Annotated in this window: 53 protein-coding genes (2 of these 53 cut by a window edge); 29 read left to right on the top strand and 24 right to left on the bottom strand. The window is 53.9% G+C overall.

What is annotated here, in order from left to right; genetic code table 11:
* The 4 genes from IV433_RS05355 to IV433_RS05340 form a co-directional block, all read left to right on the top strand.
* Window positions 1–570, top strand: partial view of a fimbria/pilus outer membrane usher protein gene (locus IV433_RS05355; RefSeq protein WP_195813337.1) — the 3' portion only. The gene continues 2,016 nt to the left of window position 1, outside the view; only the last 570 of its 2,586 coding nucleotides appear in the window; the start codon falls outside the window, past its left edge; the stop codon is at window positions 568–570.
* A gap of 7 nt (window positions 571–577) precedes the next feature.
* On the top strand, window positions 578–1,525 hold the full coding sequence (locus IV433_RS05350) for a fimbrial protein (protein ID WP_195813336.1): 948 nt from the start codon (window positions 578–580) through the stop codon (window positions 1,523–1,525).
* An 80-nt stretch (window positions 1,526–1,605) separates the two neighbouring features.
* A complete protein-coding gene (locus tag IV433_RS05345) occupies window positions 1,606–2,121 on the top strand; it encodes a fimbrial protein (RefSeq protein WP_195813335.1) in 516 nt (171 codons plus the stop codon).
* A 28-nt stretch (window positions 2,122–2,149) separates the two neighbouring features.
* The gene (locus IV433_RS05340; protein WP_195813334.1) at window positions 2,150–2,662 is read left to right on the top strand and encodes a fimbrial protein; all 513 of its coding nucleotides are present in this window, start codon (window positions 2,150–2,152) and stop codon (window positions 2,660–2,662) included.
* 78 nt (window positions 2,663–2,740) lie between these two features.
* Here IV433_RS05340 and IV433_RS05335 read toward each other — a convergent pair whose 3' ends face one another.
* Window positions 2,741–3,376, bottom strand: coding sequence for a helix-turn-helix domain-containing protein (locus tag IV433_RS05335; protein ID WP_195813333.1), 636 nt, complete (start codon window positions 3,374–3,376; stop codon window positions 2,741–2,743).
* Between the two features lie 283 nt (window positions 3,377–3,659).
* Between IV433_RS05335 and IV433_RS05330 the strand changes: the two genes are divergently transcribed.
* A complete protein-coding gene (locus IV433_RS05330; RefSeq protein WP_195813332.1) occupies window positions 3,660–4,298 on the top strand; it encodes a helix-turn-helix domain-containing protein in 639 nt (212 codons plus the stop codon).
* 70 nt (window positions 4,299–4,368) lie between these two features.
* Here the strand turns inward: IV433_RS05330 and trpS are convergent, their stop codons facing one another.
* Both trpS and IV433_RS05320 read right to left on the bottom strand, forming a co-directional pair.
* Window positions 4,369–5,376, bottom strand: coding sequence for a tryptophan--tRNA ligase (gene trpS, locus IV433_RS05325; protein ID WP_195813331.1), 1,008 nt, complete (start codon window positions 5,374–5,376; stop codon window positions 4,369–4,371).
* 238 nt (window positions 5,377–5,614) lie between these two features.
* On the bottom strand, window positions 5,615–6,541 hold the full coding sequence (locus tag IV433_RS05320) for a DMT family transporter (protein WP_195813330.1): 927 nt from the start codon (window positions 6,539–6,541) through the stop codon (window positions 5,615–5,617).
* Between the two features lie 240 nt (window positions 6,542–6,781).
* On the opposite strand from IV433_RS05320, the gene IV433_RS05315 reads away from it, so the two are divergent.
* Genes IV433_RS05315 through IV433_RS05305 form a run of 3 tightly spaced genes read left to right on the top strand, consistent with a single transcriptional unit; the run spans window position 6,782 to window position 9,333 of the window.
* Window positions 6,782–7,621, top strand: coding sequence for a transporter substrate-binding domain-containing protein (locus IV433_RS05315; RefSeq protein ID WP_195813530.1), 840 nt, complete (start codon window positions 6,782–6,784; stop codon window positions 7,619–7,621).
* 3 nt (window positions 7,622–7,624) lie between these two features.
* Window positions 7,625–8,335 (top strand): 5-oxoprolinase subunit PxpB, encoded by a 711-nt coding sequence (gene pxpB / locus IV433_RS05310; protein ID WP_195813329.1) that lies wholly within the window; start codon window positions 7,625–7,627, stop codon window positions 8,333–8,335.
* Window positions 8,336–8,346: 11 nt separating this feature from the next.
* A complete protein-coding gene (locus IV433_RS05305; RefSeq protein WP_195813529.1) occupies window positions 8,347–9,333 on the top strand; it encodes a 5-oxoprolinase subunit C family protein in 987 nt (328 codons plus the stop codon).
* A gap of 71 nt (window positions 9,334–9,404) precedes the next feature.
* On the opposite strand, the gene IV433_RS05300 is transcribed toward IV433_RS05305, so the two are convergent.
* A complete protein-coding gene (locus tag IV433_RS05300) occupies window positions 9,405–10,607 on the bottom strand; it encodes a pyridoxal phosphate-dependent aminotransferase (RefSeq protein ID WP_195813328.1) in 1,203 nt (400 codons plus the stop codon).
* A gap of 369 nt (window positions 10,608–10,976) precedes the next feature.
* On the opposite strand from IV433_RS05300, the gene nac reads away from it, so the two are divergent.
* The 7 genes from nac to IV433_RS05265 all read left to right on the top strand — a co-directional run bounded on the left by nac (window position 10,977) and on the right by IV433_RS05265 (window position 16,411).
* Window positions 10,977–11,900, top strand: coding sequence for a nitrogen assimilation transcriptional regulator NAC (gene nac / locus IV433_RS05295; RefSeq protein ID WP_195813327.1), 924 nt, complete (start codon window positions 10,977–10,979; stop codon window positions 11,898–11,900).
* 140 nt (window positions 11,901–12,040) lie between these two features.
* Window positions 12,041–12,481, top strand: a complete 441-nt coding sequence (locus IV433_RS05290) for an acetyl-CoA carboxylase biotin carboxyl carrier protein (RefSeq protein ID WP_195813326.1) — start codon at window positions 12,041–12,043, stop codon at window positions 12,479–12,481.
* A complete protein-coding gene (locus IV433_RS05285) occupies window positions 12,478–13,275 on the top strand; it encodes a LamB/YcsF family protein (RefSeq protein WP_195813325.1) in 798 nt (265 codons plus the stop codon). The genes IV433_RS05290 and IV433_RS05285 overlap by 4 nt, the downstream gene beginning before the upstream one ends.
* A 118-nt stretch (window positions 13,276–13,393) precedes the next feature.
* Window positions 13,394–14,143, top strand: coding sequence for an SDR family oxidoreductase (locus IV433_RS05280; protein ID WP_195813324.1), 750 nt, complete (start codon window positions 13,394–13,396; stop codon window positions 14,141–14,143).
* Window positions 14,144–14,208: 65 nt separating this feature from the next.
* On the top strand, window positions 14,209–14,904 hold the full coding sequence (locus IV433_RS05275) for an amino acid ABC transporter permease (RefSeq protein WP_195813323.1): 696 nt from the start codon (window positions 14,209–14,211) through the stop codon (window positions 14,902–14,904).
* A gap of 4 nt (window positions 14,905–14,908) precedes the next feature.
* Complete coding sequence (locus IV433_RS05270; protein WP_195813322.1) at window positions 14,909–15,664, top strand: amino acid ABC transporter permease; 756 nt, start codon at window positions 14,909–14,911, stop codon at window positions 15,662–15,664.
* Window positions 15,665–15,673: 9 nt separating this feature from the next.
* Window positions 15,674–16,411 carry an amino acid ABC transporter ATP-binding protein gene (locus IV433_RS05265; protein ID WP_152323830.1) on the top strand — a complete coding sequence of 246 codons (738 nt, stop codon included), beginning with the start codon at window positions 15,674–15,676 and terminating at the stop codon, window positions 16,409–16,411.
* Between the two features lie 51 nt (window positions 16,412–16,462).
* Here the strand turns inward: IV433_RS05265 and IV433_RS05260 are convergent, their stop codons facing one another.
* A complete protein-coding gene (locus tag IV433_RS05260) occupies window positions 16,463–17,479 on the bottom strand; it encodes a sensor domain-containing diguanylate cyclase (protein ID WP_195813321.1) in 1,017 nt (338 codons plus the stop codon).
* Window positions 17,480–17,806: 327 nt separating this feature from the next.
* On the opposite strand from IV433_RS05260, the gene IV433_RS05255 reads away from it, so the two are divergent.
* Both IV433_RS05255 and IV433_RS05250 read left to right on the top strand, forming a co-directional pair.
* Window positions 17,807–19,003 carry an MFS transporter gene (locus IV433_RS05255; protein ID WP_195813320.1) on the top strand — a complete coding sequence of 399 codons (1,197 nt, stop codon included), beginning with the start codon at window positions 17,807–17,809 and terminating at the stop codon, window positions 19,001–19,003.
* Between the two features lie 41 nt (window positions 19,004–19,044).
* Entirely contained in the window at window positions 19,045–20,151 is a 1,107-nt protein-coding gene (locus IV433_RS05250; protein ID WP_195813319.1) for an alkene reductase, read from the top strand.
* A gap of 6 nt (window positions 20,152–20,157) precedes the next feature.
* Here IV433_RS05250 and IV433_RS05245 read toward each other — a convergent pair whose 3' ends face one another.
* Window positions 20,158–21,069 (bottom strand): LysR family transcriptional regulator, encoded by a 912-nt coding sequence (locus IV433_RS05245; protein ID WP_195813318.1) that lies wholly within the window; start codon window positions 21,067–21,069, stop codon window positions 20,158–20,160.
* A 381-nt stretch (window positions 21,070–21,450) separates the two neighbouring features.
* Between IV433_RS05245 and IV433_RS05240 the strand changes: the two genes are divergently transcribed.
* From IV433_RS05240 to IV433_RS05225, 4 genes are all read left to right on the top strand, one after another.
* Window positions 21,451–22,134, top strand: coding sequence for a helix-turn-helix domain-containing protein (locus IV433_RS05240; protein ID WP_195813317.1), 684 nt, complete (start codon window positions 21,451–21,453; stop codon window positions 22,132–22,134).
* A gap of 1,340 nt (window positions 22,135–23,474) precedes the next feature.
* A complete protein-coding gene (locus IV433_RS05235) occupies window positions 23,475–24,833 on the top strand; it encodes an autotransporter outer membrane beta-barrel domain-containing protein (RefSeq protein ID WP_195813316.1) in 1,359 nt (452 codons plus the stop codon).
* A 765-nt stretch (window positions 24,834–25,598) separates the two neighbouring features.
* On the top strand, window positions 25,599–27,809 hold the full coding sequence (locus IV433_RS05230; RefSeq protein ID WP_195813315.1) for an autotransporter outer membrane beta-barrel domain-containing protein: 2,211 nt from the start codon (window positions 25,599–25,601) through the stop codon (window positions 27,807–27,809).
* 396 nt (window positions 27,810–28,205) lie between these two features.
* Complete coding sequence (locus tag IV433_RS05225) at window positions 28,206–29,162, top strand: LysR family transcriptional regulator (protein ID WP_195813314.1); 957 nt, start codon at window positions 28,206–28,208, stop codon at window positions 29,160–29,162.
* Between the two features lie 18 nt (window positions 29,163–29,180).
* Here the strand turns inward: IV433_RS05225 and IV433_RS05220 are convergent, their stop codons facing one another.
* Window positions 29,181–30,245 (bottom strand): ABC transporter substrate-binding protein, encoded by a 1,065-nt coding sequence (locus tag IV433_RS05220; RefSeq protein WP_195813528.1) that lies wholly within the window; start codon window positions 30,243–30,245, stop codon window positions 29,181–29,183.
* A gap of 82 nt (window positions 30,246–30,327) precedes the next feature.
* Window positions 30,328–32,457, bottom strand: a complete 2,130-nt coding sequence (locus IV433_RS05215) for a TonB-dependent siderophore receptor (protein ID WP_195813313.1) — start codon at window positions 32,455–32,457, stop codon at window positions 30,328–30,330.
* Window positions 32,458–32,909: 452 nt separating this feature from the next.
* Here IV433_RS05215 and IV433_RS05210 point away from each other — a divergent pair, with 452 nt between their 5' ends.
* Window positions 32,910–33,797 carry a MurR/RpiR family transcriptional regulator gene (locus IV433_RS05210; protein ID WP_152323820.1) on the top strand — a complete coding sequence of 296 codons (888 nt, stop codon included), beginning with the start codon at window positions 32,910–32,912 and terminating at the stop codon, window positions 33,795–33,797.
* 6 nt (window positions 33,798–33,803) lie between these two features.
* Window positions 33,804–34,712 carry a manganese-dependent inorganic pyrophosphatase gene (locus IV433_RS05205; protein WP_195813312.1) on the top strand — a complete coding sequence of 303 codons (909 nt, stop codon included), beginning with the start codon at window positions 33,804–33,806 and terminating at the stop codon, window positions 34,710–34,712.
* A gap of 70 nt (window positions 34,713–34,782) precedes the next feature.
* On the opposite strand, the gene IV433_RS05200 is transcribed toward IV433_RS05205, so the two are convergent.
* From IV433_RS05200 to IV433_RS05155, 10 genes are all read right to left on the bottom strand, one after another.
* Complete coding sequence (locus tag IV433_RS05200; protein WP_195813311.1) at window positions 34,783–35,289, bottom strand: protein disulfide oxidoreductase; 507 nt, start codon at window positions 35,287–35,289, stop codon at window positions 34,783–34,785.
* Complete coding sequence (locus IV433_RS05195) at window positions 35,276–35,860, bottom strand: DsbA family protein (protein ID WP_195813310.1); 585 nt, start codon at window positions 35,858–35,860, stop codon at window positions 35,276–35,278. The genes IV433_RS05200 and IV433_RS05195 overlap by 14 nt, the downstream gene beginning before the upstream one ends.
* The gene (locus tag IV433_RS05190; protein WP_195813309.1) at window positions 35,860–37,905 is read right to left on the bottom strand and encodes a protein-disulfide reductase DsbD family protein; all 2,046 of its coding nucleotides are present in this window, start codon (window positions 37,903–37,905) and stop codon (window positions 35,860–35,862) included. The genes IV433_RS05195 and IV433_RS05190 overlap by 1 nt, the downstream gene beginning before the upstream one ends.
* 52 nt (window positions 37,906–37,957) lie before the next feature.
* Complete coding sequence (locus IV433_RS05185) at window positions 37,958–38,323, bottom strand: copper resistance protein (RefSeq protein WP_195813308.1); 366 nt, start codon at window positions 38,321–38,323, stop codon at window positions 37,958–37,960.
* A 117-nt stretch (window positions 38,324–38,440) separates the two neighbouring features.
* Window positions 38,441–39,706 carry a translesion error-prone DNA polymerase V subunit UmuC gene (gene umuC / locus IV433_RS05180; RefSeq protein WP_195813307.1) on the bottom strand — a complete coding sequence of 422 codons (1,266 nt, stop codon included), beginning with the start codon at window positions 39,704–39,706 and terminating at the stop codon, window positions 38,441–38,443.
* Window positions 39,690–40,127 (bottom strand): translesion error-prone DNA polymerase V autoproteolytic subunit, encoded by a 438-nt coding sequence (gene umuD / locus IV433_RS05175; protein WP_195813306.1) that lies wholly within the window; start codon window positions 40,125–40,127, stop codon window positions 39,690–39,692. Before umuD ends, umuC begins: the two co-directional genes overlap by 17 nt.
* Before the next feature lie 155 nt (window positions 40,128–40,282).
* Window positions 40,283–43,363, bottom strand: coding sequence for an efflux RND transporter permease subunit (locus IV433_RS05170; RefSeq protein ID WP_195813305.1), 3,081 nt, complete (start codon window positions 43,361–43,363; stop codon window positions 40,283–40,285).
* Window positions 43,360–44,502, bottom strand: a complete 1,143-nt coding sequence (locus tag IV433_RS05165; RefSeq protein ID WP_195813304.1) for an efflux RND transporter periplasmic adaptor subunit — start codon at window positions 44,500–44,502, stop codon at window positions 43,360–43,362. Before IV433_RS05165 ends, IV433_RS05170 begins: the two co-directional genes overlap by 4 nt.
* 93 nt (window positions 44,503–44,595) lie before the next feature.
* Complete coding sequence (locus IV433_RS05160) at window positions 44,596–45,777, bottom strand: sensor histidine kinase (RefSeq protein ID WP_195813303.1); 1,182 nt, start codon at window positions 45,775–45,777, stop codon at window positions 44,596–44,598.
* The gene (locus IV433_RS05155) at window positions 45,774–46,472 is read right to left on the bottom strand and encodes a response regulator (RefSeq protein ID WP_195813302.1); all 699 of its coding nucleotides are present in this window, start codon (window positions 46,470–46,472) and stop codon (window positions 45,774–45,776) included. The genes IV433_RS05160 and IV433_RS05155 overlap by 4 nt, the downstream gene beginning before the upstream one ends.
* Before the next feature lie 125 nt (window positions 46,473–46,597).
* Between IV433_RS05155 and IV433_RS05150 the strand changes: the two genes are divergently transcribed.
* Both IV433_RS05150 and IV433_RS05145 read left to right on the top strand, forming a co-directional pair.
* On the top strand, window positions 46,598–47,383 hold the full coding sequence (locus tag IV433_RS05150; RefSeq protein WP_195813301.1) for a MipA/OmpV family protein: 786 nt from the start codon (window positions 46,598–46,600) through the stop codon (window positions 47,381–47,383).
* A gap of 152 nt (window positions 47,384–47,535) precedes the next feature.
* Window positions 47,536–48,807 (top strand): DUF1479 domain-containing protein, encoded by a 1,272-nt coding sequence (locus IV433_RS05145; protein ID WP_195813300.1) that lies wholly within the window; start codon window positions 47,536–47,538, stop codon window positions 48,805–48,807.
* 64 nt (window positions 48,808–48,871) lie between these two features.
* Here IV433_RS05145 and IV433_RS05140 read toward each other — a convergent pair whose 3' ends face one another.
* Window positions 48,872–49,426 (bottom strand): TetR/AcrR family transcriptional regulator, encoded by a 555-nt coding sequence (locus IV433_RS05140; RefSeq protein ID WP_229893222.1) that lies wholly within the window; start codon window positions 49,424–49,426, stop codon window positions 48,872–48,874.
* An 84-nt stretch (window positions 49,427–49,510) separates the two neighbouring features.
* Here IV433_RS05140 and IV433_RS05135 point away from each other — a divergent pair, with 84 nt between their 5' ends.
* Window positions 49,511–50,524: an NADP-dependent oxidoreductase gene (locus IV433_RS05135; protein WP_195813299.1), complete on the top strand. Its 1,014-nt coding sequence runs from the start codon at window positions 49,511–49,513 to the stop codon at window positions 50,522–50,524.
* Between the two features lie 85 nt (window positions 50,525–50,609).
* Window positions 50,610–51,092 (top strand): nuclear transport factor 2 family protein, encoded by a 483-nt coding sequence (locus IV433_RS05130; protein WP_229893221.1) that lies wholly within the window; start codon window positions 50,610–50,612, stop codon window positions 51,090–51,092.
* Here the strand turns inward: IV433_RS05130 and IV433_RS05125 are convergent.
* Window positions 51,089–52,009 (bottom strand): LysR substrate-binding domain-containing protein, encoded by a 921-nt coding sequence (locus IV433_RS05125; protein WP_195813297.1) that lies wholly within the window; start codon window positions 52,007–52,009, stop codon window positions 51,089–51,091. The two genes, IV433_RS05130 and IV433_RS05125, sit on opposite strands and share 4 nt — an antisense overlap.
* Window positions 52,010–52,104: 95 nt before the next feature.
* Here IV433_RS05125 and IV433_RS05120 point away from each other — a divergent pair, with 95 nt between their 5' ends.
* Window positions 52,105–52,959, top strand: a complete 855-nt coding sequence (locus IV433_RS05120; RefSeq protein ID WP_195813296.1) for an aldo/keto reductase family oxidoreductase — start codon at window positions 52,105–52,107, stop codon at window positions 52,957–52,959.
* A 61-nt stretch (window positions 52,960–53,020) separates the two neighbouring features.
* Here the strand turns inward: IV433_RS05120 and pagP are convergent, their stop codons facing one another.
* The 4 genes from pagP to IV433_RS05100 all read right to left on the bottom strand — a co-directional run bounded on the left by pagP (window position 53,021) and on the right by IV433_RS05100 (window position 56,891).
* On the bottom strand, window positions 53,021–53,575 hold the full coding sequence (gene pagP / locus IV433_RS05115; RefSeq protein ID WP_370530246.1) for a lipid IV(A) palmitoyltransferase PagP: 555 nt from the start codon (window positions 53,573–53,575) through the stop codon (window positions 53,021–53,023).
* A 510-nt stretch (window positions 53,576–54,085) separates the two neighbouring features.
* The gene (rpe, locus tag IV433_RS05110; protein WP_195813295.1) at window positions 54,086–54,766 is read right to left on the bottom strand and encodes a ribulose-phosphate 3-epimerase; all 681 of its coding nucleotides are present in this window, start codon (window positions 54,764–54,766) and stop codon (window positions 54,086–54,088) included.
* Window positions 54,763–55,209, bottom strand: a complete 447-nt coding sequence (gene rpiB / locus IV433_RS05105; protein ID WP_195813294.1) for a ribose 5-phosphate isomerase B — start codon at window positions 55,207–55,209, stop codon at window positions 54,763–54,765. The genes rpe and rpiB overlap by 4 nt, the downstream gene beginning before the upstream one ends.
* Window positions 55,210–55,283: 74 nt before the next feature.
* On the bottom strand, window positions 55,284–56,891 hold the full coding sequence (locus tag IV433_RS05100) for a PTS transporter subunit EIIC (protein ID WP_195813293.1): 1,608 nt from the start codon (window positions 56,889–56,891) through the stop codon (window positions 55,284–55,286).
* A 385-nt stretch (window positions 56,892–57,276) separates the two neighbouring features.
* Between IV433_RS05100 and IV433_RS05095 the strand changes: the two genes are divergently transcribed.
* Window positions 57,277–57,671, top strand: partial view of an SIS domain-containing protein gene (locus IV433_RS05095; protein WP_195813292.1) — the 5' portion only. 493 nt of this gene lie beyond the right edge of the window; only the first 395 of its 888 coding nucleotides appear in the window; its start codon is at window positions 57,277–57,279; its stop codon lies beyond the right edge, outside the window.

The following is a 57,671-nucleotide window of genomic DNA, read 5'->3' as shown; positions in this document are numbered from 1 at the left end:
CTGAACTACGGTTTACAGGGCGGGATTGTGGCGCATGAAAACGGCGTGACCATCGGCCAGCCGCTGGGCGAAACCATCGCTATTGTAAAAGCGCCGGGGGCTGAAGGCGTAGGCGTCAGTAACCAGACCGGCGTAAAAACCGACTGGCGCGGTTATGCCATCGTGCCGTACGCATCGCCATACCGGAAAAATCAGGTCGAGCTGAATACGCAGACATTACCGGATGATGTCGATCTGACGCTGACCTCCCAAAACGTGGTCCCTACGCGTGGCGCTGTGGTGCAGGCAAACTTTAACGCCAACGTCGGTCAGCGCGTATTAATGACAATATTACGTCAGGACGGCGCCCCGCTGCCATTTGGTGCGACAGTCACCGATGCCGCTCAGAAAAATACCCAGGCATTTATCGTCGGTGATAACGGTCAGGTGTATTTATCGGGCATGAGCGAAAACGGCATATTAATGGCGAAATGGGGAAATGAGGTAAATCAAAAGTGTCAGGTGAGTTATTCCCTGGCAGAAAAAACAAATAACTCTGGCGTTCAGACAATTAACGCACAGTGCAGGTGATAATTTTATGAATTTTAATATCAGACATCTTATATTACTGCCCCTCTGTTTTTTATCATTTTTTGGTAAAGCAGATTGCTTAAACATAGTTGCAGCAACGATTAATCAAACTATTCCAGCCCTCAGTTTCCAACGAGACGTAGACGTGCCAGTAGGAACAATATTATGGCAAGGGGATGTATCATCACCGGTTGGAGGTGCCTTAGGTTGCTCCGGTACTGTTATTGATAATAGAAAAAATATTGTAGGCAGTAATTCGGGAATGATGAGCGGAAATAGCCAGGTATATTCAACTTCTGTTCCCGGTATCGGATATGCAATAAGTTACAATTCAACCAGTTTTAGTAATGGCAGGGCGTGGCCAAGCCAGACCACCACGGGCGCCAGCGATGCGACTCTTATAGAAACAACATCGTCACTCCGGCTCATTAAAACAGGGCCCATTACATCAGGCGTGCTGCCTGCCGGGCAATATGGCGAGTGGACGTGGGGCGGCGGAGTTATCGAGAAAATATTTATAGCGAACTCACCGACGATAACTGTGCTTTCCTGTTCGATAAATAACACAAGCATTCAAGTTCCTTTGGAAGATGTTTTCGCCAGTGACTTAACCTCTGTCGGCACTACCGCTAAACCAAAACTATTTAATGTCGGTCTGGAGTGTGAAGCAGGCGCAAAAATCAATGCCAAACTTACCGGTACGCAAAATACCGATAGCAGCGTGAATGGTGTGTTACAGCTCACCGGTGCCGGTGGTAATAATGTCGCAAACGGTGTGGGGATTCAGATTCTTTATAATGATGCGCCGGTAGTTTTTAATAATAACGTCGTACTTAAAACTGCCTCTGGTGGACAAGAAACCTTCCCGTTCACGGCACAATATTATCAGACCAAAACGGCGGTTACCGCAGGTTCGGCAAATGCAACGGCGACACTGGAAATAACGTATCAGTAACGCGTTAATTTATTTATTCCATAAAGGAAACGGGGAAGTTAACAGCTTCCTCTTTACATCAAAGTAAAAAAGGAAAAATCATGAAAGGAATAGCAAAATTTTCAGTTCTGGCATTACTGGCAATGAGTTATCAGGCCGCAAATGCTGACCCGATCAATATCAATATTACCGGCAACGTCGTCGCTGCGCCCTGCTCCGTGAATAACAACACCAGCAATCTGAATGTCAGCCTGGGCAATGCCATTCAGGCCACTGATCTGGCATCCCCCGGCGATGGTTCGACACTGAAACCTTTTAATTTAGCGTTAACCGCCTGCCCGTTCGGCACCAGCAACGTTAAGGTCACGTTTAGCGGTACGCCGGATACCGCGTCACCAACGATGTATAAAAGTACCGGAACGGCAACCAACGTCGCCGTGGAGCTTTCCCAGCAAGGCACCGGCACGATCCTGAGCAACAACAGCACGCTGACTCAGCCGGTGCTGGCCGACAAGACCGTCACTTACGCGCTGAATGCCCGTGCCTATACCACCGCAGGCAGCGTTATGCCGGGTAACGTCAGCACAGTTGTACAAGCCAGCTTTACGTATAACTAAATTCAGCGAATCACGAGGAATAGCCTGAGTGCGCAGATTACTTAAACAAACAGTATTGATTTTGATGGCGGGAGCGATGAGCCACGCGGCTCAGGCACTTGATCTCAATATCAGCGGTACTGTCATCGCCAGCCCCTGTACCGTTGATACTTCATCCGTCAGTAAAGACGTTGATTTCGGCACAGTCCGCAGCACGGATTTAAAAGACGCGGGGTCGGCCAGCGACTGGAAATCGTTCAGTGTGAACCTGATTAACTGCCCTGTTTCAACCACGAAAGCGCAAGTCACCTTCACCGGGAATCCGGCGCAAGAGGATGCCACGATGTACGACAATGCCGGTACCGCCAGCAATGTTGCCGTACAAATGGCGACGTACGCTGACAAATCAAACATCCTGGGAAATGGCACCAGCATGACGGTGAATATTGATGCGCAACATCAGGCAACGTATTTACTGGCCGGGCGTCTGGTCAGCATCAACGGAAATACCGGACCCGGTACTTTCAACAGTGTTGTACAACTGAACTTCACCTATCAGTAACCGGCACTCTCCGGCATGAATATCTTCATGCCGGATTACCCTCACAGCCCGCCAACTCATTCCGCCTTTCTGCGCCAGTCAGTAATCGGCGGGCAACTCATTAATCCGGATCAGCAACCCGCGTTTGATAACGATATAGCCCCCCTTATTCAGATTAGACAGAACCTTCATTACCCCGCTTCGTGACATGGGGGTTCTGTCCAGAATGTACCGTGCTGCCGGGACGGTGGCGCGTGTTTCGAAATCCTCATCGTTCAGCGCCCGCAGCAGATTACAAATCAGCGCATAGGTGGATATCCCGCTGTTAGTTTTGAGATATTCATTAAAACGTGAACACACGTGCATCAGGAAGTAAGACACGCTTTTCCATAAATCATGTTCATCAACGTGCTGCAAAACCTCCTCCAGCGGCAGGTAGATATACTCAATCTGGGTGGTTGCCTGTATGAAGACATTAGAAGGATCGGGGATGAGTTCGCTGATCCCCATCATGCTGGGCGATTCGATCGACCCCAGAATCAGTGAATCACCGTAGCGTTTTACATCGCATTTCCCCTGAAACAGCAGAAAACACATCTTGGTCCCGCTCTGGATCAGCTGAAAACGTTGCCCCGGTTTGGCTTTTAATTTCTTACTCGCCCCGGCCAGCGATTCCTGCAAAATCTGAATGTGAGTAACGGGTTTCAGGGTGGCGACAGACTTGCTGTTATTCATAAGTACCATTATGTGAACCATTTAAAAAAACTATAGCTGATTTAATAAATATTGCGCCCGGATTTTTCTTAGCTTCGGCCTTAAGAACGCAAAATCCATTAATGGATTGTGAAGGTAAAAATGAATCCCGAAGCCTTTGAGACATCAGGATAATTATAAGATAATACTTAGGAACCAGAGGCCAGGGAATTATTAACAGTACATTTCCTGCTTCATTAAATACTGAACACTGTAATTTCTCTTATATTGTTAACGGCTGTTCCGACAGCCCCGGTGAATCGTCATGTATGATTTTAGTAAAGTCATTGAGAAATCCCCCCCGCAGCTCGAATTTGAGGATTTTTTCACTTCATTAAAATCACTGTGTGCGGTTCGCAAGGGAAAGCCGGGGCAAAAATTTAATCTCGAACAAAGCGATAAGCGCCTGTGTTTTATCCTGTTTAGCGGCACCGGGCTGGTGAAAAGAGTGAACGACTCACTGGTGCTTTCGACCATCCACGGTCCATGTATCGTTGGCTTACAGGATATTTTCCACGTTAAATCTGACGTGCAGGTTTCTTCTACCAGCGAGGTAGAATACAGCCTGGTCGTCGCCAGTGATTTATTTTCATGGGCCGAAGAAAAAGGATTATGGAAAAATATGTGTTACATGCTGATGCTTTCATCTACCCGGTTCAGCGAATATCAGAAAGAAACGGTCGGCGTCAGTAATTACGAATTAATCTGTAACCTTCTCTATTCCCTGAATAAAGAATCGTTTGAAATACGCGCGACCACCACGGCGCTGGAATATATCCAGACACGCAGCATGTTATCGCGCAGCGGAATAATGAAAACGCTCTCCTCACTGAGGATCGGCGGATATATTACGATCAGCAAAGGGCTGCTGATTAAAATAAACTCGTTGCCGAAGAAGTTCTGAAGCGTGTTTATTGCTGCCCGCTGAACCGGAAAATCCCCTCAATACGCTGAGCGCTGAGGGGATTTTGCTTTCAGAACATCACCGGCAACCCGAGTCCGCGTTTCACCTGCACCAGCGTTTGCTGCGTGACGTTTTGCGCCTGCTCGCTGCCGTGGCGCAGCAACGCCAGCAACTGGCCTTTGTCCTGAATAAACGTATTTCTGCGGCTGCGGATCGGCGCAAGCAGTGCTTGCAGGCACCCTTCCAGCTCGTCCTTACAAGCCCGGTCGCCTAATCCTCCGCGCAGATAATGCGCTTTCATCGCGCTGACTTTTTCTGCGTCCGGGTGGAATGCGTCCAGATAGCTGAACACCACGTTGCCATCAACCTGACCGGGATCGCTGACCCGCAGGTGATTCGGATCGGTGTACATCGCGCAGACCGCCTGATGAATGTCTTCTTCGCTGGCAGAAAGCGTCAGCGTATTGCCGAGGGATTTCGACATTTTTGCCTTACCGTCGATGCCCGGCAGACGCCCCGTTTTGCTTAGCAGCGCCTGACAATGGCGCAGCACCGGCTGATCCGTCAGGCTGTTCATCTTGTGGACGATTTCATTGGTCTGCTCAATCATCGGCAACTGATCATCGCCGACGGGAATCAAATCCGCCTGAAACGCCGTGATATCCGCCGCCTGGCTGATCGGATACGCCATAAAACCGACCGGCAGCGAACGGGCAAATCCCTTCTGGGCAATTTCACTTTTCACGGTCGGGTTACGTTCGACGCGCGCTACGGTCACAATATTCATATACAGCAGGGTGAGTTCGGCCAGCGCGGGCAATGCGGATTGCAGGCATACCACTGTTTTGGTCGGGTCGATGCCCACCGCCAGATAATCCGCCATCACTTCGAGAATATTACCGGCGACTTTTTGCGGAGAATTGCCGTTGTCTGTGAGCCCCTGAAGATCGGCTATCAAAATGTATTGCTGGTTATCGTGTTGCAGCGCCACACGCTGGCGCAGGGAGCCCACAAAGTGGCCCAGATGCAGCTGACCGGTAGGACGGTCGCCGGTAAGAATGGTTTTTGCGTTGTTCATGAGAGTTCCTTTTTGGGTTTTTACGCCGGAAGGGAGTCTGATAAACAACAAAGCCGCCTTCCGGCGGCTTTGTGAACAGATACAGAAATTCGGCCGCCTTTAAATTGGCAGCCACCAGGAACAACGTGGTGTGGTCATGGTGTGTATCTGAGTTTTCATGGCGGTAATTTATCATTGCTTAGCACGAAAAGTAAATCCCGAATTTCTTCGCACGCCGCTCACCACGGGCGTTGCAGGGCTACTCGGCTTTTACCGGCTTGATGAGCAACGCTTTTCCCCGGCGTCTTTCGCTCAGCACGGCCAGTATTCCGGCGGCGGCAATCACCGATGCGCCAACCAAAGTGGAGACCGTGGGCAGACTGTCGAGGAAAAGAAAACCAATCATCATCGACCAGACCATCGTGGTGTAATCGAACGGTGCCAGCAGCGAGGCGTCGGCGTAACGCAGGCTCAGCGTAATCAGAATCTGCGCCATGCCGCCGAAAAATCCGCAGCCAGTCAGCAGCAAAAGCTGTTTGTTATCAGGGATTTTCCAGCCGAAGAAAATCGTCGCCAGCCCGATCAGCATGGTCATCAGCGAGAAGTAAAAGACAATCGCGCCCGGCCTTTCGATACCGTTCAGAAAACGGATCTGTACCGACGACACCGCCGTACACATTGCCGCCAGCAGCGCCAGGATCACGCCGAGTCCGGCTGAAACCTGTGTAAATCCGCCAGAAAGCAGCGAACCGCTGTCACGCAGATGCGCCCACAGCATCACCAGAATACCGGTGAAACCCACCACCACCGCCATCCAGCGGGCGGCATGCACGTTTTCACGCAACAAAATAGCGGCCATGATCACCGTAAACAGCGGCGCGGCGTAACTGATTGCCGTGGCGTCCGCCAGCGAGATATACACCAGCGCCAGATAGTTAAAATACATGCCGCCGGTGCCGGAAAATCCGCGAATTAAATGGCCGAATATATTCTTCGTTTTAATTTGCGCAATCACCGGCCCCTGCAATTTCAGCCAGATCAGCAGCGGAAATAAGGCGACGAAAGAGCGAAAGAATATCACTTCTCCGGTAGGAATATTTCCGCCCAACCCTTTTACGCAGGCCAGCATGAGCGTGGCGCACAGGGCGGATAATATTTTCAGCGAAACACCCATTCTGGCGTTCATGTTTAACCCTTTTGCTCTTTGAGATTAGCGGTCTGAAACTGACCACTATTCTGGCAGAGCCGCCTTTTTTGCGGTCATACAAAAAGCGTATCGCCATACAGGGTTTACTTCTTATACAACGCCAGATTGAGCTTATATAGTCGGGTTGACCTCATAAGAAACCGCAGCCAGTTTTGCTCACAGTGAGCCAGGGGAAGTTGTCGTCACACACCGCTAATTAAAAGACCCGGAGAATGAATGATGAAGCTGAAGTTACTGTCTTGCTCTTTGCTGGCATTGCCGCTGATGGCGGCCTTTTCCTCTGCGAAAGCCGATGTTCTCTCTGATATTCAGGCGCGCGGCGCACTTAACTGTGCCGTGTATTCCGATGTGCCGCCGTTCTCTTCGCCGGATCCGAAAACCCGCCAGCTGGCCGGAATGGATGTGGATTTATGCACCGCGTTAGCCAAACAGATGGGCGTAAAACTCAATCTGATGCCGACCTCTATTGAAGCACGCATCGCGGTGATCGCCACCGGCCGCGCCGACGTGCTGATTGCCAATCTGGCGTACACCAAAACGCGCGGCCAGCAGATTCAGTTCAGCGACCCGTATTACGTGGCGAAAGAAGTGCTGGTGGTGAAAAAGCCGAACGTCGATAAAACCCGTGCGGATTTTAAAGGCAAACGCATCAGCGCCACCAAAGGCACGACGTCTGAACAATCCATTTATCTGGCGGGCGCAAAAGCCGTGACCTTCCAGGATGCCGCGTCGGCGTTTCTGGCACTCGAACAGAATAAAGCCGTGGGCTTTGTCACCAACACCATGACCGCTATCAAGATGATTTCTCAGGCCGGAAAAGACGGCATCGAACTGGGGATGATCAAAGAGCCGATGGCGCTGGAACCGATTGGCGTCGGCATGAAAAAGGACGAACCGGCGTTACTGGCAAAAGTGAACGGCAGCCTGAAAGCGATGGATGACGACGGTACCATCGACAAAATCTGGGCAACCTGGATCGGGCCAAATACCGAATACAAAATGGTGCGCGAGGACAAAGTTCAGCCACTCTCCAGCCTTAAATTCGAACCTCTGGAATAGCCGATGACCCTTGTGTCGCACGAGGCGCCTTCCCGCGCCTCTTTTATTCTTGCCAGTCAGGGCGACAACGTCAAAATCTCCACCATCGGCAGCCGCGCCTGGCTGATTGAAGCGCCGGGGGATTTCGACCTGCCCGCGCAGCGCCGCATCTGGTCGCTGGCGGCCACACTGCGCGCACGCGATGACGTCGAATCGCTGATCCCCGGCGTCACCAATCTGCTGGTGCTGTTTCGCCAGACGCCGGAAGATTACGACGCGACTTTCGCCCTGCTGACCGCCGCGTGGGAACAGGCGCAGGCCGTTCATCCGCAAGGTAAACTGATTGAAATTCCGGTGATTTACGGCGGTGAACACGCCACGGATCTGGATGCGGTTTGCCAGCATACCGGGCTTTCGCCGCGCGAGGTCATCCGCCGCCATTCTCAGGGCAGCTACACGGTGTTTTCGCTGGGCAGCGCGCCGGGTTTTGGCTATCTCCACGGGCTGGACCCGTCTCTCGCCACGCCGCGTAAAAAAGTCCCTTCGCTCAATATGCTCAAAGGCACCGTAACCATCGGCGGCGCGCAGACCGGCGTTTCCGCGCTCACCGGGCCAAACGGCTGGAACGCCATCGGATTCGCCGAACTGACGCTGTTTGACCCGCGTGCTGAAAATCCCGCGCTGATGGCACCGGGTGACAGCGTGCGGTTTCTGCCAGAAAGGATAGAACTGTGACCCAAAAAGCTGTGATTGAAATAGTGAAAACCGGCCCGCTGAATACCGTTCAGGACGCGGGCCGCAGCGGATTTCGGGATATCGGCGTGTCCGTCAGCGGCGTGATGGATCCGCTGGCGTTTCGCGCGGGCAACATCCTGCTGGGCAACGACGAAAACGCCGCCTGCATTGAAGTGCAGATGTTCCCGTTTAAAGTCCGCTTTCTTGCCGATACCAGCATTGCCGTTACCGGCGCGGATTGCCGCACGAAGCTCGACGGCGAAGAGCTTCCGCCCTGGTGGGCCTGTTCCGTCCGCGCCGGGCAGGAGCTGGAAATGCAATTCCCGCGTTCCGGCGCGCGCAGCTATTTGTGCGTGGCCGGAGGCATTGACGTGCCGGTCGTGATGGGTTCGCGCAGCACCGCCCTGCGCGGCGGTTTCGGCGGAACAGACGGGCGACCGCTGGCGAAAAACGATCGTCTGGCGACAGGTATTTCTTTCATCTCACCTTTGCCTGCGCAAGGCATGGGTATCGAGCCGCCGCAGATTGCGCTGGCCCACGTGTTCCCGACCAGCACTGAGGGACTGGTGCAACTGCGCGCCATTCCCGCCGGTGAATATGCGCTGTTTGAAGCCGATCTTCCCCGCTTCTGGTCGCAGCCCTGGAAGGTTTCCCTGCACAGCAACCGCACCGGTTACCGCCTGTCCGGCGAGCCGGTAACGCCGTCGAAAGTCATTGAAATGCGTTCTTACGGGTTAATCCCCGGTATCGTACAGGTTCCGCCTGCGGGCGAGCCGATCATTCAGCTGGCCGACGCCAATACCGCCGGGGGCTATCCGAAAATTGCCGGGATTATTGAAGAAGATTTGTGGCGTCTGGCGCAGGTTCAGCCCGGTCAGAGTATTCAGCTAGTCAAAAGCGATGCACGCGAAGCCATTGCCGTGGCACGTCAGATCAACCAGTGGTTCACCCGCCTGCGCGATAACGTAATGCCGGTGAAAACGGCGATGGGGTTTTAAATTTCCTTCCTGATGAAACAGAAACGGGCCCGAAAAAGGCCCGTTTCTTTATGTCCCGAACTCAGATTTTGTTACTTCAGACCGGCACAAAACTCGGCGATCCGGTCGCAGCCGTCCTGCAAGATCTCCATGCTGGTGGCGTAGGAAATGCGAAAATACGGGCTCATGCCGTACGCCGCGCCCTGCACGGTGACAACGTGTTTTTCTTCGATCAGCGCCATCACAAAATCAGCATCGTTATCGATGTGACGCCCGCCTGCGGTGGTTTTACCAATACAGCCTTCGATATTCACAAACAGATAAAACGCGCCCTGCGGTTTATGGCAACGCAGTTCATGCACGGACGTTAAACGCTCGAGCACGTAATCGCGGCGCTGACGGTAGATTTCAGCGCGCTCTTTCAGTAAATCCTGCGGGCCGTTCAGCACAGCAACCGCCGCCGCCTGCGTGAGCGTGGTGACGCCCCCGCTGTTTTGCGTGTTCACGTTGCTCATGGCTTTAATCAGATCTTTCGGGCCGCCGCAAAAACCTAAACGCCAGCCGGTCATGGAATAGGCTTTCGACACGCCGTTAACCGTCAGCACGCGATCGAGCAAACGCGGCTCCACTTCGGCCAGCGTGTAAAACGTCACGTCGTCATAAATCAGGTGTTCGTAAATATCATCAGTCAGGATCCACACGCCCGGATGGCGCAGCATCACTTCGCCAATCGCCTGCAATTCCTGGCGCGTTGCCACGGAACCGGTCGGGTTGCTCGGGTAATTCAGCAGCAGCCATTTGGTTTTTGCCGTGATCGCCGCCTCAATGTCCTGCGGATACGGCTTGAAATTGTTCTCTTCCGGGCAGGCCACCGGCACCGGAATACCGCCCGCGAATTTGACAATATCCGCATAGCTGATCCACGACGGCGTCGGGATCACCACTTCATCGCCCGGATTGATCGTCGCCAGCATCGCGTTAAAGATTATTTGCTTCGCGCCGCCTGCGGTGAGGATCTGGCTCACGTCGTAATCCAGATTGTTATCGCGCTGGAATTTACGCGCGATAGCCGCCCGCAAAGCCGGGGTTCCGTCCGTTGGCGGATAGCGGGTATCACCGCCGAGCGCGGCGGCGTAGGCCGCTTCCGTGGCGTGTCGTGGCGTCGGGAAATCCGGCTCGCCGGTAGAAAGTGCGATGACGTTCACGCCTGCGGCGGCGAGATCACGGGCCTTTTGCGTCATAGCGACGGAGGCAGAAACAGAGACATTTTTTAAGCGATCGGCGATATCAGGCATGGTCCTGGGGTTCCATTGTTTTTATCGAACGTAAAAAGACGGACAGCGATGAGGCACTACAGGGGGAAGAGTAATGAGGAACGGACCGCGCCGACCAATAGCGCTTTGTTGTGGTGACATAACACAAAGCAATGGCTGAACGCGCAAATCAGGCAATTTGCACCGGTGCAGTGCAGGCGGGGGGCGTCATTTTCCGGCAGGCGGCGCAAACGCCGAAAATAAACGGCGACGCAGTGAACAAACTGCCGCTGAAATCAGAGGAAAAACCGGCGTTCAGGCATAAATCAGCGCATCAGTGCGTGTTGGCACTCATCTTGCTTCATACACATTACTTATAACACCACGCGTTTACGTGATGAGGATGCCATCGTGAATCTCCGCCGCCTTAAATATTTTATCAAGATTGTCGATGTGGGCAGCCTCACTCAGGCCGCAGATATCCTGCACATTGCGCAGCCTGCGCTCAGCCAGCAACTCGCCACGCTGGAAGGCGAAGTGAATCAGCAACTGCTGATCCGCACCAAACGCGGCGTGACGCCGACCGAAGCGGGCAAGATTTTGTATATCCACGCGCAGGCCATTTTGCGCCAATGCGATCAGGCGCAGAGCGCGATTGACGGCTCGGCGCTGGCGCTTTCGGGCAGCGTTTCCGTCGGGCTGGCGCCGGGCACCGCCGCACAACAGCTGGCATTGCCGCTGATGGAAGAAGTTCACCGGCAATATCCGGGCATCGTGTTGTATTTCAATGAAAACTTCGGCACCACGCTGAGCGAACTCATCATGAATGGCCGGATGGATATGGCGGTGATTTACGGCAACCGAGAAATTCACGGGCTGCGCTTTATGCCGCTGATGAAAGAAGAGCTGTATTTCGTGTGCCCGCACGCACTGAGCAAACCGCTGAAATCCGTCAGCCTGGCGCAGGTGGCGAAGTACGATCTCTTCCTGCCACGCATTTATAACATCATGCGCAAAGTCATCGACGACGCGTTTATTCACGAAGAAGTGACGTACCGCGTGAAGTGCGAAATCGAATCGCAAACCACCCTCAATGCCGCGCTGGCCGCGGGATTGGGCTGCACGATCATGCCGGAATCCGCCGCCCGCGCCATGCTCAAAGCCTCGGGTTCATGGATGGCAAAAATCGATAAACCGAACATTCAGGCAGCGCTGTCATTTTGTATGTCCGACCATCTGCCCCTTTCCCAGCCGGCCGAAGCGGTCAAAGCGATTTTACTGTCGCTGATGGCCAGCCGCACGGTGGATAACCGGCCACTGACGCTGGTGGGGTAATAAGCGCACCTTATTACCGCAAAGCGAAATCCTCTTTCCTGACGTCCGCAGTGACACGATAGAGTGCGTTTACCGCCCGCTCAGCGGGTCGTTTTGTCGTCGTTATTGCGCGGGGACACTCTCTCTTTGACGGGATGGATATGGAAAAAAAAGCACCAGCACTCAGCGAGTTGCGCTCTGTCGCACAGAAGATGCGCAAGTCCGGCCTCAGCCAGATTGAACTGCGCGGAAACGGCTTTCGGGTCAGCATAAAATACGCGCCCGTTTCCCCTGCCCTTTTGCCGTGCCGCGTGCCGGACGAAACGCCTGCGCTTCCCGCGCTGGCTGCCCCCGACGCGGTGTGTGCGCCCTTCCCCGGTATCGTGCTGCTACAGCATCCGCTCAGCAAAATTCCGTTTACTCAGCCCGGTGAAATAGTCGGGAAAGACGCGCTGCTCGGCCTGCTGAAAGTCGGCGTGATTTACCTGCCGCTGCGCAGCCCGGTGCAGGGCGTGGTGGAACCCCTTTCCGTAAAAGACGGGGACTGCGTGGAATACGGTGCGGAGATTTTCACGTTACGCCGCGAGGAGCTGGCCGCATGAAATACATCGATTTAAACGCCGATATCGGCGAAGGATTTGGCGATTACACCCTTGCCGACGACGCCGCGCTGATGCCGCTGATCACCTCCGCCAACGTGGCCTGCGGGTTTCACGCCGGGGACGCGGTGATTATGGCGAAAACCGTCGCGCTGGCGAAAAAGTATCAGGTCGATCTCGGTGCACACGTCGGGTTCCCCGATTTGTCCGGGTTTGGCCGCCGCCGGATGCACATCGAACCCGAGATCATGGCGCATTACGTCACTTACCAGCTGGGCGCGCTTTCGGCGTTCGCCAGAGCGGCGCATTACCCGCTGACGCACATGAGTTTTCACGGCGCGCTGGGGAATATGGTCTCCGAAGACGCTCAGCTGGCGCGGGTGTTATTGCAGGCGGTGAAGGATTTCGATGCGCAGATGATCATCAGCACAATGTCCGGCAACGCCGTCGAACGCATGGCGCGTGAGCTGGCGTTACCGGTGATTTGCACGTTTCTCGCCGACCGCGCGTATGAAAGCAACGGGCTGCTGGTCAGCCGGGCGAAACCGGGCGCGGTCATTCATGACAAAGAGCAGGTGCGCACGCGCATCCGCCAGCTGCTGCGCGAAGGCACGGTGCAAAGCATCGACGGCGTGACGCTGCCGGTTACGGCAACGTCGGTTCTGGTTCACGGCGATACGCCGGAATCCATCGAAATGGTGCATACGCTGCGGGAAATTATTGCCGAAATGGACATCGCGCTGATGCCGCCAGCCCGGCAACGCCGCGAGCTGGCGCGGGAAAACGCGCTGTTATAAGTCCCGCTTATCGCCTCACACGGTTTATGTCTTATACCGTCTGAGAATTACTGGATACAGTCAGAAAACACCCACCGGCAGAACATGACGGAGCCGGGGGTTTAACAGGAGAGTCGCAATGCCATTTTCAGATTACAAAACCGCGCTGGTGACCGGCGCATCGGCCGGAATGGGTGAAGCCATTGTCGAACGCCTTTGTCAGGAAGGCATCACGGTTCACGCCGTCGCCCGCCGCGCCGATCAGCTGGCCGCCCTCGCCGCCCGCACTGGTTGTATTCCTCATGCGCTCGATGTCAGCGATCTCGACGCCGTCACGCGCCTGTGCAGCGAAATCAGCGTGGATATTCTGGTGAACAATGCTGGTGTTTCACGCCCCGGCTCTATCCTGAACGCCGATGAAGAATCCGTGGATACGCAGGTGGACGTCAATCTGCGCGCCGTTTTGCATCTCTGCCGCCTGCTGGTGCCGGGCATGATGGAACGCGATCGCGGCCACGTCATTAACATCACCTCGATTGCCGCGATTTATAACTTCGGCGGCAACTCGATTTATCACGCCACCAAAGCCGGCGTTCACGCCCTCTCGCGCCAGCTGCGCGTTGACTGCTACGGCAAGCGGGTGCGCATTACCGAAATCTGCCCAGGCCGCGTGGCGACGGACATTTTCGGCAACGTTTCCGGCGATCACGAAGAAGCCCGCCGCCGCTTCATTGACGGTTTTGAACTGCCGGAAGCCAAAGACATCGCCGACTGCGTGGCGTTTGCCGTCTCTGCGCCGATTGCCGTGAACATCGGCAACATCGAGATCACCCCGACGTTGCAGGTTCCCGGTGGCCTTTCCACCATGCGTCCCGGCGAAGGTCTGTGATTTTCCCGCTAAACCCGTTTTCCTTATAAACCGACAGTTCAACCATTCAGGAGGGTGAAAATACGATGACGCTCGATTTCAGCAAAGTCCTGACCGGTCAGTTCGGGCAGATGATCGTCGATGGACTGGTTGTCACCCTCAAGCTGGCGCTGGGATCCTGGCTGCTGGCGATGTTTATTGCCCTGCTGCTGGTGGTCATCCGGCTGACGCACAAACGCGCCGCCGAATATTTTGTCCGTGCGTATGTGTCGTATCACCGCAATGTGCCGACGCTTATCCAGCTGATGATGTGGTATTTCGCCATTCCGACGCTGCTGCCGGAATCGGTGCAGATGTGGATTAACGATTTTAACGCCGAGTTTCTGTTCTCGATGTTTGCGCTGGGATTATGCCAGGCGGCGTATTTCTCCGAAGACATCCGCAGCGGTTTACGCGCTATTCCTGAAGGGCAAACCGAGGCATCACGCGCCCTGGGCATGAGTTACACCCGTTCTTTGCGTTCGGTGATCCTGCCGCAGGGCATCCGTAACGCGCTGCCGTCGCTGCTCAACCACACCGTTTTACTGTTCAAAAACACCAGCCTGGCGATGGTCATTGGCGTGGCTGAGCTGACTTACGTGACCCGTGATATTGAAAACCAGACGTTCCGCACTTTCGAATCGTATCTGGTGGCCTCTGCCGGTTATCTGTTCTTCTCTCTGCTGCTGATGGGTGCCGGTGCGTTGCTGGCCCGCCGGTTCCAGCGGGTCTACGCGAGGTAATCCCATGCTCGAAATGTTCACGATTTTGCACGACAACGGGATGCTGTTCCTGATGGGACAATACCCGCAGGGGCCGCTCGGCGGGATCCTCTGTACGCTGCTGATTTCCGTGCTGGCCGTGCTGTTTGCGCTGCCGGTGGGAGTTTTGCTCGGGCTGGCGCGTTTATCGCCGTTCCGCTGGCTGAGCTGGCCCGCCGCCTGCTGGGTCTACGGTTTACGCGGTATTCCGCTGCTGATGGTGGTGTTCTGGACGTACTTTTGCGTTCCGTTATTAATCGGCCACAACATCAGCGGGTTCAGCACCATGCTGTGTACGCTGGTGATTTATGAAAGTGCCTATATCGCCGAGATTGTGCGCGGCGGCATTCAGGCGCTGCCCGGCGGCCAGTACGAGGCGGCGCGCGCGTTAGGCATGAGTTATTTCAAAACGCTGCGCCTGATTATTCTGCCGCAGGCGTTGTACAACACACTGCCAAGCCTGGTCAGCCAGCTGGTTTCTATTATCAAAGACAGCACGCTCGGTTACGTGATTAACGTACCGGAGCTGACCTTTGCCGCCAATCAGGTCAACAACCAGCTGCTGACCAAGCCGTTTCAGGTTTTCGCGATTGTCGCGATTGGTTATTACCTGATCTGTTTCAGCCTGACGTGGCTCGCCAATAAGCTGGAAGCGCGCATTACGCGTAAACGGCAGAACCGCGTGCCGGAAGCGGACAACGTGGCGCAGACGATGCTGCTGACCAAGACTCAATCACAATAAGGAACGACGATGCGACCGGTGATCTTATTTAATCAGGTCAATAAATGGTATGGCGAATACCAGGCGCTGACCGATCTGAGTGCAGAAATTAAAAGCGGTGAAGTGGTGGTGGTGTGCGGGCCGTCCGGCTCGGGGAAATCAACGCTGATCCGCACCGTCAACCGGCTGGAGCCAATTGAAGAAGGCCAGATTTTATTTGATGGTATCGACATTCACGGCACCAGCACGCGCCTGAACCAGCTGCGCACGCGCATCGGGTTTGTGTTCCAGAACTTCAACCTTTTCCCGCACGTTTCGGTGCTGGAAAACATCATGATGTCGCCGGTGAAAGTGCTCGGAGTGAAGCGGCAGGAAGCGCGTCAGCATGCGGGTGAACTGCTGGAACGCGTCGGTTTGTCGCACAAAGCCAATGCCTATCCGGCGCAGCTTTCCGGCGGGCAACAGCAGCGCGTCGCCATTGCGCGGGCGTTAGCCATGAAACCGCCGGTGATGTTGTTTGATGAACCGACGTCAGCGCTGGATCCGGAAATGGTTGGTGAAGTGCTGAACGTGATGCGCGGTCTGGCGCGCGAAGGCATGACCATGATGTGCGTGACGCACGAAATGAATTTTGCCCGTGAAGTGGCGGACACGATCTGGTTTATGGATCAGGGGAAAATTCTGGAGAAATCCACGCCGGAGAACTTCTTCACGCGTCCGCAGCACGCCCGTGCGCAGAAGTTTTTGAGCGATTTACATCACAACTGATTTCTGAATACCGCGCCTTTGGAGTAAAACGCAAAGGCGCAGGATCCGGCTTTACTTCACTTTTGTTCTTCTCTGGTTTTTATCCAGATACATTGCCTGATCGGCTTCATGCAGCGCCTGATCCGGATTAACGGCAGCAGGATTAATGGCGATCGCGCCGATGCTCGGGCCTGCGTAATCCAGCGTGCACGAATGCAGTTTGTATTCGCCGGTAAGCATACTGCGCAGACGGGTTTTGAATGCATCCGCCGCCAGTTGCGCGTCATCAAATCCTGACGGCCCTTCTCCGGCGACGATAAATTCGTCACCGCCGACACGCCCGAGAATTTCCCCTTTCGCAGCGCCCGCTTTCAGCCTTTGCCCGACGGCATACAGGAAATCATCGCCCGTTTCGTGGCCGTAGATATCATTGATCTGCTTGAAATTATCCAGATCGGTAAATGCCACCAGAACATAATTCGCCTTATCAGCGGCACGATCAAACAGGTCGGGCAGCGTTTCAAACACCGCGCGGCGGTTAGGCAATTCGGTGAGTTCATCGGTCAGGCTGACGGCAGTCAGCGCGGCATTCGCCTCTTGCAGCTTTTTCAGCAACTGTTCGTTCTGAATCTGCTGGGCGATCAGTTGCGCGAAAAGCTGCAACACCTGTTCGCTGCGTTCCGAAAGCTCGCGATTTTCTGAACTGGCGGCGCACAGCGTGCCGTACAGCGAACCATCCACCAGCGTCACCGGCGTGCTCACGTAAGTCATGATCCCCAGCGCTTTTGCCGCCTCGGAATCGCCCCAGATACTGGCGACATCGCAGGTATAACGGCGGCCTTCGTCGAGCGCGCGCTTGCACAACGTATCGCCCCACGGCACCGAAAGCCCCTCGGGAATTTGCATACTTTGCGTGTTGCGGGAGAACAGGATGTGCTGGTAATCGCCGTCCGGCTCGATGCGGGTGAGATACGTCGATTCCATATTGGTCACCAGCTCAAGCATTTCAAGAAGCTGTCGAACGAGTCCTTCAAGCGTGTATTCAGATTCTAACGCACTCGAAATGCGCTCAATAAGATTGTCAGACATTACTCGGGATAAACCTTTTCTTTTAATGGTCGTGCGGGGAAACCCTGGGCCGCGCATTTTATCATAGTTTCCGGCGAAGTAATCCCCTGCCGATATGATGAGCGTTGAAATATTTACACTGCAATTCATTGAATTAATTATCAATTAATAAAGTTTCGGTTAAGTCGCATTGTAAAAATCGGACAAAAACGATACGGCACGTCCCGCATTCCATTGGCGAAGTTATGTCTACTAAGATGCGCCCGGAGAGGCCTTTCCGAATAATACGAACTGCCGGATGATCAGGTTCAACTTTTCATCTGCACATTCGGTTCCACAAGGCTTTCAATGCAAAATAAAAATTCACTCCTGCTGCTGACACTTTCCGTCGCAGTTTTCAGCGTCATTACCACGGAAATTGGCATCATCGGATTGTTGCCGAAACTCATCGAACAGCTCCACGTCACCGCCACACAGGTTGGTTTTCTGGTCAGCATTTACGCCGTGATCGTCGCCGTCACCGGCCCCTTCATTACGCTTTTGCTGTCAGGGTTTAACAAAAAAACCGTGCTGCTTTCGATTCTCTTTGTGTTCGTGGTTTCCAACCTGATTTACGCCACTACCGACGTCTTCAATATGATGCTGGTCTTCCGCATTCTTCCGGCACTCACGCACGCGGTATTCTTTGCGGTCGCGCTGGTGGTTGCCACGCAGGCCGTGCCGAAAGAAAAAAGTGCCGGTGCGGCGGCGAAAGTGTTTGCCGGTGTGGCGATCGGGCTGGTGCTCGGCGTGCCGTTAAGTTCGCTGATTGCGGAACATTTATCGCTGGCCGGTGCGTTCTACTTTGCGGCGATGTCCTGCGCCCTCGCGTTCTTCGGGATCCTCTTCTTCGTCCCTTCGATGCCTGCCACGGCCAAAGTGTCCTTCGCCAGCCAGGTGAGCGTGCTGCGTAACGGCAAGCTATGGCTGACGATCGTCACGGTCACGATGATTTTCGCCGCGATGTTCTCGAGTTTCAGCTACGTGGCGGATTACCTGTCACGCGTCACGCACCTCAACAGCAATATGATCACGGCGATGCTCATCGTCTTTGGTGTCTGCGGGTTCGCCGGGAACTTTGTGTTCAGCAGCTTCCTGCAAAAAAACGCCAACAAAACGACACATCTGTATCCGGTGCTGTACGCGCTGATTTTCATCCTCGTCTGGCTGGCCGGTGACTCCCTGCTTGCCATGTGGGCACTGATGATTTTCTGGGGCGCATTCCACTCTTCCGGGCTGGTGGTCAGCCAGACGTGGCTGATGCGCGAAGCCAGCCAGGCGCCGGAATTCGCCAACAGCCTGTACATGTCATTTTCAAATCTGGGCATCACCGTCGGTTCACTGGCGGGCGGCTGGTTTATCGCCGAATTCGGTACGCGTTCAGTGGTGCTGAGCAGCATCATTTTCGCCGCCGCCGCGTGGCTCAGTATTTACATCAAACAGCGCGTGGACGCCGGTGACCTTGCCTGCCAGACCCACAGAAACGAACACGCGAAACAGAATTAATTCCGCATTTTTCTAACAACATTCAGTGAAAGGAGAGAACCATGGAGAAATTATTTACGCCGTACAAACTGGGGGATATCACATTATCCAACCGCGTGGTGATGGCACCGATGACCCGTTCGCGTGCGGATAAAGGCGACACGGCGGACGAACTGACCGCCCGCTATTATCAGCAGCGCGCCTCTGCCGGGCTGATCGTTTCTGAAGGTTCGCAGATTTCCGTTCAGGGCCAGGGTTACGCCTTCACGCCGGGGATTTATAACGAAGCGCAGGTCAGAGGCTGGGCGCTGACAACAAAAGCGGTGCATGACAAAAACGGCAAAATCTTTATCCAGCTCTGGCACGTGGGCCGCGTTTCGCACACCAGCCTGCAAAATAAAGGTGAAGCGCCGGTGAGTTCGGTAGCGGTCAGGGCAGAAAACGCCACCTGCTTCGGGATTAACGACGAAGGCAAATATGGCCCGGTCGCCGTTTCCATGCCGCGCGCGTTATCCAAAGAGGAAATCCGCGGCGTGGTGCAGGATTACGTGACTGCCGCGAAAAACGCCATCCGCGCCGGGTTCGACGGGGTGGAAATCCACGCGGCCAACGGCTATCTGGCGGAGCAGTTCATCAACGGCGGCTTAAATACCCGTGAAGATGAATACGGCGGCGCGGAAATTGCCAACCGCCTGCGCTTTGTGCTGGAAGTGACGGACGCCGTGGCGGAGGCCATTGGTGCCGGTAAAACCGGGATCCGCCTCGCGCCGTTTGGTCGTCTTTTTGATATGCATGAATTTGAAGGTGAAGCGGAAACCTGGTTAACGCTGGCCGCAGAACTCAGCACGCGTTCGCTGGCCTTTGTGCATCTGAGCGACCAGCAAAGCCTCGGCGCGCAGGCGATTCCGCAAGGATTCACGGATTCATTCCGCAAAGCCTATTCCGGCACACTGATCATCGCAGGCAGTTTTGAGAAAGACCGTGCGGAGGCCTGGTTGCAGGCAGACCGCGCTGACCTGATTGCCTTTGGCCGACCGTTTATTTCCAACCCGGATCTGGTCGAACGGATGGCAAATAACTGGCCGCTGACGGAGCCGGATCGCGCCACGTTTTACGGCGGCAACGAAAAAGGCTACACCGATTACCCGTTCTATGACGAAAAAGCATAAGCCGCATCAGTCGAGCTGGCCGTCTTCCGCGGCTTTGATCAGCGTATCCACCACAAAGCGGATTTTCGGTAACAGCTGACGGCTTTTAGGCCACAACGCGCTGACAGGCATTTCTCCCCCGGAATGCCCTGTCAGCACCTCTTTCAGCTCCCCGCTTGCCAGATATTTCCCTACCAGCCACAGCGGCAATTGCGAAAGCCCGCAACCGGCCAGCACGCCTGCCAGCATGGCGTCGCCGTCGGCAAATTCGTACGTCGCGGGCGGCGTATAGCGGCTCACGTCGCCGCGCGCGTTGCGCAGGATCCAGAATTTTGGCTGATTGCGCCGCACGCCCACCACGCAGCGATGCTGGCTGAGTTCTTCAGGTTCATGCGGTTCGCCATATTGCGCGAGATAATCCGGCGCGGCGCAGATCACCAGCTTTTGCGTGGTCAGACGGCGCGCTATCAGCCCGCTGCTGTCGGTCAGTTCCCCGATACGCACCACCAGATCGATACCCTCTTCAATCGGATCGATAAACCGCTCGCTGAACGTAATCGTCATTTCCAGTTCAGGATATTGCCGGATAACTGCCAGCAGATGCGGCATGATCCGCTGCCGCCCGAACGCCGCCGGTAAATCTACCCGCAACCGGCCGGAGGGTTTTGCGGTATGCGACATCAGTTCCGCCTCGGCCTGTTCCAGAATTTCAATCGCGTTCTGGCTGCTTTGCAGATAACGCTCACCGTCCGGCGTCAGGCTGAGCCGCCGCGTCGAACGCTGAAAAAGTTGCAGCCCGAGCCGCGCTTCCAGCCGCCCGACGCTTTTCGCCACCGCCGATTTCGTCAGCCCCAGCCGTTCCGCCGCCGCGGTAAAACTCCCGCACTGCGCCGTCGTGACAAACGCCGTGATACCACCCAGATGATCTGTTTTGCGCATTTCGTAATGTTCCGGAATCTGAAAATGTTGGCGGGTTTGCTTAGCACGCATTGTGGAATATATGGATACATTCACGCAAGAAAAAGAGCAAACGGCGAACATCAGGCATCATGAAGGCTTTTGGAATGGGTTTGTCCAGCCAGGCCAGTTTCCGTCATTTTCTTAAAAGAATGACGCTTCACTAATATCCAACCGCGCTGAGGACCTCTGTATTATCACCTGCTAATAGGGGGGACTTCTTATATCGCTATTTCAGTGTCTAGTTTTGGACGTCTCCTCTCCTTGCCTCTGGTCAGTTTTGTTTGAATAATGTCCGCCAACATAAATAGAACACTTAATCTTTTGGATTATTAATTAAGAATGGACGCAACCGGAGTTACCATGACGATTACCTCTGATTCCCCCCCAGTGCAGCTTCCAATGGAAAAACCGCTGGCAGCACTGGAAGAGCTTGTTTCCCTATTTCTCCCATATGCGACACCTCTGCTGGAAAAAAGAAGAGGCGATGGCAGCTTAAATTTATATGAAAATAACCTGCTGACGGTGGCGCTTGTCACTGAAGGTGAAGTGAACATCTACCACCGTTCGGATATGGTGCTGCTTGCCACCGCCCGGGCACCCTTTATTTTGGGGTTACAAGGGTCACGTTTTCAGTACACGCTGTTCAAAATCTTACCCACTAAAGAGTCTAAAATCAGCCTGTTACCCCGTGAAAAAGCGCTGAAACTCGCGGTTAAACACCGTGTTTTCCCGCACGTTCTTACCTATCAAACCTATCTCAATGATTACCAGGCTAACCGCAATAATTTGCTGATTAACAGAACGTCACTGCACATTGTTTGCGGCTTACTTGAAGAACTGGCGAAATTAAAGCCAGAGGAGAGGCTGAAAACAGGCGTATCTAAATTCGTACTCACGCGCAGTAATCTTGCACGAAGCGGAATCATGAAGATTATTGCAACCCTGCGTGAAGAGGGATATATCATCATCGAGAATGGTAAGTTAATTCAGATAATTAAAAGCCTTCCCGCACCCGATTCTGCAAAAAATGCTCACCCCATCTGATCCCGGCTTGCCGGATGGGTTAATTTTGATAAATTTTTTTTTAAAAAAATGTTTTTTGCACTATACATATCGTTATTCAGCATTGGTTATCAAATTTAGAAAAAAGGAATATTCTTCAGTACTGTCCAAAAGTGGACGAGTATAGCCAATAAAAAATAGATATTCTCCTTCCATCGAATTTCACTCCCCCTGAGATTAAATTCAAACATCAGTATTATCTCTGCCGTCAAGTTTAAGATGGCAACAGGAATAATGCGAAATATATTCAACAAGGAAGGATTTTAGGAATGAAAACAAAAAAAATTTACAGATGCTCAACAAAAAAATTGTTGCTAGCCTCATTGATATCGGCAGCAAGTGCAAATAGCGCGCAGGCTGTAGATTATGATTACAGCAATCAAAACGTAACGGATGAAATATATTTAACCAGCCGCGAAAGTTACAATTTCACCGCTAAAAACAGTATTTTTAACTCCTCAGTTGCTTTAAAAAATATGGATATTGGCGACAATGCAAACATACTGATATCGGATAGCCACTTTACAAATACAAAACCAGCCCCAATAAATAGCAATTCACTATTTATTCAATCAGTGGATGAATTAAATTTAGTGATAAAAAATACCGTAATTGATAAAAAAACCGGCATTTCTCTATTCGTACTTCAAGACGCGGTTGCAACGGCAAGGGCAAATATTAATATATCTGATTCGAACTTTAGCGAAACTTTGATGCTGAATACCTCGAGTTATTATCTATCAGTTGATAATAGCCAGCTAGCTAAAATTCAAGGGACGACTAATATGTCCCGGGATGGAGTCGAAAGGAACAATGATATCTTTACTGATGTAACAGACAGCAATATAACCGGTGCAATTTCATTGATGAGCGCCGGAGCTACAACGCTGAACCTCAAGAATACAGATACGCAACAACCTAAAGGTTCAACGCAGGATATATCAGTTTTTTCCAGTACAGACAGCATTGTTGATATTGATAATTATACAACAGCGTCCCTGATTGTAAAAGGCGCGGGCAATACCAGTGTTAATCTCAAAAACAATACAACCATCAATGGGAATATAAATCTTAATGGTTCTGTGATATTGTTAAACCTAGATAAATCAGATGTCAATGGGAATATTTCAACCGGTAACACCTCGGATAGCGCGGGAAAAAAATCTGACACAACAATTAATGTATCCAACGCTATCTATCGCGGAAATATTACATCGACAAGTAATATAGCGTCCGATGCTTTAACGGTAAATGTTAATAACGGCGGCATAATTGGCGGGGAATCGATCGGCGCGCCTCAGAAAATAACCAATTACGATTCTGTGAATTTCAACGTCAATTATGTTGATCCGTCGCTGGTTAATACCGGCAAAGCGTCTTATTTCTTCTTCAATGACGGCGAGCAAGTGACAATAGCAAACTCTATTGATGGCCGTTATATTGCGGACACGGTGCGCACCGGTTCCTATGTGCTTGACCGTATGGCCTATAAAATCACGGATGAAAGCGCCGCACAGAATTTAGCGGAAAAAGGCTACTACAGCATCGCATTTACCGCGAATGAAATGCCACCGACGCCGCTTAAACCTCCGTTGCCGCCATTACCGGTTGATCCTGTCAATCCTGTAGATCCGGTTGACCCTGTTAATCCGGTAGACCCGGTTAATCCTGTCGATCCGGTAAATCCTGTCGATCCGGTAAACCCTGTTGATCCCGTTAACCCGGTAACACCGGTCAAAAATATTGCCGCTGACTTACAGGCTGCGCAGGCCGGTCTGTTAGCCAGTGACGATATGATCCACCGCATCGCAGGCAGCATCACCCAGCATCTGGACGCCCGCCATATGGGTGAAAACAGTGCGCAAACTGCGGACAGCAATGTCTGGATGGACGGCATTTATTCCGGCGGCGACCGCACGGCGGGCACTACCGAATACAGCAACGATATTTCCGGCTTCCAGTTGGGCGCGGACACCTCCTGGGCGCTGGCTAACGGCGACACCCTTTCCATCGGTGCCGGCCTCGGTTATCTGCACAACGATCTGGATGTGACCAGCAGCGACGGCAGTAACGACATCGACGGTAATTATTACAGCCTGTACGCGGGCTGGACGCAGCATCAGGCCGAAGGCCAGAACTGGCATCTGTTCGCAGACACCACCGCGACTTACGGCGACATGAGCTATTCAGCGTCCGGTAAAGACGGCACGCTGAAAGCCGGTGGCGATTATGACGGTAACTCCTGGTTATGGCAGGCGCGCGTCGGTGCGCAGATCAATCTGGCGCAGGACTGGTGGGTTCAGCCTTACACCGTTCTCGGTTACAGCCAGACGGAAACTGATGCGTATAACGATGGCTACAGCCACGTCGCAGACGGTAAATTCAGCGCAGGTTTTGCCGGTGCGGGCGTGAAAGCGGGTAAAAACATCACCCTCAAAGGCGGCCAGGTATTGCGTCCGTATATCGAAACCTCCTACGTCGGGCGTTTCTCTGAGGACACGAAATTCAATACCTCCGATTACAACTTCGGCGGCCAGAACCTCAACGGCGGCAGCGTCGGTGCCGGGCTGAACGCACAGCTGAGCAAGAACTGGAGCACCACCGCGAAGGTGAATACGTTGGTTGCAAGCGACGTCAGCAACGAAGTTCACGCGTATTTAGGTGCGGAATTTAAATTCTAAAACTGCATCAATCCGTAATATTCAAAACTGTAAGGCCGCGAAAGCGGCCTTTTTTGTTTCGGCGCTCTGCTATGACTCGCAAGACCTCCCTGAAAGTCCCTTATGTAGACCTGAATTATCAAAAATTAATATCTACCACATCAATACATTGACACCATGTAATACTCGCAACTTATCAATGCACATTTTTTCCAGTCCAAAATTGGACAAGAAATGAAAAGCAAAAGTCGATATTCTTGCGCCATGAAATCCCCGGCAAGTCAGGGATTTAATTCTGGCGCCAATACCACTTTGACCTGAAAACAAAGGCGAAGTCGTGCGCAATTTTATTCCTGCTACCAAGCGAATTTAATTCATCTGCGGCCAGCAGACGGAAGATATATTCGTGAAAAAAGAGTTTACGCGATGAAAAAACGAATAAGTTATTCATGTCATACGAAAAGAGTAGTTCTGGCGTCTTTAATCTCTCTGGCTATTACAAACAGTGCACATGCTCAAACACCCCCACTGAATTACGGTAATGAAACCATTAATGATTCGATTAACTTTTCGGGTCCCGATAACCTGCAATTCACTGCTGACGGAACAACGTTCAACAATACGATTAATGTGGCCTCAACGGGTGGAAACGTTGACGTCAGCCTGACGGACGCTCACATAACCGATAATTCAGAATCAGCGTCATATAGTCTCTCTGTTCAGGCCGATACCGGCGGCGGCACAGCCGTATTTAATGCTGACAACCTGCAATTACAGGGACGAAGCGTGAATGTCAAAGGCTATGCAGCAGATGTCGATATTACCGACAGCGATTTTGAAACGGAGAGCGGATATGACTCGTTGAGAATCTCTCAGCAAGGTAACGGGCCGGGTAACGTTAATATTACCGGCTCGCATTTCAGCAATAAAGTGTCATTAAACGCGGGGGCAAACCTGTCACTGTACGTCGACAACAGCCATTTTGACGGTGGAATATTTGATGTTCAGAATGAAGACTCTGATACCGAAATCAAAAACAGTACGTTCGATGACCAGATTAATATTCAGTCACTTTATGGTTCTGCCACGGTCTCACTCGATAATGTCGATTCGATAACCCCGGATGATTCATCATCGGTGCAAATTTCTACCGCCCAAGACAGCACGCTGAATATTACCCATTCCCGTTTCTCAAATGCCGCGCAGATGTATATTTCGAGTACCGCTTCCGGTGCGACGGCGAAAATAAACATTGCCGACAGCCAGATTGGCATTCCCGGCGGTAGCGACCAGAAATATATGGTTTTAGCGACCACCTATTCATCCGAAAGTGGTGCGACTGGTGCAGCACAACTGAATATCGCAAACAGCCAGATTAACGGTGCTATCGGCACGATGAATATGAATAAAGGCGGTGCGGTAATTAACCTGACCGACGGTACTGTAGTCAATGGCAACGCCGGTCTGATGGGATCCGATATGCAGCTCAATATTGATGGCGCGCAGCTGAACGGCAATATTGATGTCGACAGTGCCGGAGATACCGCCAGTGATGTGACCCGCACTACGGTCAATATCACCAACGCTACGTATCGCGGGAATATTACGTCGCGCGATAATGCGGCTGACGATTCGTTAACGCTGAACGTCAATAACGGCGGTGTGATCGGTGGTGAAGATATCGATAACTCCCAGCGCATCACCGGGTTTAACCAGGTGAATGCCACGATTAATTATGTCGATCCGTCACTGGTGAATACCGGAAAATCCTCTTACTTTTTCTTCAACGACGGCGAAGACGTCGCGATTACCAACAAAGTCGGCGCGAATTCTGTTCTGAATGACGTGCGCAGTGGCTCTTATGTGCTGGATCATATTAATTATCAGGTCACCGACGAGAGCAGTAAACAAGGGCTGACGGACAAAGGCTATTACAGTATCGCATTCAGCACTGACCCGACGCCGGATCCAACACCCGATCCAACGCCAACTCCGACACCTGACCCAACGCCGGATCCGACACCAGAACCCGCACCATCGCCGAAACCGGTTGAAACTGTCGCGGCAGATTTACAAGCCGCGCAGGCGGGTCTGTTAGCCAGCGATGACATGATTCACCTGATTGCCAACAGCGTGACTCAGCATCTCGACGCGCGCCATATGGGCGAAAATAGCGCGCAGAAATCCGACAGTAATGTCTGGATGGACGGCATGTATTCCGGCGGTGACCGCACGGCGGGCTCCACGCAGTACAGCAACGATATTTCCGGGTTCCAGTTAGGCGGCGATACGTCACAGGCACTTTCGAACGGCGATCTGCTGACTATAGGCGCCGGGCTGGGTTACCTCTATAACGATCTGGATCTTACCAGTGCCAACGGCAGCAATGACGTCAGCGGTAATTATTACAGCCTGTATAGCAGCTGGACGCAGCATCAGGCGGCCGGAAAAAACTGGCACCTGTTTGCTGACACTATCGCGACGTACGGCGACATGACCTATTCCGCTTCCGGGAAAGACGGCAATACCCGCGCCGGTGGCGATTACAACGGTAAATCGTGGTTATGGCAGGCGCGCGCCGGTGCTCAAGTTAATCTGGCGAATGACTGGTGGGTTCAGCCGTACGCCGTTTTAGGATACAGCCAGGATAAAACCGATGCTTATAACGACGGTTACAGCCAGGTTTCCAGCGGGAAATACAGCGGCGGATTTGCCGGTGGCGGCGTGAAAGCCGGTAAAAACATCACCCTGAAAGGCGGCCAGACGTTGCGCCCTTATGTGGAAGCGGCGTACGTCGGGCGCTTCTCCGAAAATACGCGCTTCACGACATCCGACTATAAATTCAGCGGGCAGAACCTGAACGGTGGCAGTTTTGGCGTCGGGTTGAACGCAACTCTGAGCAAAAACTGGAGCGCCACGGCTAAAGTGAATACACTTGTCGCCAGTGACGTGAGCAATGAAGTTCATGCGTATCTGGGCGCTGAGTATAAGTTTTAATTAACAAAACTTTAAATCATGCTTGCGTTCCGCAAAGCCCCGGCCCTCTCAACAGCCGGGGCTTTTTTGTGTGCTGAAGGCTTCGTTTCTCTCTTTCAGTGTTTAGCTTTGCCAAAATACGTTCCGCTGTACGGAGCAGTCAGGTGATCGTGGAAGAGTTGTCTGAGGGTTTGCCCGGGTTCAATGGCGTCGAAAAGAACCGAATACAGTATTTTCGCCATAAACTTGGTGGCCGCAACGTGTCACTGAGTGAGGTAAAAGTTTTGCCACACCACCGCTGTGTGCCCATCATGCCGGGCTTTCAGTGTGCGCAATCTTTTCTGTTTATTCGCGATCTTTACTATTAAACTAAGGCAATAGTTTGGGAAAAATTTTATTAATAGCGAGTAATAAAAGATGCAAAACAATAATATCATTGAAAATATAAAAAAAATAAGCGCCTTTGACTTTAATTTATTGTTTATTTTTGAAACTATTTTTATCTATTCCAGCGTTTCTATCGCAGCAGAACAATTAGATTCCAGCCCTTCTTCGGTCAGTCAGTCACTGAAGAGATTGCGCACCTATTTCTCTGATCCGCTTTTCGTTCGTAAAGGCCAGAGTTTGGTCCCAACAACCGTCGCCATTAGCTTACATGAAAAAATCAGCAAAGAATTAAACGGACTGGTTAACAGCCTGGTTAATACCTCGAAATCTGAAACAACGCATAAATTTATCGTCTATTCAGCACCTTATACGGCTCAGCGTATTTTACCCAGCATATGTTCAGAAATATACAGAAAAAATTTACCCTACCAGATTACTCACATCAGTGCTGATGCTTCACTCGACGCTGCCGAGGATATCCTGACTTACCGCAAGGCAGACGTTGTTTTTGATACCACACCGGATTATGGCAACTCAACCACAACGACGTTATATATGCAGGAAAGTATCGTCGCAGTATGCAGTAAATCGCACCCCCGTCTCGGCACAACATTAAGTAAAGAGGAAATGCAAAATGAAACGTTTGTGCGCCTGAATATCAATACTGTTGGAATACAAAGGCCATTAAAAGAATACAGCAAATACCTTAGCGACAGAAAATTCATATTTCCCAGCGGTTGTATTGATGTGAACGCAGCGGTATTAGAAGCCACAGATTCCGTGGCCTTTGTCAGTGAATGGTTCTTCGATAATTTTGGCCAAAACTATAACTTAAAAAAACTGGATATAGATTTCGATTTCAAACCAGTCGAATTTTACATGACATACAATAAAAGCTCTTTAAATAATATTCACTTCGCGGGCTTCATCGACGTTGTAAAAAGAAATATTAAAATGAATCTGGTGCCTTCAGGCAGCGTTAGCTGAAAGCCCCCGATCTCATTTTTAATGTTTACCTTTGCCGAAATACGTTCCGCTGTACGGAACGGGCAGGTAATCGTGGAAGAGTTGTCTGAGGGTTTGCTCAGGTTCGATGTCGGCGAAAAGATCCGGATACAGCGTTTTCGCCATGAACTCTGTGGCCGCAACGTGCCACGGGCTGAGGTAAAAGTTCTGCCATATCACCGCCGTGTGGCCGTTATGCAGGGCTTTCAGCGTGCGCAACCCGTTCTGCTGCGCGGTTAATTGCGCCAGACTTTGCTGAACCATTTCAGGGGAAATGGCCGGACCAAGTTTCAGGTCGTCTTTGTCGTTAACGTCGCCCGCCCCGGTCGCGATATAAAATTCCGGCTGCGCCATGATCACGGATTCTTCATTCAGACGACCAAATACGCCGCCGACGGTTTTGCTGGCAATGTTGTCGCCACCGGCAAACGTCAGCAATTCGCCGAGGCTGCCTTTCACCGCCGTCACGCAGCATTCATTACGACGCCCCAGATGCAACTGGAGCAACACCGTGGGTTTCGGGCCCTTGTACGCCGCCAGCCGGTCGTGTATCACCTGCATATGCGAGCGATAAAACTGCGTGAATGCCTGCGCGCGCTCAGTCTGGTTAAACACTTCACCGAGAATTTCCACGCTGCGGGCGGTATTTTTCAGCAGATGGACGCGCAGATCGATTCTTACCACCGGAATGTGCGCCGCTTTCAGCATCTGCAACAGCCGTAAATCCGCATCGTCGTAGCGCGCCAGACTCGGCAAAATCACCACGTCAGGTTTCAGCGCCAGCACTTTCTCCGGGTTCATTTCATCAGGCCCGCCGCCGCCCAGCACCGGGATTTTCAGCATCTGCGGGAATTTTTGCGTAAATACCGCCCAGGTCTGGCTGTCGTACCGCTTTAAATCCAGCGGCCAGCCGACAATGCGTTTCACCGGATCGCCGGTTTCGAGCATCGCCAGCGTATACAGCATCCGGCTTTCGCCCAGCACAATACGCTGCGGATCATCGGGGATTTCGACCTGATTCCCGTCAATATCCGTTACCGTTCGCGCCTGCACCGCCGCGCTCATCACGGCACTCAGCAGCGCCAGCGCGAGTAGCACGGGTCTGAAAAATGCGGGCACGCGCAGCGCGCCCTTTTGACTGTCACGATCAGAATTCAACACTGGCCTGTACCATCAGATTACGGGTTTCGCCTTCACGCACGCGCAGATTGCCGCCGCTGGAGGTGTAATAGTGTTTATTAAACAGGTTATTCAGATTGAGTTTCAGCTGCGTTTTCTCGCCGAATAACTGGTTGTTCCATGCGACAAAGCTGTCGGCCACCACATAGTCCGGCATCGTGAAACTGTTCTCCGGATCGCCCGCCCGCGTGCCAACATAACGCGCCCCGCCGCCCACGCGGAAATCACCCGGAATGCCGCTGAACGTCAGGTTATGGCTCAGATACAGCGCGCCGGAATGGCGTGGCGCATTTTGCAGACGGTTGCCGTTATTGGCGGAGTTCACGCCGTCATTCACAATTTCGGCGTTGTCATAGCTGTAATTGGCGCTCACATCCCAGTCCGGCAACACTTCGCCGTTCAGCTCAAATTCCGCGCCGGTGGAACGCGCTTTATCAATCGCCCGCGTTGTGCCGTTTATGCTGAGAGACATGTCGCGTTCGTCAATCCGGTAAAGCGCCACGCTGGCAAACAGGCGCGGGGAAATCTGCCATTTGCTGCCCACTTCCCAGTTGGTGCCCTGCTCCGGTTTACCGACATTGCCGTCGTCATCCACGTCGGTTGACGGCGTAAAGGATTTGCTGACGCTGCTGTAGAGCGAAACGTCCGGCGTCAGTTTGTAAATCAGCCCGGCCTGCGGCAGGAATTTGTTGCCTTCGCTGTCGAGCGTCTGAACCACCGGATCAAAGCCTTTCGACGCGCGCTGTTCGTAATGCTGATAACGCCCGCCGACCACGGCAATCCAGTCCGGCGTCAGCGAAATGCTGTCTTTGGCATAGACCGAACGGCTGTGAATGCGGTTCAGGTTATTGCCGTTGGCGGTGTTTTCCGTGGTGCTGTTGGTGACCGGCGAAAGGATATCGTATTGCGGATCAAAGTAGTTGAAGCTGCTGTTCGCCTTGCCCTGGTACTGATGGGCGCGGTAGGTCTGGTTCATCTCATAATCCGTGCCCAGCACGATATCGTGATTCATCCCCAGAATGTCCTGCGAGCCGAGCAAATCCCAGGAAACGTATTTGGTTTTGTGGTTAAAACCGCGGTTGGCATCGGCGCGACGTGTCACTGCGCCGGTGGTCGTGTTGACCGCCGTCACCCTGACTTCGTCATTGTTGTAGCGGCGCTGGTTCCAGCCGAGCGTCAGGCGGGTGCTCCAATCATCGCTGAACTGCCAGTCATAATGGGCGTTCAGCGTTTTATTGTGGCCCCAGGCGCGGTTTGCTTTGTCGTCCAGACGGTCTTTGTAATTGATATCAATCGGTTTGCCGTTGATAAATGCCGTGCCGCGATCGTAAGGAATGTCGTAGCGGTAATCGGAATAGCTGATCAGGAAACTGGATTTTTCGCCATACCATTGCAGCGACGGCGCAACCAGCGTGTGTTTATCGCTGCCAAAATTGCGCCAGTAATCCTGATTTTGTTTTTCCGCAATCAGGCGGAATGCAAAACCGTTGCCGAGCGGGCCGGTGACGTCAATCGTGCCCGCGCCGCCGCCTTCGCTGGAGGAACGCCCGCTGATTTTGGTGTGCCAGTCGTATTGTGGTTTTTTGCTGACAACGTTGATCACGCCGCCCGGATTCTGGATGCCGTACAGCAGCGATGCCGAGCCTTTCAGCACTTCGACGCGTTCGGTGGTGGCATCAAAATTCAGCCCCTGACTGCTGCGCACGCCGTCGCGATAAATCGAACCGTCGGAGTTCGAACCAAATCCCCGGCGGACAAACCCGTCCTCAGTGCCCGCCAGCGTATTGCCTTCGGTGACGCCGCTGACAAAACGCATCGCGTCCGACAAACTGGAAACCTGATAATCCTCCAGCTGTTGCTGCGTCACCACGCTGACCGACTGCGCTTCATTGAGCCGCGAAGTCGGCGTTTTGCTGGCCACGGAAGTCTCGCTGGCGCTGTAACCCTGCCCGTCTGTTCCCTGTCCGGACACCGTGAGCGTATTGCTGTCCCACGCAGAATAACTGATCCCCGGTGTCAGCAACGCAACACCATAAATAGCGGCCAAAATTGCCGGATGGCCATTTCGTTTAAAAGAAATCGTCCTGTTATTATTCATTTCATTAAGCCTGATGATTATTATTTTATTATTTCCGTAAATTCATTCCGGATATTTTAAGAAATCACCCGATTTTGCAGGGAACTATTCCCGCAATTTCCCCATCGGTTATTTCCTGCACGTTCTCCGAGTAAAAGAAAACCGCTTCAATGCAATTGATAATCATTCCAACATGCGAAAACGTAGTAGTAAATGAACAATTTCATGTCGCTACTACATTAAACGTTAAAAAAATTCACACAGTAAATTGACGATAATAATCACTTAACCCATTAATTTATTGCAATAAAAAACCAATAAAACAGACCAGACCCGCAGTCTTCCGCCCTGAATTTTGTGAATTGAACCGTTTTCATAGTGGCTAAATCACTACATTTGATAAGATAAAAATCTCCTCAGAAGCACTGACGCTTACCCATACACTTTTAAAGCAAAGGGATCGGGTTCATTCTATGGCCGCCACTCCGTTAAAAAAACGTATTGATGTATTTGGTGAACGTTATCGTGCGCGGGCACCCGCACTTTCACCACGCTTACAGGCCGTGGTGAGATATATCTATGACAACCGTGAAACTGTTCTGGAATCCACGGCATTAGAAATTGCTGCCGCAACGGAAACCTCGGATGCCACCGTGATCCGCGCAATCCAGGCATTAGGGTTTGCCGGTTTGCGTGACATGAAAAAAACGCTGGAAGCGTGGCTCGGCACGGCGATTAACTCAGAAGAAAAGATGATCACTACGGTCAGCGAGCTGGCCTGCGATATTAATTCCGGCATCGATTTCGTTCTCGATGGCCATAAACGTGCGTGCGATACGCTTTCGGAACCCGGCAACCGGCAGGCAATGTCTGAAGCCGTCGCGTTGCTGATTGGCGCGCGTCAGGTGGGGCTTTTTGGCATTAATGCCTCGGGAATTCTGGCGGATTACAGCGCGCGGCTTTTCAACCGCATTGGCATTCCGGCCGTTTCGCTTAACCGTTCTGGCGTCGCGCTGGCGGAACAGCTGATCAGCCTGCAACGTGGCGATGTGCTGATTATGATGGCGCAAAAAAATGCGCACAAAGAAGGCACGACCACGGTTCGCGAGGCAAAACGTCTCGGTATTCCAATCATCCTGCTGACGCACGCCACGGAATCTTTCTTCGCCAAAGAAGCGACCCTGGTGATCAACGTGCCACGCGGCGGCGAAAATGGCCGGATGCCGCTGCATGGCACCGTGCTGGTTTGTCTGGAAATGCTGATATTATCGGTCGCATCCGCCACATCCTCCCGCACGGTCAAAACCATGACCCGCATTCAGGATTTATACCGGACCCTGAAACCGTCAAACAAGAAGTGAGGCGTTATGATCTACGTTTTTGGCCATCTCAACCCGGACAGTGACACCATTTGCAGCGCGCTGATCACCGCCGGCTGGCTTAACCATCTGGGCAAACCCGCCACACCGTTCCGTCTGGGCGATATCACGCCGGAAACGGCGTTTATTTTGCAGCAGGCCGGCGTCAGTGAACCTGCGTTGCTTGATTGTGCGCTGGATGATAAAGACGTCTGGCTGGTGGATTTCACCGATGCAGAACAGGGGCCGGAATCGTTACTGCGCAGCAATATCATCGGTATTATTGACCATCACCGGCTCGGTACGGTGATGACCAAAAACCCGCCGGATGTCTGGATCCGCTCTGTCGGATGCTGTGCGACGATCCTCTGGCAGATTCTCTCTTTCGAAAGTGTCATGCCCGTTTCAGCGTCGCAGGCCACGCTTTTGCTGGGTGCATTACTGAGTGATACGGTAGCCCTGACCTCTTCCACCACCACCGCGCAGGATAAAGCCGCCGCTCAGGCTTTAGCTGAACTTTCCGGTCTGGATTACGATGTTTTTGTAAAAGGGCTGCTCACCGCCAAAACCAATATCAGCGGGCTTTCACCGGCGCGCCTTCTGATGCGCGATGCCAAAAGTTACCGGCTGAACGCGCTTTCCGTTCTGGTTTCTCAGATTGAAGTGGAATCGGTGTCGTCGGTCGAACACATGCTGGCGGATCTCATTGCTGAACTGACCCGGCAAACCGCGCAAGGCGGATTTGATTTTGGCGTCGTCGCCGTTACCGATATTTTTAAACGCAATTCCACGCTGTATTTCTCTGACAACAATCCGCTTCAAACCTCGGGCCTGTGCTTACCGGGCGTGATCAGCAGAAAAAAAGATATTTTGCCGTGGCTGACGGAGGCTGTTGCGGCGCCTACCGGGGCGAAATAAAAATGAAGTGAAAAAAAAGCCTTCACCACGGTGAAGGCCTTGTGTTTCGGACGATAGCAGCAACGGCAAATCAGGTGCGGATTTGCGCCCACCACAGCCGCGCTTTCATTCCCCAGTAAGAGGTCCAGCCGGTGGTGGTGGCAATCACCTGCCCTTTATCAATGATAACGAACGTCGGGGTGACGCCAATATCCCATTGTGCCGACAAATCGCCGCGGGCGTCGTTAACCACCGGCATCTGAATGCCCTTTCCGTTCAGATAACGCACCAGCGTGGCGTTATCTCCTGAGCGCAATGCCACGGTCAGGACGTTCTCCCCTTCTTCTGCCAGCCGGGAAACTGAAGGTGTGGTCATTTTGCAAACGCCGCACCACGTTGCCCAGAAGTAGACCAGCAGCGGGCGCTGCTGACTTTGTTCGCCGAGCGTCACGGACTGATTGCTGAGGGTCTGCAACGGCTGGCTGCCAAAACTGGCCGGTGCCTGCGGCGCGCGCAGAAAATCCATTCCCAGCATCACCACCAAAATCAGCACGACGAGAATTGCCCCTTCGCGCGCCCAGCGTTTAAGCCTGATCATGTTTTGCCTTCGCCAGTTGCTCCTTCACGACTTTCTGCAAATCCTCCCAGGAGATGGCACCCGCAATCAGCTGATCGCCAATGATCGTCGCAGGCGTTCCCTGAATGCCCAATACCTCGGCGATTTCCACATTGGTTTTCAGTTCAAGATAACTGGCAGGCGTCACGCGAATGGGTTCGAGTCCGGCATATTTCAGCGCCTCGAGCGCACTGGCTTCATCATGTTGCCCTTTTTTAGACATCAGCCGCTGATGTACCACCAGAAACTTTTCCGGATGCTGCTCCCAGACCGTCATCGCCGCGCGACCGGCAATAATGGAACTCGCGCCGCGGAAAGGCAGCAGTTTAATCACCACTTTGATATCTGGATTTTCTTTCGCGACCTTTTCCAGCATCGGATCAAACTGTTTGCAGTAAGGACAGTTGTAATCGGTGAAGGACACAATGGTCAGACGGGGATTTTTCGCACCAAACCACGGCGAGGCCGGGTTGTTAAACAGCGTATCTTCCGGCGTCATCGCCAGAACCACCGGAGAAATCACCATCATCATAATCAGCATTAACGTTTTCATTATCGGGCTCCACGGGCATCTTCCTGCCCCTGTAATACGGCGTCACGGGTAAGCAACGGCGATAAGATTTCACCGGCAGGCTTGTGCGGACCATAAATTTGATTAAACGGCACGGCGATGCTGCCGCGTTTTTGCAGGAAGTCATTGATCGGTTTTGACGGCAACGTCCAGTCACCGCGCAGGGCTACAACGTCGTTTTCCGTCAGGGCTTTCTGCACATCGTCGCGCATCAGTACGTTGTATTTGTTGGCTTTACAGGTCACACACCAGTCGGCGGTCACATCCACAAAGACCACTTTTTTTGCCGCCAGCGCGCTCTGAATCGCCTCTTCGGACAAGGGTTGCCAGGCAATATCATCGTGCAGTGGCTTCCCGCCTGTGCCGGAAAACTGCGAGGCCATGACGATGACGGCGCCAGCCAGAAACGCGCCCGCACCGGCGGTTAACGCCGAATTACGCAAGCCATAGCGGCGAAGGGAAAAGGCGAACAGCATCACCAGCAACACACCCGCCAGCACGGCGACCGTCAGCGCAGAGACATGGTTTTGCATCAGGCTGAGCAACCAGAGACAGGCCGACAGCATCAGCGCGCCGAGGAAAAGCCGCAGCCGCAACATCCAGCGACCGGGCCGCGGCAGACACATCGCCAGCCCCGGCCACAAGGCAATCATCAGCCACGGCAGACTCATGCCGATGCCCAGCATCAGGAACAGTCCCCACAGAACCGGCAGCGGTGCGGCCAGCGCGAACGCCACCGCCGTGCCGAGAAACGGCGCGGAACAGGGCGTCGCCAGCAGCGTGGCAAAAGCGCCTTCAGCGAAGTGTCCGCTGAGACCGGAACGCTGATGCGTCGCCAGACGTGTCGTCATCTTTGAGGGCAGATTGATTTCAAACAGCCCCAGCAGATTGGCGGTAAATACGGCCGTGACCAGCACCATCAGCCCGATAAACCACGGGCTCTGAAACTGGATGCCCCAGCCCAGCGTCTGATTGGTGTAACGGAGCAGCGTCATCAGCAACGCCAGTGCCAGAAACGAGGTGATGATCCCACCCGATGACGCCAGAAACTGCACGCGAATGCTTTTCCGGTTGCGCTGTTCCACCTGCAAAATACTGCCGAGTTTCATGCCCAGCACCGGCAGAACGCAGGGCATAAGATTGAGGATGAAACCGCCAGCCAGTGCCATCAGCGCCACCTGCCAGAGTGCGACAGCGCCCGGCGCTTCGGCTGGAAGCGGGTTCACTTTCAGGTGAATTTGCTGCGCCAGACCGTTGTCCGACAACACGATACTCAGCGTTTTGCCCGTGATATCCGCCGCCTTATCGCCCCATTCGTCGGTCACGGGCAGCGTGAACCGCGCCAGTTGGCCGTCCACTTTCACCGCCGGTTTACCCAGAGAACTGCCTTCCAGCGTATCGGTAAAGACCTCCGGATTTTGCCAGCCCTGCTCGCGGTGAGCGGTGATCTGCAATACGCCGGGGCGATATCCCGCCGTGACGCTGTCCGCCAGACCTTCAGCAATCGGCACCTTACCCATCGCTGCGGCGAACTGACGCGCAAAATCCGCGCTATCCCCGGACGAACGGAGATCCAGACTAAAAGGATAGTCGGTGAGAATGCACACGTTGCTGCACACCGGCAGTGTCAGCGTTCCAGCAATCGTGCCCGGCACTTCACCGCTGAGGATGACGGGCAGCGTGACTTCATCGTGATAGCCCTGGGTGGTGATGCCCGCGACATCAAAACGTGCGGGCGTCGGCCAGAACCATGTGGCCTGTTGCGCCTTGACAGGTTTTTGCCATTCGACTGACGGTGAAATGCCGCCCTCGCCCGGCGATCGCCAGTAGGTTTTCCAGCCCTTTTCGAGGCTGACAGAAAGCAACAGCCGGGTTTCTTTTTCAGAAAGATGGGCTGGCTGCGCCTGTAAGCGCACTTTCGCGTGGGTATTTTGCGGGCTTTGCAGCCAGCCGGTGTCGGCAGCATATCCGGTATGCAGCCAGAGCATCAGTAAGCAGCCTGCGGCCGCCCTGAATAAATTTCGCATCGATTTTCTCCAAAAATAAAAAGTCACATCCTGATGAAAAACAGGCGTGTTTTTATTCCCGGAAGACACAGAGCCGCAAATGCACCCGCAGGCGCGGCACAGGGACCGCCTCCGGCACAAGCAGGCGGATCGCCGCCATATTGCCGCGTGACAAAAAGGCCAGCAGCAGGCTCAGCGCCAGAAACGCAAATTCTAAGAGGAGAGGAGGAACGGAAAGCAGCGATTTGCTGCTGAGCTCGCAGGGAGCGGGAATTTTAGCGATTTCAGAGGTCGCGGATGACGCCTGCGCCGCCGCCGTGTCCTGATGCACGATTGCGGACAACGCATTCAGCCCGGCGATGCGCTGTGTCATACATGTCAGTATGACCAGACAGGCCAGGCAAAAATAGAGCAGTGCTGAACGCCGTTGTTTATTCACATTTCCCTCGCAAGCAGGCCGCCATTCTAACGGCCACTCAAACATTCACAAGATGTATGAATCATGAATTACAAGAATTTACGCTCAGTAATTTGCGGTGCATGACTCGTGCAGCCGTCACGCACGCGCCACCGGCACATCGCTCAGGCGGGTGGTCCATGCGGGGGATAACATCTCGCGCTTCATCTGCCAGTCCCGTGAGATCCCCTGCCCGGCGAACCACAGCGTCCCTTTTCCTTTGTCATTGATTTCATCAAAAAGCGTCATCAGTGCATCGCTGTTGGCACGCGGCGCGCGCTCATCAAATAAGTGCAACTGGGACACGCCCTGACTGAAAAAATCCCCCAGCATGACGCCCGCTTTCTGATACCTGTGCCCTTCTTTCCAGACATCATCCAGACATTTTGTTGCGGCGAAGATGATGTCGCGGGTGTCCTGAGTGGGCGTAATCAGCCGGGTACTCGCCAGATTTCCGTAGTAAATCTCCCCTTCCGCGAACGGGCTAGTTTTGACAAAGACGGAAATCTGCCGGCAAAACTGATGCTCTCCGCGCAGCTTTTCAGAAGCCCGCGTGGCGTAAAAGCAGATGGCTTCGCGCATTTCCTGATACGCCGTCACCCGCGTGCCGAAAGACCGCGAACAAACAATTTCCTGTTTGGCGGGCGCAAATTCGTCAAACCCTAAACAAGGTTCGCCGCGCAGCTCGCGCACGGTGCGTTCCATCACCACATTAAAATTTTTCCGGATAAACCACAGGTCGCATTCGGCAAGCTGGAGCGCCGTTTTAATCCCGGCGTCATTCAGTTTTTTCGATATCCGCCGCCCCACGCCCCAGACCTCTTCGACCGGCACATACGACATCAGCTTTTTCTGACGAACCGGATCAGAGAGATCGATAACGCCCTGACTTTTTGTCCATTTTTTTGCCGCGAAATTGGCCAGCTTGGCCAGCGTTTTCGTCGGCGCAATGCCGACGCCAATGGTCAGCCGCGTGTGTTGTTTCACCGTGTCCCTGATTTCCTTGCCAAAACTTTCTAAATCGAGATCTTCCGGCAACCGGCTGAGATCGAGAAAGGCTTCATCGATGCTGTAGATTTCGATTTTCGGACATAACGCGCCCAGCGTCTCCATCACCCTGTGGCTCATATCGCCGTAAAGTTCGTAATTGCTGCTGAAAACCACCACGTTGTGCTGCTGAAAAAGCGCCCTTTGTTTGAAGTACGGCGCGCCCATTTTAATTTTGAGCTTCTTCGCTTCCGCCGAAAGCGCAATCACGCAGCCGTCATTATTGGACAACACCACGACCGGTTTGCCTTGCAGGTCAGGGCGCCAGGCGACTTCGCAACTGGCGTAAAACGAGTTCACATCAGCGAGTGCGTACATTGCGGTGCATCGTGCTGATAACGGTGGTGACAACGCCGACAATCTCGACCTGCCGGTCTTCATTCAGCGGAATAGGCGCGTAGGCCGGGTTTTCAGCCCGCAGATGAGGATACGGATGGAGCATCAGCCGTTTCACCGTGAATTCCCCGTCCAGACTGGCGACAACGATATCGTTGTGAGCCGGTTTCAGGCTGAAATCGACCAGCAACATTGAGCCATCGATGATCGCCGCGTCCCGCATGGAATCGCCGGAGACTTTAAGCACATAGGTAGAAGAAGGATGCGCAATCAGGTGCGCCACCAGATCGATACCCTTCTCCACATAGTCCGCCGCCGGGCTGGGGAAACCCGCTGCAATAGGGTTTAAATACAACGGGATATCCGTTTTTTGCTGCCGTGCGGCGATTTTGTAAAGCATCATGAGTGGGGTTCCTGCAAGCATACTGTATTTATATACAGTATAGTTAATCAGGTGCTCAGATCAATGGCTGCCAGCGCAGATAAGCAGGCCCCGCGCCGCCTGCGCGACTATCGTGTTGATCTGGCAGAGAAGAAATTTTGGCGATTTTAAATGCGTCAGATTGAATTTCCGCAAGCGGCCGCCCTCGCCTTCTCCCGCTGCATAATCAGGCTCAGCGCAGCCGGAAGCAGGGTAAGCGTGACGAAAGTGGCGACAATTAACCCGCCGATAATGGCGTAAGCCATCGGCCCCCAAAATACCTGTTCGGCGATCGGCAGCATCCCCAGTATTGCCGCGCAGGCCGTCAGCAATATGGGTCTTGAACGGTGCCCGGCGGCGGCCCTGATGGCGTCATCACGACCCATTCCTGCGATAACGTTATTATCCACTTCGCTGATCAGGATCACCGCGTTGCGGATAATCATTCCCGCCAGCGCAATAATCCCCAGCAGGGCAACAAAACCCATCGGCGTGCCGGTCGGCAACATCGCCAGCACGATGCCGATAAGGCCGAACGGTGCCATGAATAAGGCCAGCAGCATGCGCGAAAAACGCTGCAACTGGATCATCAGCAGGATCAGCATCACGCAAAGCGTGACCGGCAGCACGGCATACACCGAACCGTTGCCTTTGTCTGACTCCGCCACCACGCCGCCCTCCTCGATTTTATATCCGGAAGGCATCGCCGCACGGATACGCGAAACCCGCGGCGCGAGCTGCTGCGATACGGTTTCAGCATGCAGCCCCGGCGCTAAATCCGTCTGAACGGTAATGAACGGCAGCCGCTGGCGACGCCACACAACCGGATCGTCAATCCCCCAGACCGGTGTCGCGACCTGACTTATCGGGATTTTTTGCCCCGTCGCGGTGGTGATCATCAGGCCCGACAGCGTGGTGACATCCTGACGCTCGCGGTTGTTCGCCCGCAGAACAACATCAATCAGCCGGTTTTTATCCCGAACGGTGGTGACAACGCTGCCTGACCAGACAGTGTTAAGCAAAGCCGCAAGACTTTCCGAAGAAACGCCTGCCGCCCGCGCTGCCGTCTGATTCACCCGCAGCGTAATCACCCGCTCGGGCTCTCCGGCGGTCAGATTCACTTCCCGCGTAACCGCAACCTCACCCAGCGTGGCAGCGAGATGTTGGGCAATCTGCCTGACCTGCGCATAGTCCGGGCCGCTGACGCGATATTTTACCGGCCACCCGACCGGCGGGCCGAGTTCCAGCGGGGAAACACGCGTGGTGATGTCGCTGAAATCACGGGCTAAAATGGCCTCAAGCTGTTCGCGAAGCTTGTCACGGTCTTCCAGATTTTTGGCGACAATGACCAGCTGCGCCGTGTTCTCGTTATCCAGTAACACATCCATCGGCAGATAAAAACGCACAGCCCCCGAACCGACGTAATCCGAATAGTGATCGACATTCCGGTTACCCCGCAACGCATGTTCCAGCCGTTCAGTTTGCCGCGCGGTTTCTGTCCGGGAAGCATTCGCGGGAAGCGTGAGACTCACCAGTAATTCCGGCCGGTCGGAAGCGGGGAAAAATTCCCCCTGCATAAACGTCGTCGCATACATCGCCATCGCCAGCAACAGACTGGCAATGCTCAGCGTGCCCCACCGGTGAAGCAGCACATAATTCAGCAGACGCAGGTAGAAACGCATTAACCGGCCACGCTTTTCACCGTGCGATGCAAGCTTTGCGGGCAAAATCCACGTCCCGATCAGCGGCGAAAAAAGAATGGCGACCACCCAGGAACACAGCAACGCAATAAGCACGACGGCGAACAGGGAGTAACAATATTCACCGGCGCTTGAGGCCGCGAAACCCACCGGGATAAAACCGGCAATCATCACCAGCGTGCCGGTAAGCATCGGGAATGCCGTCGTTTCAAAAGCGTAAGTGGCGGCGCGCCAGGCCGAATCTCCCGCCTCGATACGCGACACCATCGCTTCAACGGTGATCATCGCGTCATCCACCAGTAACCCGAGCGCAATGATCAGCGCGCCCAGAGAAATGCGCTGTAACCCGATTCCCGCCAGCATCATGCCGATGAACGTCATGGCAAGAACCACCGGAATGGCCGCCGCCACAACCAGCCCGGCGCGGGTGCCGAGTGAAACAAAAGAGACGGCTAATACAATGACGACGGATTCAATCAGCACCCGGATAAAGCTGTTGACGGCCTGTGAAACCACCGCTGACTGATCGGCCACTTTGACCATTTCAATGCCGTGCGGGAGGCGCGTGCGGATGTCCGCCATCCGGTCATTGAGCGCTTTGCCAAAGGACAACATATTCCCGGCGGAGGCCATAGAAATCGCCAGCCCGATAGCGGGTTGCCCGTTAACACGAAATTCGGGGGCTGGCGGCTCGGCATCCTGACGGCTTATCGTCGCGATATCCGTCAGCGGAATGTAGCGCCCGGCGATGTGCAGCGTCACCGCCTGCAAGCTTTGCTCAGACGTCAGGGAGCCGCTCACGCGCAGGGCGATATTTTCACGATCGCTGCGCAGAACGCCCGCCGGTTCGACCGCATTTTGCGCTTTCAGGGCGTCGGTGACCTGCTGCAAATCAATGCCCATCCCGGCGAGCTGCGCGGGCGAAAACGCAATCACAATGTTTTCTTCCTGAACGCCCAGCAGGCGGGTTTTGCCGATGTCCGGCAGCGATATCAGGCTGCGGCTGATGTCTTCCACGCGGTCGCGCAGTTCACGCGGCGAGAAACCCTCGCCGGTAAACCCATAAATCGTGCCAAACGTATCATCGAACTCATCGTTGACCGACGGCCCCTGCGCGCCTGCGGGCAGCGACGGGGCGATATCCTGCATTTTTTTACGCACCTGATACCAGATGCCTGCAACCTGTGCGGGCGGCGTATCATCACGCAAGTTAACGAAAATCACCGATTGCCCGGCGCGGGTCTCGCTCTCAACGAAATCAAGATACGGGATTTCCTGAAGTTTTTTCTCCAGCGTATCCGTGACCAGATTGACCGTATCCGCCACGCTGGCACCCGGCCAGCTTGCAGAGACTACCGCCGTTTTAATGGTAAACGCCGGATCTTCGTTGCGCGGCAGTTGCTCATAACTGAAGACACCGGCGGCCATGAGCAGAAGCATAAAAAAGGCGATCAGCGGCTGGTGCGCCAGCGCCCAGGCGGAGAGATTGAACCGGTGTGAGGGAGTGGACGGCTTCATTCGCTGCCTTCCCCCAGCGTCACTTTTTCGCCATTGCGCAGTTTACTCACACCGGCAATCGCGACCGTTTCGCCGGGGCTCAGGCCAGCCGCAATAAAGATTTCTTTGGTGCTGTAACGCGCTAAAACCACCGGTTGCAGGTGCAACGTCAGCGTTTTGGTATTCACGATAAAAATGGCGGGCTGACCACCGGCGCGGGTCAGCGCCGACGCAGGCAGCGCGATCGCCGTCTGGCCTGAAGCAGGGAGAATGAGCTGAACGCTGGCCCCCAGCGCCATGGCGGGCGGCGGGTTATCGAGCGTGATACGAACACGCCATGTCCGGGTTTGCGGGTCGGCCTGCGGGCTGATATCCCGTAAATGCCCCGGCACGATCACTGAAGAGTCGGACAGTAACGAAACGCTAAAAACAGCGCCCGCCTGTGCCGGAATCGCCTGCGGATCGGCGACATCAAATACCGCATCACGCCCGCCACCCGAGGCCAGCGTCACAACCTGTTGTCCGGCGCTGACCACCTGCCCGGCCGATGCGCTGACCTGCGTCACGACGCCGTCCGCCGGCGCGGTCAGTTGTGCCCAGGAGAGACTTTCACGCGCGTTTTTCAGCGCATCTTCACTGCTCTGACGCCGCGCGCGGGCCGCCTGCCAGTCGGATTGCGCGCTATCCAGCTGCGTGCGGGCGATAGCACCGCCTGGCATCAGCAGCTTCATGCGCCGGAGATTCAGCGCGGCCAGCTGTTCCGCCGCGCGGGCGCTGTCCAGATCGGCCTGCGCGCTGTTGAGCTGGTTGCGGCTGGTGGCACTTTCCTGCGTCGCGACAATCTGCCCGGCCGCCACACGATCGCCGACATCGACCTGCCGGGTGAGGATCCTGCCGTCCAGCCGGAAACCCAGCGCCACCTCTTCGCGGGCGCGGATTTCACCGGTCTGGATAACCGTGCCGGAGGCTGAAGGAAGCGGCGCAATCACCACACGCACCGGCCTTGCGGGTACCACGGGCTTACGGGATTTATCGCCACACCCCGCCAGCACGACAACAACTATCAGCAGACAGGCGGCGGGAAGAAAGGGCAGCAGACGCCCGGCAGCACATAAATGGCGCACGCCGTGGCGGGCATAATCCGTAAAAGTAGCGGTCATGACAGACTTCCTGAATTGAGATACCGCTATTCAATCCGCTCACTGTCCAGATTCCCGCGATATTTCATCAAGGAACCGTCAAGAACCGCTTTTTTATTCCCCCGCTTCCGGCTGCGGCAAACTGACCGTGATAACCAGCCCGCCCTGTTCTTTCAGCAAAGCCCGGATGCCGCCACTGTGGGCTTCACATATCGCACGGGCGATGGATAACCCCAGCCCGCTGCCCCCGGAGTGCCGGGCGCGGGAAGATTCTGCCCGGCTGAAGCGTTCAAACATCACCGGCAGAAACCCCGCATCCACACCCGGCCCGTAATCCCGAAACGCAATCTCCACGCTGCCTTCACTGTGCGAAATTGCAATATCCAGCCGGTGGCCTTCCTGCGCATAACGCAGCGCATTTTCCATCAGAATGGTGAAGACCTGCCCGAGGCGGAACGGATCACCGACATAAGGACAGGGGATATCGGGCGTTACGCTGATGTCAAAACCGGCTTCTGCTAACTGCGGCCTGAGCCAGGCCACGCGCTCGCGCAGCAGTTCAGCCAGATCCAGAGATGTTTTATGAAGATTCAGCTGACCGGCGTCCGCCAGCGAAAGCAAATGCAGTTCGTCGATCAGCCGGTTCAGATGCAAAAGCTGTTTCATGACCATCTGCAACTGACGCGGCTCCGGCTGAAATACGCCATCAAGCATCCCCTGCAACCGCCCTACCGCCGCCGTCAGCGGCGAACGCAACTCATGCGCCATCGCGACATGCGACGCCCGCAGTTCCCGCTCATAGCGCGAAAGTTGCAGCATCATGGCGTTGAAATCATCGGTAAACTGGATAAGTTCAGACGGGGCATTTTTCACCGCTTCAGCCCGTGTATTGAAATCCCCTTTCGTGACCGAACGGGCCACCTGCGCCAGACGGCTGAACTGCGACGAAAGCGGACGGGCGGCTTTTAAACCCAAAAGCGCGATAAAAGGGATCACCACGACCACCAGAATGCCGACCATCATCCAGTCGGCAGAAGCAATCGAAGGATCCGAATAGCGCGCGCCCCAGCCCTGATCCACAATCTCATGAAACCGCGCCAGATTAAGCTCAGGGTTACTGCGCAGCACCTCAAATTCAGCCCGCATTGCCGGGGACATGTGGTGCAACACCCAGAGATTTTCGATGGCAAAGCGCAGCCACATGCACAGCGCAATCAGGATCACGCTGCCGATTGCCAGCGTCAGGATACGGACACAAATCCAGCGCCAGAGGGACTGATAATGTGGGCTGCTCATGGTTGTCTGAACCGGTAACCGACGCCACGCACATTGACCAGCACGTTGACGATCCCCGCAGATTCCAGCTTTTTACGCAGGTTATAAACGTGCGTATCAACGACCCTTTCCAGCGCTTCGCTTTCCGGCAGGCAATGCTCAAGCAGATATTGCCGCGAGAACGGACGCGTCGGAGCGCGCATTAATGTGCTCAGCACACCGAACTCTGTCGGTGTTAAATCCAGATAGCGCGGTTCACCCGAGGCTGACCGGACAGCGGCGGTGAGGGCATCGGTATCAACATCAAGCCCCTGCCAGCACAACACGGAAGACACGGCCTCTGAGCCGGAAATCACCCGCCGGAGTACGGCCTGCACCCGCGCCACCACTTCGCCGGGGTTGTAGGGTTTGACAACATAATCATCAGCCCCGAACCGCAGCGCGCCAATTTTGTCAGGCATATCGCCCATTGCCGTCACCATGATCACCGGGACGCGGCTTTCGCGGCGGATTGACGCCAGCACGTCCGTCCCTCTCATGCCCGGCAACATCACATCCAGCAGAATAAGATCAGGCTTCCACCGCTGCGCATTCTCCAGCCCGGATAGCCCGTCTCCCGCAATCTGCACCTCATAACCTTCACGTTTCAAATACGCATCAAGAACATCCGCCGCATCGGCGTCGTCTTCAATGATCAGGATCCGTTTTGTTTGCATGTCTGCCGCCTTGACTGTTTCTTCATAAATCCCAGACAGTTTATTGACACTGCCTCTGCATACTCCGGTTTTCGGCGCGGCTGCAATCCGCTACGAACCATACGGTTGGGTGATGAGGAGTCACAATGATATCCAGAAAACTTATGCTGCACATTACCTGCTTCACGCTGTCTGCAACAGCGTGGCAGGCACAGGCCGGTGACGATGCGCCAGCGGAAACGTTTACGGTCGGGATGGGCACACAAAGCGCCCCGCGTTACAGCGGATCGGATCAGCGTCACTGGCTGGCGGGGCCGGTCATTCAGGCGCGGGACAACGCGTTTTTCTTCGATTCCCTGAAAGGCGTGGGGTATGACTTACAGGCAGATAACGGCCTGTATCTTGAACATACGCTGGGGTTCAGCCTGGGCCGGACGGACAGAAATTCCACCTGGCGGGATGGTTCAAATAAACTCAAAGGCATGGGAAATATCGATGCGGCCGTCAATACCGCCATCGCGGCGGGCTGGTCTGCCACGCCATGGCTTTCATTTGAAGGCAAAGCCACCCTGCCGCTGAGCGACGGGCAAGGCGTGCACTATCAGACATCCGTCACGCTCCTGCCCGTGCAAAATAATGCGGACACGGTTGCACTCCAGTCCGCGGCACTTTTTGGCGACCGGCGTTACATGAATACCTTCTATGGCGTGAGTGAAAAACAAAGCGAACGCACTGATTTCGCGCCCTATCAGGCCGCCGGGGGGTTTTATGGCGTGGACAGCAGCCTGACGTGGGGCCACCAGTTCACGCCACACTGGGGCAGCGTCGTCAGTGTGGATTACGCCTGGCTGGGCGATCACGCCGGTAAAAGCCCGATCGTTGACCGGCGCGGCGGGACCACGCTGAATCTTGGCGTGCTTTATACTTTTTAAGCATTCCCGCCGCATAAACCCGAATTTCAAAACCGTGATCCGCTGCAAAAACACCTGCACTGAGTTTTGTTACTGTCACCCATGAACTTACGAATGAAAGTAATAATAACTTCGTATGTAATAATAATCATAAAAGACACGGGAGAATCATCATGCATAAAACCCCCATCGCGACAAAACTGCCGGAAGATTACAAACAGCAAATCATTGAAGTAAAACAAAAACTACGGTCTCAGATTGGTGATGTGCAGGGGCTTTTTGATCAGGTGTGCAGCAAAATTGAATCTGAGATCGCTGCCGCCCGTGAAGAAGAACGTACTCAGGGATCGGCGTGGCCAGAGATCGAATGGTCAGATCTCGTCGCCGGAAAAGGATCCGACGCGCTGATTGCGCAGGTTAAGCGCCGTGGTTGTCTTGTTGTGCGCGGAACATTCGGGCGCGATGCGGCGCTGGCGATGGACGAGTCCATGCTCAGTTATCTGGACAATAACCATTTCGACGACGTTTACCGCGGGCCGGGCGATAATTTCTTCGGCAGTCTGGAGGCTTCGCGTCCCGAAATTTATCCCATCTACTGGTCAAAAGCGCAGATGGAGGCCAGGCAAAGTCAGGAAATCGGCGCGGTTCAGTCATTCCTCAACCGGTTGTGGAAATTCAACAGCGAAGGAAAAGTCTGGTTTAACCCCGATATCAGCGTCATTTACCCCGACCGGCTCCGCCGCAGACTGCCGGGAACGACATCCAAAGGCCTCGGCGCGCACACTGACTCCGGCGCGCTGGAACGCTGGTTATTGCCTGCTTATCAGAACGTCTTTCGGAATATTTTCAACAATCGCTTTGACGAATATGATCCGTGGGATGCGGCGTTCAGGCCAGATGTGAATGAATACGACGTCGCTGATACCACGAAATGTTCCGTATTCCGCACCTTCCAGGGCTGGACGGCGCTGTCTGATATACAGAGCGGCCAGGGCGTTTTGCACGTTGTGCCGGTCCCGGAGGCGATGGCTTACATGTTGCTCCGTCCGCTGTTAGATGACGTACCCGAAGATGAATTGTGCGGCGTCGCGCCGGGCCGGGTTTTGCCTGTCTCTGAGAAATGGCACCCTCATCTCATTAACGGCCTTTGCAGCATTCCGCAATTACAGGCCGGAGACTCGGTCTGGTGGCATTGCGATGTGATTCACTCGGTTGCGCCGGTTGAAAATCAGCAAGGATGGGGAAACGTGATGTACATTCCGGCAGCGCCGATGTGCGATAAGAATCTGGCGTATGCGCACTCCGTACACGACGCCCTGAAACAGGGAACCTCCCCTGCGGATTTCCCGCCTGAACATTATGAAATGAACTGGAAAGACCGGTTCCGGGATACCAATCTGAATAAGAACGGTCTTCAGGGCTTAGGGCAGAACACCGCGGAATAATACCCTTCCCATTCAATGCAGACCTTGCGTTTAAGGTCTGCATTGTCCCCCCCCGAAACAACGATCAGCTGATGTGGCTGAAAATCCCGTCCGAAATAATCCCGAAAACATTGTCGGCATGCGGTACCAATGGCGGCTGCTCGGCAAGCCATGCCAACGCGCTAATCAATGCAAACAGATCGTTGCCGTCCATGTCTTTACGCGCCAGACCTTCTGCCTGTGCGCGACTCAGCAGGCGGGTACCGGCGGTTCGCAAGGCGACGCATGAGTCGTGAAGCGCGGAGTGTTCATCGGCAATGGCGGCTACCATCGGTGAAATCACCCCTCTGTACGCGCAGGTCACAGAAGCGGCTTCACGTAACCAGGTGACCAGCGCGCCTTTCACGTCGTCCGTGGTCAACAGCTCTGCCGCTCTCAGACTCAGGGCATCAAAACCCTTTCGCAGTAAGGCTTCAAACAGCGCTTCCCGTGTAGGGAAGTGCCTGTGAAGCGTCGCATTTCCCACCCCGGCTTTGCGGGCAATATCGCGCAGGGAAACGTCAGCAACCCCACCCGTCAGGAATTCCTCTGCGACCGAAAGAATGTGTTCATAGTTTTGTTTTGCGTCAGCTCTCATCATTCACCTTGACAAGTGGATCAGTGATCCGTTTATATGGACCAGTGTTCCGGATAATTTAACACTACCTTCACTCAGGAGAAAGCGATGTCAAAAAATATGATGAAAGCCGTTCAGATCCACGCTTACGGCGGCCCGGACGTATTGCACTATGAAGATGCGCCCGTGCCGGAGATCGGGCCGGGCGAAGTGTTGGTTCGTGTTCACGCTGTCGGCGTGAATCCCCCCGACTGGTATCTACGCGATGGGTACAGTGCGCTTCCGCCAGAATGGCAACCACAGTTGTCATTCCCGATCATTTTAGGAACAGATATCTCAGGCGTCGTGGAAGCAGTCGCCGGGGATGTCACGGCATTTACCGTGGGGGATACCGTGTATTCGATGGTGCGATTTTTCAGCACGGGCGAAAGTCAGGCTTATGCACAATATGTAAGCGTTCCCGCGGAGCAACTCGCTTTGAAGCCTGCGGGGATTGATCATATCCATGCGGCGGGTGCGCCGATGTCATTGCTGACGGCGTGGCAATTTATGGTGGAAGTAGGCCATGAAGAACCTAATCCTCTCCAGCCAAATCCGCACGTTCCGGTCGCTCTGGCGGGGAAAAAAGTGCTGGTCAACGGCGCGGCAGGCGGTGTCGGGCATTTTGCCGTTCAGGTCGCGAAACTGAAAGGCGCACACGTCACTGCGGTGGCATCCGGTAAACATGAAGCCTTACTGCGTGAACTGGGCGCTGATGAATTCATCGACTATACCCGAACCCGGCCTGAAGACATTTCGCGGGATTTAGATCTGGTGATCGATGCCGTCGGCGGGGCAAACAGCAGCCGTTTTCTTAAGGCGATAAAGAGCGGTGGAGCCCTGTTCCCTGTTTTCCCTCTCGGTTTTACCGGTGCAGAAGAAGCGGCGAAGCTTGGTATCACCGTATCGGCTACTCAGGTGCGTTCAAACGGACGTCAGCTGACAGAACTTGCGTCCCTGCTTAACGACGGAAGTATTCAGGTGGTTCTGGACAGTACATTTTCACTTTCTGATGCCCGCAAAGCCCATGAGCGCGCAGCCAAAGGACATATTCAGGGCAAAATCGTGCTGATTAACGATTAGCAACGCAACATTGCTTTCTTATGCGTGGCCGAACGCTTATATACATGAAACACCAACGCACATTCTCCCATAACGTGAGGCCATGATGACTGACAGCAGCTTAATTGTGAAAAAACCCCTTCCGCCGTTTACGCGTGAAAGCGCCATCGAAAAAGTCCGGCTTGCCGAAGATGCGTGGAACAGCCGCGATCCGCAGCGCGTCAGCCAGGTGTATTCCGCCGACACACGCTGGCGAAACCGCAGCGAATTCGTCACGGGTCAGGCCGGTGTGGTGGAATTCCTGCAACGTAAATGGGCCAAAGAGCTGGATTACCGCCTGATTAAAGAGCTTTGGGCGTTCGGCGGCGAGCGGATTGCCGTGCGGTTTGCTTACGAATGGCACGACGATTCCGGTAACTGGTTCCGCAGTTTTGGCAATGAAAACTGGGCGTTTAACGCGCAGGGGCTGATGTTCGAACGTCACGCATGCATCAACGATTTACCCATCGCTGAAGCCGACCGCAAATTCCACTGGCCGCTGGGCCGCAGACCGGACGATCATCCCGGCCTGAGCGAATTCGGGTTTTAACCGGCCGTCGCCCGGTTCAGATTGTCTTCGCGGACAAAATCGATAAACGCCTGCAAAGGCGCGGGGATCAGGCGGCGATCGTTGTAATAAAGATACGGGCCTGAAAACGACAGCCACCACGGCTGTAAGATGGCTTCCAGCTTACCGCTGACGATGGCGGGCGCCAGCCATTCTTCAAACAGGTAGATGATACCCGCGCCCGCGATAGCGGTTTCCACGGCCAGATCCACCGCGCCGCCGACGCTCACCACCAGCGGGCCGCTCACCTGCACGCTGAGGTTTTCGCCATCGCGTTCAAATTCCCAGTCCGGCATGTTGCCGCTGGCATAACGGCCACGCAGACAGCGATGCTCAATCAGCTCCCGCGGATGCTCCGGCCTGCCCTGCGCGTCGAGATACGCAGGAGACGCCGCCGCCGCATAACGCTGACGGCGCGGTCCGATGGGAAGCGCAACCATATCCTGCTCAAGACGTTCGTCGTAACGGATACCGGCGTCGCAGCCGTCGCGAAATACATCCTGCACATTACTTTCCGCAATGATTTCCAGCTGAATATCCGGATAACGCCGGAGGAATTCCGGCACCAGCGCAGGTAAAACCAGCCGCGTGGCGCTGACCGGAACGTTCAGCCGTAGCGTGCCGCCGGGCGTATTGCGATAACGGTTAAGCGCGTCCAGCGCGGCATTCACCTCATTCATGGCGGGCTGCAAACGTTCGATCAGCGCTCTGCCGGCTTCGGTCAGCACCACGGTGCGGGTCGTCCGGTGAAAAAGCCGGATGCCGAGCTGCTGTTCAGCGCGGCGCACCGCATCACTGAGCCGGGACGCATTGCTGCCGGTGACGCGCGCCGCCTCACGAAATCCACCGGCTTTCGCCACTTCAACCACTGCGTGCAGCAGGGCAATATCCATCGACATTGTGCGTAACCTCGTACAGTTTGTCCTGATTTTACCGGATAGTTGCACAGCCAGCGCCCCGCTACAATCAGTGAACATTCACAGAGGAGAATTCCATGTCACAGCCTTCAATGACTTATCGCCTGGGCGATCGCGAAGCAGGACGCTTAGGTTACGGCGCCATGCAACTGGCGGGACCGGGCGTTTTTGGCCCGGTGAAAGATGAAGCGCGGGGTATTCAGGTATTGCGTGACGCCATCGCCAGCGGTGTGAATCATATCGATACCAGCGATTTTTATGGCCCGCATGAAACCAACCGGCTGATCAAAAAAGCGCTGCATCCGTACCCTGATAATCTGTGTATTGTGACCAAAGTCGGTGCGCGCCGTGATGAAAAAGGCGGCTGGTTACCGGCTTTCAGCCCGCAGGAACTGACGCAGGCGGTGGAAGATAACCTGCGCAATCTGGGACTGGAAACGATAGACGTGGTGAATCTGCGCAGCATGCTCGACATTCATCAGCCGAAAGAGGGTTCACTCGAACCGCAACTGGAAGCGCTGATCAAACTGAAAGAGCGCGGTTTGATTCGCCATATCGGCCTGAGCAATGTCACGGCCGGTCAGGTCGCTGACGCGCAGAAACTGACGACAATTGCCTGCGTTCAGAACATGTATAACCTGGCGAACCGGCACGATGATGCGCTGGTCGATACCCTTGCAGAACAAGGCATTGCGTATGTGCCTTTCTTCCCGCTGGGCGGTTTTTCACCGTTGCAGTCCACGTCGCTTGATGAGGTGGCCGCCGCATTGCAGGCCACACCGATGCAGGTCGCGCTGGCGTGGCTGCTTAAACGCTCACCGAATATTTTGCTGATCCCCGGCACGTCGTCGCCGGAACATTTACAGGAAAACCTGGCGAGCGCAAAGCTGCAATTGTCCGAAGACGTAATGGATAAGCTAAACGGAATATAAGGCCAGCCGTAAGGCAAGCCTTTCATCAGTGGCTGAAATAGCGTCTGACCGTGGGGAATATCTAAAAACCATATCTCAGCCACGCAAAAAGCACGTTGCCGTTATTGTAAGTTCCGGCGATGTAGGTGAACTGCAAATTGACGTTTTTATATCCCGCAGAAAAAAGTGGGAATAAGAATGGCAGCGGTACGTAATTAGCGAAATCCTGACGGGCGGTAATTCCGCCCGCTAATCCCAGCCCAAGTCGGACATCCTTACTTTGCGTGAAATACCATCCCTTTTCCCACCCGTAACCGGCGGCTGGTTGCCACTCGCGGTGGGAATCCTGAAATACCATTGCAAAGAGGCCACTCCAGTTACCCTCTTCTGTATAGCGGGAAACGCCAATCCCGCCGCCCCACGGCATTTCATTATAGTGATCTGTTTTATGCTTATCGTACGTCAGCCGGTTATGCCAGCTCAGAAAAGGAAGATAGACATCGGTATATTGAGGTTCATTCCAGGTCAGGGAAACATCGTCTTTAAAATCCTCCCATAAGCCCGACACTCCGCTTCTGTTGTCGCCCGTGGGGTTAGCCGCCACGGCGGGCACCGCGCAGGCAATGCTTAACACCATCATGATTGAATTGAGTTTTTTCTTTATTATCATCCGTCCACCAGAGTTTGCTGAGAGCACTATTTCAGTCAATGATAGCTCATCCTCCGGCCGGGACTTTTATTGTTAATCAATAAAATCAATAAGGTCAGAGGCGTTTTTTAACAGCCGTTACCTTCAGGCGGCGTCCTTTCATTTCGTTAAATCACCTTTATCCGGCAGCGTGATCTATCATCAATAGGTAAGCTGCGATTTGCCCGGTTTACTCTGCGTCCGGTCGTGAGTCCGATGTACTGAAAAACGTTCAACTGAGGTGCTTAACGATGAAAAGAGCTTTAGTGGTGGGTTATATGTCGTTCGTTTCAATTGCATTGGTCGCAGCGCTGATTATTGGTGCCCGCAACTAAGTGCGGTTTTCTTCATCAGGGCCAGCAGGACGTTAATCGCGTCCGCCGTAAAACACATAAGCCATTCTGCGAATAACGTTATTTTGCAGAATGGCTTTTTTGTAGCCTTCCTCCCGTGCACGGCTTATGCCACTTCGCTCTTCGCCAAAACGACCTGTTCTTGCAAAACAGTCATCGCCTCTTTGTAAGACATGTCTTTGCGGAACAACCCTGCGGTGCCGAGAATGAAGAGGTCAATTTCCGCGCCGAGCGTTTTCACCACGTCGGGGGAAATGGCGCCGTCGATGGCGATGAGCGCATCGCTCTTATTTTCATTCAGCATGGCCCTGAGTCGTCGGACTTTGCTGAACGCGCTTTCGATAAAAGGCTGCCCCGCAAAACCCGGATTCACCGACATCACCATGACCACGTCCACCACGTCGAGGATTTCTTCGAGAATATTCAGCGACGTGCCGGGGTTCATCGCCACGCCTGCTTTGATGCCGCGGCTGCGGATATTGCTCAGCGTGCGGTGCAAATGGATCGGCGCTTCGGCGTGGACATAAATAATGCTGCAACCCAGATCGGCGAAACGCGCAATGTAAGGGTCCGGGTTCGTGACCATCAGATGGACGTCATAAGGTATCGTCGCCAGCTTCGAAACGGCTTTGATATCTTCCGGGCCGAGCGCAAAGTTCGGGACAAAATGGCCGTCCATCACGTCGATATGGAACATCGCCGCACCGGCCGCTTCAAGGCTGGCCAGTTCCTCGCCCAGACGGGAAAAATCCACGCACATCAGCGACGGGCAAAATTGCGGGGTCATTGTTGCGCCTCCTCGATGGCGGTGATCATCTCCACACGTTTCTGGTGGCGCCCGCCTTCAAATTCAGCATCCAGCCACGCGTCGATAATCATCTTTGCAAGCTCAGAGCCGACAACGCGTGACCCAAAGGAAAGAATATTGGTGTTGTTATGTTCGCGGGATAATTTCGCCGAATACGGCTCGCTGCACACCACCGCGCGAATACCGTGAACTTTATTCGCCGCAATGGAAATGCCGATCCCGGAACCACAAAATACAATCCCTAAGTCGGCTTCGCCTGAAACCACCGCGTCTGCCACCGCTTTGCCGTATATCGGATAATCCGTGCGCGTATTCTCATAAGCGCCTTTATCTGTCACCGTCATGCCCCGGCTAATTAAATGCCCGATGATGTCCGCTTTGAGGATAAACCCAACGTGATCACAGCCAATTGCAATATTCATATTTCTCCCTTTAACCATTAACAATAAATAAAATGAAGCGGTGAACAGGGGGAAATAATTCCCCCTCACCTTTGCTATACGCTTTCGAGACAATCCTGCAAATTCGATTTGATGAGCGTGACGTGTGGTCCGTAAATCACCTGAACGCCTTTGCCTTTTCGGATCACGCCTTTTGCGCCGGAGCTTTTCAGCAGCGCGTCATCCACCTGATTTTCATCCAGAACCGTGATGCGCAGACGCGTGGCGCAGCAGTCGACGTCCGAGATATTGGCCGCCCCGCCCAGCCCGGCGATAATGGTTTGCGAAATATTGAGCCCGTCACCGCTCAGCCCAGCGGTATTATTTTTCTGGTCACGCGCGGCGAGATCCTGCCGGGTATAAAGTTTGGTTTCTTCGTTATCGTCTTCGCGTCCCGGCGTTTTGAAATTAAAGCGCGTAATCATGAAGCGGAAACTGAAATAATAAATGGGGAACAGCGGGATCCCGATGAGAATAGCGTTTATCCAGTGACTCTTCGTATTTCCCTGCAAAACACCAAACAGAATAAAATCAATTAAGCTTCCGGAAAACGTCTGGCCGACGCCAACATTAAAGATGTGGCAAAGCATGAATGACAGTCCGGCCAGAAGGCAGTGCAGCACATATAACAATGGCGCGGCGAAAAGGAACGAGAATTCAATCGGCTCCGTGATACCCGTCAGAACGGCGGTCAGGGTCGCGGATAACAGCAAACCTAATACCAACCGGCGTTTTTCCGGACGCGCGGTGTGATAAATCGCCAGCGCCGCGCCGGGAATACCGAACAGATAGAACGGGAATTTACCCGCCATAAACCGCGTCGCTTCGACCGAGAACTCTTGGGTATTCGGGCTGGCCAGTTCAGCAAAGAAGATATTCTGCGCACCGGAAACCGTCACGCCGTCGATCACTTCCGTGCCACCGAGGCCGGTTTGCCAGAACGGCATATAGAAAACATGGTGCAAACCGAAAGGGATCAGCGCCCGTTCAATCACGCCGTAGATAAACGTTCCCGCATAGCCCGCGCTGTTAACCAGCCCGCCGAGGTGCAAAATCCCGTTCTGGATGGTCGGCCAGATGTAAAACATCAGTATCCCGACAAACAGATAAGTGATGGCCGAAATGATAGGAATGAACCGCGTACCGCCGAAAAATGAGAACGTTGCGGGCAGTTCTATCCGGTAAAAACGGTTATGCAGCGCGGCAACCCCAAGGCCGGTGATCACTCCGCCGAATACGCCCATTTGCAGCGAATTAATCCCCAGCGTCATGCCAAGAGCGCCGTCCGGCAACGCGCCGGGCGTCAATAACCCGTTGATGTCCAGCATGGCATTAATGGTGGCGTGCATGATGAAAAAGCCAATCGCACCGGAAATAGCGGCCACTTCTTTTTCTTTTTTCGCCATGCCCATTGCGACGCCGATGGCGAACATCACCGGCAGATTGGAAAAGACCACGCTGCCCGCACTTTTCATTACCGTGAGCAAAGCGTGAAGTACTGTGCCATTTCCCAGCACAGATTCCAGGCCGTAAGAGTGAATAGTTGTCTGGTTAGTGAATGATGCACCGATGCCCAGTAATAACCCGGCCACAGGCAGCAAGGCGATCGGGAGCATAAAAGAGCGCCCGATACGCTGAAGGATGCCGAACAACGTCGATTTCATAGGATTCTCTTGTTCATGTAGGGGAACAGTTTTTTTTCATCAGAAAGGGCATTGGATCGGAGAGCCCGTTTTTGATGCCTTCGCGATAACTTCACAACAAACATTATCAATGTGAAGTTATCGCGATTGCAACCGATTTAAAAGATCGACTTCACAATTTTAAAAGTTAATGTGAATTTACTGAAATCGTCAGAATAGCGCGCGTCAGTGAAGTGGCTGAATCAGTGGGTGAGCTTAAGGCCTTGCTGAGAGGAAGACGCATTTTATTCACATTAATTTATCGTAATGTGAAAGTTGCGCCGTTTAGTTCGACGTCCGTATTCAACAGGTTGATCCCTTGTGTTAACCTTTACGCTTCCTAATCAGTGCAGAGACGGTATGAGAAATGGCCAAAAATGAGGGTGTAGTGCAGGAATCGGACAGTGCTCTTGCGATAGGGGCACGGATCAAAATGTCCCTTTCCCAGCTCAACCCTACCGAACGCAGGATCGTCGAATGGCTCATTATCAAAGGCAATATCAGCCAGGAAACCAGTTTGCGTGAAGTGGCTGCGGCGCTGGAAGTCTCTGAACCGTTGCTGGTAAAGGTGGCTAAGAAAGTCGGGTTTTCCGGCTTTCGGGAAATGCGCACGGCGTTAATCAGCTATTTTGAGTCGCTTCCGTATGAGCGGGAAGAGGAAATCACTGAGCATGACAGCCTGGATAACGTGCTGGATAAGGTGTTTTCGAACAGCATTCAGGTGCTGAAAGAAGCTCGTTCGGTGGCTGATGCGGCCACCAT

The sequence above is a fragment of the Rahnella laticis genome, from assembly GCF_015644585.1.
Taxonomy (GTDB): domain Bacteria; phylum Pseudomonadota; class Gammaproteobacteria; order Enterobacterales; family Enterobacteriaceae; genus Rahnella; species Rahnella laticis.
Note: the sequence above shows the minus strand (reverse complement) of the source record. Positions and strands in the feature narration are given on the sequence as shown.

Bases quoted from the DNA above. Each gene is read 5' to 3' on its own strand.
- IV433_RS05100 (WP_195813293.1), bottom strand. From the start codon at position 56,891: ATGAAATCGACGTTGTTCGGCATCCTTCAGCGTATCGGGCGCTCTTTT.
- IV433_RS05135 (WP_195813299.1), top strand. From the start codon at position 49,511: ATGTCAAAAAATATGATGAAAGCCGTTCAGATCCACGCTTACGGCGGC.
- IV433_RS05320 (WP_195813330.1), bottom strand. From the start codon at position 6,541: ATGAACGCCAGAATGGGTGTTTCGCTGAAAATATTATCCGCCCTGTGC.
- IV433_RS05205 (WP_195813312.1), top strand. From the start codon at position 33,804: ATGATCTACGTTTTTGGCCATCTCAACCCGGACAGTGACACCATTTGC.
- IV433_RS05240 (WP_195813317.1), top strand. From the start codon at position 21,451: ATGACGATTACCTCTGATTCCCCCCCAGTGCAGCTTCCAATGGAAAAA.
- IV433_RS05165 (WP_195813304.1), bottom strand. From the start codon at position 44,502: ATGACCGCTACTTTTACGGATTATGCCCGCCACGGCGTGCGCCATTTA.
- IV433_RS05290 (WP_195813326.1), top strand. From the start codon at position 12,041: ATGGAAAAAAAAGCACCAGCACTCAGCGAGTTGCGCTCTGTCGCACAG.
- IV433_RS05130 (WP_229893221.1), top strand. From the start codon at position 50,610: ATGACTGACAGCAGCTTAATTGTGAAAAAACCCCTTCCGCCGTTTACG.
- IV433_RS05315 (WP_195813530.1), top strand. From the start codon at position 6,782: ATGAAGCTGAAGTTACTGTCTTGCTCTTTGCTGGCATTGCCGCTGATG.
- IV433_RS05300 (WP_195813328.1), bottom strand. From the start codon at position 10,607: ATGCCTGATATCGCCGATCGCTTAAAAAATGTCTCTGTTTCTGCCTCC.
- IV433_RS05270 (WP_195813322.1), top strand. From the start codon at position 14,909: ATGCTCGAAATGTTCACGATTTTGCACGACAACGGGATGCTGTTCCTG.
- IV433_RS05350 (WP_195813336.1), top strand. From the start codon at position 578: ATGAATTTTAATATCAGACATCTTATATTACTGCCCCTCTGTTTTTTA.
- trpS (WP_195813331.1), bottom strand. From the start codon at position 5,376: ATGAACAACGCAAAAACCATTCTTACCGGCGACCGTCCTACCGGTCAG.
- IV433_RS05265 (WP_152323830.1), top strand. From the start codon at position 15,674: ATGCGACCGGTGATCTTATTTAATCAGGTCAATAAATGGTATGGCGAA.
- IV433_RS05160 (WP_195813303.1), bottom strand. From the start codon at position 45,777: ATGAGCAGCCCACATTATCAGTCCCTCTGGCGCTGGATTTGTGTCCGT.
- rpiB (WP_195813294.1), bottom strand. From the start codon at position 55,209: ATGAATATTGCAATTGGCTGTGATCACGTTGGGTTTATCCTCAAAGCG.
- IV433_RS05245 (WP_195813318.1), bottom strand. From the start codon at position 21,069: ATGCGCAAAACAGATCATCTGGGTGGTATCACGGCGTTTGTCACGACG.
- IV433_RS05275 (WP_195813323.1), top strand. From the start codon at position 14,209: ATGACGCTCGATTTCAGCAAAGTCCTGACCGGTCAGTTCGGGCAGATG.
- IV433_RS05190 (WP_195813309.1), bottom strand. From the start codon at position 37,905: ATGCGAAATTTATTCAGGGCGGCCGCAGGCTGCTTACTGATGCTCTGG.
- IV433_RS05145 (WP_195813300.1), top strand. From the start codon at position 47,536: ATGCATAAAACCCCCATCGCGACAAAACTGCCGGAAGATTACAAACAG.
- IV433_RS05125 (WP_195813297.1), bottom strand. From the start codon at position 52,009: ATGTCGATGGATATTGCCCTGCTGCACGCAGTGGTTGAAGTGGCGAAA.
- pxpB (WP_195813329.1), top strand. From the start codon at position 7,625: ATGACCCTTGTGTCGCACGAGGCGCCTTCCCGCGCCTCTTTTATTCTT.
- IV433_RS05250 (WP_195813319.1), top strand. From the start codon at position 19,045: ATGGAGAAATTATTTACGCCGTACAAACTGGGGGATATCACATTATCC.
- IV433_RS05330 (WP_195813332.1), top strand. From the start codon at position 3,660: ATGTATGATTTTAGTAAAGTCATTGAGAAATCCCCCCCGCAGCTCGAA.
- IV433_RS05170 (WP_195813305.1), bottom strand. From the start codon at position 43,363: ATGAAGCCGTCCACTCCCTCACACCGGTTCAATCTCTCCGCCTGGGCG.
- rpe (WP_195813295.1), bottom strand. From the start codon at position 54,766: ATGACCCCGCAATTTTGCCCGTCGCTGATGTGCGTGGATTTTTCCCGT.
- IV433_RS05220 (WP_195813528.1), bottom strand. From the start codon at position 30,245: ATGAGCGCGGCGGTGCAGGCGCGAACGGTAACGGATATTGACGGGAAT.
- IV433_RS05255 (WP_195813320.1), top strand. From the start codon at position 17,807: ATGCAAAATAAAAATTCACTCCTGCTGCTGACACTTTCCGTCGCAGTT.
- IV433_RS05225 (WP_195813314.1), top strand. From the start codon at position 28,206: ATGCAAAACAATAATATCATTGAAAATATAAAAAAAATAAGCGCCTTT.
- IV433_RS05280 (WP_195813324.1), top strand. From the start codon at position 13,394: ATGCCATTTTCAGATTACAAAACCGCGCTGGTGACCGGCGCATCGGCC.
- IV433_RS05120 (WP_195813296.1), top strand. From the start codon at position 52,105: ATGTCACAGCCTTCAATGACTTATCGCCTGGGCGATCGCGAAGCAGGA.
- IV433_RS05285 (WP_195813325.1), top strand. From the start codon at position 12,478: ATGAAATACATCGATTTAAACGCCGATATCGGCGAAGGATTTGGCGAT.
- IV433_RS05210 (WP_152323820.1), top strand. From the start codon at position 32,910: ATGGCCGCCACTCCGTTAAAAAAACGTATTGATGTATTTGGTGAACGT.
- IV433_RS05195 (WP_195813310.1), bottom strand. From the start codon at position 35,860: ATGAAAACGTTAATGCTGATTATGATGATGGTGATTTCTCCGGTGGTT.
- IV433_RS05345 (WP_195813335.1), top strand. From the start codon at position 1,606: ATGAAAGGAATAGCAAAATTTTCAGTTCTGGCATTACTGGCAATGAGT.
- pagP (WP_370530246.1), bottom strand. From the start codon at position 53,575: ATGGTGTTAAGCATTGCCTGCGCGGTGCCCGCCGTGGCGGCTAACCCC.
- IV433_RS05150 (WP_195813301.1), top strand. From the start codon at position 46,598: ATGATATCCAGAAAACTTATGCTGCACATTACCTGCTTCACGCTGTCT.
- umuD (WP_195813306.1), bottom strand. From the start codon at position 40,127: ATGATGCTTTACAAAATCGCCGCACGGCAGCAAAAAACGGATATCCCG.
- IV433_RS05260 (WP_195813321.1), bottom strand. From the start codon at position 17,479: ATGTCTGACAATCTTATTGAGCGCATTTCGAGTGCGTTAGAATCTGAA.
- IV433_RS05140 (WP_229893222.1), bottom strand. From the start codon at position 49,426: ATGATGAGAGCTGACGCAAAACAAAACTATGAACACATTCTTTCGGTC.
- IV433_RS05200 (WP_195813311.1), bottom strand. From the start codon at position 35,289: ATGATCAGGCTTAAACGCTGGGCGCGCGAAGGGGCAATTCTCGTCGTG.
- IV433_RS05335 (WP_195813333.1), bottom strand. From the start codon at position 3,376: ATGAATAACAGCAAGTCTGTCGCCACCCTGAAACCCGTTACTCACATT.
- IV433_RS05155 (WP_195813302.1), bottom strand. From the start codon at position 46,472: ATGCAAACAAAACGGATCCTGATCATTGAAGACGACGCCGATGCGGCG.
- IV433_RS05215 (WP_195813313.1), bottom strand. From the start codon at position 32,457: ATGAATAATAACAGGACGATTTCTTTTAAACGAAATGGCCATCCGGCA.
- umuC (WP_195813307.1), bottom strand. From the start codon at position 39,706: ATGTACGCACTCGCTGATGTGAACTCGTTTTACGCCAGTTGCGAAGTC.